The following is a 49,062-nucleotide window of genomic DNA, read 5'->3' as shown; positions in this document are numbered from 1 at the left end:
CCCCCTCGCCCTCGCCGCCCGCATCGAAGCGGCCCATGCCGCCGGCAATCCCTTCCGCGTCCGCGTCTGGACCGGCGCCTCCACCGGCCCGGAACTCGACGGCGCCCTCGCCAAGGCCGACGGCATCGAATTCCGCCTGCCCTACAATTCCGATCCCATCGCCCGGGAGCGGATCAACAAGGGCGAGATGGAATATCTCGACATGCACCTCTCCCAGGTCGCCCCGGCCGCCTGGCAGGGCTTCCTCGGGCCCCTGCACACGGCCGTGGTCGAGGTAACCGCCATTCGCGAAGATGGCGCGCTGGTGCCCTCCTCCTCCATCGGCAACAACAAGACTTGGCTCGACCGCGCCGACCAGATCATCCTGGAAGTCAATGACTGGCAGAACCCGGCGCTGGAAGGCATGCACGACATCTATTACGGCACCGCCCTGCCGCCCGGCCGCGTGCCCATTCCGCTGACATCGCCCGAACAGCGCATCGGAACCACCGCCTTCCGCATTGATCCGGCCCGCGTCGTGGCGGTGGTCTGCACCAACTCGCCAGACCGCAACCTGCCCTTCGCCGCGCCCGATGAGGCGGCCACCGCCATCGCCGGCCATCTGATCGAATTCCTGAAGCATGAGGTGAAACTCGGCCGGCTGCCGGCCACGCTGCTGCCGCTGCAATCGGGGGTCGGCAATGTCGCCAATGCCGTGCTCGCCGGGCTGCAGAACAGCCCCTTCGAGCGGATGGCCGCCTATACCGAAGTGCTGCAGGATGGGATGCTGGACCTTCTGGAATCCGGCAAGCTGACCATTGCCTCCGCCACCGCCTTCTCGCTCAGCCCGGAAGCGGCCGCCGACCTCAACCGCCGCATGGATGAATTCCGCAGCCGGATCATCCTGCGCCCGCAGGAAATCTCCAACCATCCGGAAATCATCCGCCGGCTCGGCTGCATCGCCATGAACGGCATGATCGAGGCAGATATCTACGGTAATGTGAACTCCACCCATCTGATGGGCTCGCGCATCCAGAACGGCATCGGCGGCTCAGGCGACTTCGCGCGGAATGCCTATATTTCCTGCTTCGTCTCCCCCTCCACGGCCAAGGGCGGCAAGATCTCCGCCATCGTGCCGATGGCCAGCCATGTGGACCATATCACGCAGGACGTGCAGGTTCTGGTCACCGAGCAGGGCCTTGCCGATCTGCGCGGCCTCTCGCCGAAACAGCGCGCGAAGGTCATCATCGCCAATTGCGTTCATCCGGATTTCCGGGAAGCGCTGGCAGACTATCATGCCCGCGCTCTGAAGGGCGCCTTTGGCCAGCAGACACCTCACCTCCTCACGGAGGCGCTCTCCTGGCACCAGCGCTATATTGAAACCGGCTCAATGCGCTAAGCGCGCGCCCGCCTATTCGACCGGCGGCGGATCAATGCTCTGCGCGGTGGGATCAAGACCGAAGGCTTCCGGGCTCATCATGGCGCGGACGGTTTCCACCTCGTCGGGCAGGATGTCATGCGCCTCGCCATAGCCGGTGATCGGAGAGGGATAGACACCCTTTTCCAGCACCACCTCATCAAACAGCAGCCAGGCCTGCTTGCCCCCCAGGCAGGTCACGCGAACCCAGAGATCTTCCTCATTCTCGATGGCGCCGATATCGGTGATCTCGCGCAGTTCGCCTTCATTGATGTCGAACTCGCGGCCGTTGAAGCTCATCACCGTGAAGCCTTCGCCGATATAACGCAGATAGGTGAGCTGGTCGCCCGCCTTCAGGGGCAGCTTCTCGATGCCCGCATCGCCGACAAACTCCACCTCCGCGTCCTCCAGCACCGTCACCGGCAGCTTTTTCGTGGCCACGAAATAGTCGAGGTCATCCGCCTTGTTGCGGGGATTGTTCCACAGCTGATAGTTGGCGTATTGCGGCAGGAGGCAGGTCACATCCTGCGGGTCCGTCGGGTTGGGACGGGCGCGGGCCGGCACGCGCACATCGGCGTCCAGAACGGCAAATCCCGGCGGGTATTCACCCGGCCAGCCGGGGCTGAGGAACCAGTTGCCGTCATAGCCCGAAAGGGCCGCATAATCTGTTGTAGGGGCGGCCGGCGCGGAAGCGCTTTCCCTGTCAACGCCCGCCACAGGCATGTCAGCGCCCGGCGCAGCCTCAGAGCCCACCGTCGTGGACACGTCACCCCGTCCACAAGCCGCCACAAGAAGGGCTGCCGAGAGAATCCAGCCGAATCGCATTTTCTGCTCCCATACCGTCCGCTAGAAATGGAGGTGAACCATAACAATAGCAAGAATATGACCGTGACGCTTGGCTTTTGGCGCGATTTGATGTCTCAAGCCACTTTCCCGAACCAGAAAGCCCCCTGCCCATGACCCGCCCCGTTGTTCGCTTTGCGCCCTCGCCCACTGGCCGCCTGCATGTCGGCAATGTGCGTACCGCCTTGATTAACTGGCTGTTTTCTCGCGGGCAGCAGGGAAAATTCATCCTCCGTATCGACGATACAGACCTTGAACGCTCCACCCAGGAGAATGAAGAGGCCCTGAAAGTGGACCTCACCTGGCTCGGCCTGACCTGGGATGAAAGCTTCAACCAGTCGCACCGCTTCAAGGTCTATGATGAAGCCGCCGACACGCTGCGCGCCATGGGCCTGCTCTATCCCTGCTACGAGACGGCCGAGGAACTCGACGTCAAGCGCAAGATTGCCCAGACGCGCGGCCGCCCGCCGGTCTATGACCGCGCGGCGCTGACGCTGACGGACGCCGACCGGGCAAAATTCGAAGCCGAAGGGCGAAAGCCCCACTGGCGCTTCAAGCTTTCGGGCGAGCGCGTCGAATGGAACGACCTCGTGCGCGGCCCGCAGAGCATCGACACCTCCTCGGTCTCCGACCCCATCCTCATCCGCGAGGATGGCAGCTATCTCTACACCCTCCCCTCGGTGGTCGATGACATCGAGGCAGGCATCACGCATGTGGTGCGCGGGGAAGACCATGTGACCAATTCCGGCGCGCAGATCGAAATCTTCATGGCGCTCGGCGGCAAGGCGCCCGAAATGGCCCACACCCCGCTGCTGATCGGCGCCGATGGCGCGGCCCTCTCCAAACGCATCGGCTCTCTCTCCATGGGCGAGCTGCGCGCGCGCGGCTATGAGCCGATGGCCATCTGCAGCCATCTCGCCAAGCTCGGCACCTCGGACAATATCGAGGCGCGCACCACTCTGGAGCAGCTCTGCGAAGAGTTCGCCTTCTCCAAGATCGGCCGCGCGCCCGCCCGCTTTGACGATAATGATCTCAACGCCCTCAACGCCGCGCTCGTTCACACGATGCCGTTCGAAGCCGTCCGTGAACGGCTGACCGCGCTCGATGCGCGCGCCGCTTCAGAGCCCTTCTGGCTGGCCGTGCGGGAAAACTGCACCTTCGTGGCCGATGCCATGGCCTGGGTGGACATCGTCTTCGGCGCGCCCGCTCCGCTGGTGGCGGACGAGGACAAGGAGTTCATCGCCGCCGCCGCCGCGCATCTGCCGGAAGGCGAGCTGACCGGCGAAAGCTGGAGCGCCTGGACGAATGCGCTGAAGGCCGCCACCGGCCGCAAGGGCCGCGGCCTCTTCATGCCGCTGCGCAAGGCCCTGACAGGCCTCGAGCACGGCCCGGACATGGGCCCCGTCCTGCCGCTGATCGGCCGCGGAAAAGTGCTCCAGCGCCTCGGCTAGCAGCTGCCGGAAAGGCGGGGCGAACCTGTCAGGATCGCTTCGTTGAACGGCTCATCCTGAGCGAAGTCGAAGGACGAGCCGGGAGCGCTGTCCCATGTGGCCATCCTTCGACGTCGCTCAGGATGAGTGGCACTTTGTTTGGCAGATCAGACGCCCAATGATCTAGTCGCAGCTCTGATCGCTCTGGCAGCTTACGTTCGCCACCGGTTCGCCATTGGCAAGGTCACGCACCCAGTCAACGAGCTTCACGCCGCCTGCCTCCTCCGTATAGAAACGGCTGAAGCGAAGCGATGTGTGCGCATTGCCCGGCGCTTCAAAGGTGCGGATCGTTGGAATGTCGCGGGCAAGGTCGGCATTGTTGGCCGCCAGCAACCCGCGCACGGGCTCGCCCGTGCCCAGCAGGGTCAGGAAATCCTGCTGCACTTGGTCGTCCACATTATCAAATCGCGCCATCTGCATCTGCGGGTAACGCGTTGCCGTCACGCGGAAGAAATCCTCCGTCGTTGCCGCTGCCCGGTCGATGGCCGCAAATTCCGGCCAGTCCGGCACGCCCTTGAACGCGCCCCACGCTTCCAGCACGCCGGCAATCGCGGGGGACCGATAGCCGCCCGCGCCATCGGCCAGATGCACAACATCTGCCTGCGGATAATGATCCGCCACGACCCCGGCATAATAGGGCGAGGCAATCGCCCCGGCGCTGCCGCCGGTCAAGAAAATGCGGCTGGCATCGGCGCGGTTGGCATACATCCAGTCCAGCGCCGCCTGCACATTCGCCTTGCCGCGATGGTGGATGGTCACCTCCTGGCCCGCGCTGGTCGTGTAGGTCACGTCGCCGCCGCCCAGATGAGAGTCGCCCGTGCAATAAGGCACGAAAACCTGCGTCCATCCGGCAAACGGGTTGGCCGGATTTACCCCATCAAACACCCCCTCCAGCAGCGCCGGATTGTTCGAATCCATCTCGGCAAAGGGCGTGTAGGGGGTGGGCTCCGTTTTCACGTCGCAGAGGTCCCCGCTCCAGCAGGCGCCCCCGCCATTCAGGAAGACCATGACGCGCTCTGGATCTCCGCTGCGCACATGGAAGCGGAAGGGCGTGCCCGTCGCGCAGAGCGTCTCTCCGCCGGGCTCAATCGTGGCCCATGTCTCCGCCTCGGACAGCGCTGCGGCTTCTACAGAGGCTGGCGGGCGCGCCTCACATCCCGCGACAAGCGCCAGCAAAACCGGCGCAAACAGCAGCGCGCTGATACGTGCATTCATGGAATTGTCCTCCCAATGGCTCTCCGGCCATCCATCGGAACACAGCTTAGACGGGACACTGATGGCTGACAATCAACCCCGCCGCGCTGTCCCCGCTGCAGGTCCCTGCGTGATGATCACTCGGGCCACACTCCAGGCTGCCGAAAATGCAACCGCATAACTTTTAGGCACACAGCCTGAAATCGGTCTGCATAATGTTGCCTTTGGCGCCACATTGGTTATTCTATAGCCATGAGCGAAGAACTTTCGATATTTGACATCAAGATCCTTGAGCAACTCCAGAAGGATTGCTCGGTCTCCACCGTTGAGCTGGCCGATATTGTCGGCCTCTCCCAATCGCCCTGCTGGCGCCGCCTGCAGCGGCTGAAGGATGAGGGCTATATCCGCCAGCAGGTCGCCATTCTAGACCGCGAAAAGCTCGGCTACGGCCTCCACATCTTCGCCTATGTGAAGGTGGCGCGCCTCTCGGAGAAGGACCGCGAAATCTTCCTCCGCAAGGTGCAGAACACGCCCGAGATCCTCGAATGCTATTCCATCTTTGGCGAGATGGACCTGATGATGAAGATCCTCGCCAAGTCGATGAAATGGTATCAGGAGTTCCTGATGGACTTCCTGCTGAACCTTCCGGGCGTCGAGAATGTCAACTCCACCGCCACGCTGGGCGAGCTGAAATCCACCACCGCCATCCCCGTGCGCGGCAATATCGCGCTCTGAGCGGCCACTCCGCTTACGGATCGGTTGTGTACGCCATGCATTCCACTTCGACAGAGGCGCCAAGGGCGAGCCCATCTGCGCCGAACGCGCTGCGCGCCGGCATCCGGCCCTTGGTGAAATAGGTGGCATAGACTTCGTTGAAGGCCGGCCAGTTGCTCATATCGTCGAGCATCACGGTGCATTTGAAGATCTGGTCCATGCCTGCCCCCGCAGAGGCCGCCACACCGCGCACTGCCTCCATCACCTCAACGGCGTGATCGCGGAAGTCATCGGAAGGGCCGCCTTCCTGCCCGCCGATCTGGCCGGAAAGGTAGATGATATTCCCTACCCGGACGGCACCGGAAAAGGGCAGGTCTTCCGCCCGGATCGACAGCCCTTCGGCAATCATCGGATAGTGCTGCACGAAACCCGTCTCCGGGGCTGAGGTTTCTGCCGCCACAGGTGCCGGCTGAGGGGCTGCCGCCGGCACTGCCACCGGGAGGGCCTGCGCCTCCCCGCGCAACAGCGCCGGTGGCGGCACAAACGGCTTCACGCTCAGCGCTTCATAGATTTCGGAGGGGTAATAGACATCGCCATTGCGCACCACCATCTGCGCCGTGCGGATCGCGCTGATATCCTCCAGCGGATTGCCCGGCAGCAGGATGAAATCCGCCAGGCGCCCCGGCTCGATCGCGCCCAGCCGGTCACCATAGCCCATATAGTCAATCGGGGTCCACGCCGCGATACGCAACGCATCGGGCACCGGAATGCCCGCCAGCGCATAAAGCTCGATTTCGCGGTGAACCGTGAAGCCCGTGCCATCATCCGTTCCCGGCAGAAGCGTGATACCGGCGTCATGCAGCATCTTCAGCGTCTCCAGAACGCGGCGGAAGCCTTCCTGATAGGCTTCGTCCTCTGCCGGGTTCGCCACCGACACAAAGCTGCGGCGGCGATAGCGCTGATAGCTGATCGGCATGTGATCCAGATACGCCTTGTCGCCTGCGTTCACAGTGCCCGCGCGGCTCAGCATCAGGCGTTCCAGAATAACCGCCGTCGGATCAAGCGCGGTGTCATTTTCCTGCATCCGGCGGACGGTCGACTGAACCTTCTCCGAGGAGAGGTCGAGCGTTGCGCCGCGCGCCATGCCGGTCAGGCGCAGCGGCGTGCGCGTATCTTCGGACGGGTCCAGCAGCCAGCCCAGCATCAACTGGTTGACATGGGTGACCTCGTCAAACCCGGCATCGATCATGGCGTCCGCATTGGTGAAGGCCGGAATATGGCCGATCAGGCGCATGCCATGCGAATGCGCGCGCTCGCCCACCGCCGCCATCCAGGCCGGGTTCATGGAGTTATAGGATTTGACATACCCAAACCCTCGCTCCGCATACCAATCAACAGCCGCCAGCGCTTCTTCCTGCGAGGCGGCGATGATGCCGTTGCGCGCCGAATAGGGGCTGCGCCCTTCGACAAAACCCGCCGGTGTGATGCGCGGCCCGGCCAGCCGGTCGGCCTTCATCCGCGCCATAAGGTCTGCCAGCGCGCTGTTTTCATTGCCCATATCCCGCGTCGAGGTGACCCCTGCCGCCAGATAGTAAAGGCCGGACGTGGCCGAGGCATGGGAGTGCATGTCGACAAGCCCCGGCATCAGCGTGCCGCCTGCGCCATCAAAAACTGTGCCCGCATCCTCGGGCAGCACGCCTTCAACATAAGGCGAAATCGCGGTGATCGTATCGCCGTTGACGGTGACCACGGAAGGCCCGCTCAGCGTCCCATCCCGCACATCCAGCACACGGACATTGGCAATCGCATAGGTCCCGTCAAACCGGTGCAGCAGGCTCTGGGCAAGTTCTTCGGAGCGGGCCGAGTTGATGTCGCGCGCCAGTTCCAGCAGCGGCTGAACGCTGCCCTCAAATCCCTTGCGGATGACAGCAGACGTCTCGCCAAAGCTCGCAAAGAAGCTGCCATCACCGTCCAGTGCCAGAAGGCTCGGGCTCATGTCGATGCCCGACAGCCGGTAAACGCTCACCGCCTTTGCGCTTTCGCCCGCAGGCAGCTGCACATCGCGAACTTTCTCCAAGAGGATCTCGCCGCCCGGCAAAACCGGCATGCGCTGATCGTCATCGGCCATCAGGGCCCGCGCATACACATATTCCGCCCACGGGCTTCCGTCATTGACGGCGTATAGCGCCGGCTCCGGAAGGTTCACCCGGCCTGTATCCGCCTGGCTCAGCCAGCGGGCCACGCCGTCATTGATCGCAAAGGACTCCTCCACCTGCGCGCCCATAAGGGACGTGCCTTCGATCAGCCAGCTGACGGGTACGCCCGCCTCATCCACCGTCAGCTGTTCCCTATGCTTCGGGCCCCGGCCATTACTGTCGACATAATAGTCGATCTTTGCGTTGCGGCCGGTTTCCTCAACCTTCAGATGGCCGACGGATTCTCCGTTCTGGACAATCGCATATTCATAGCGCGCCGTCTGCGCAAAAGCGGCCTGAAGCATCGGCAGGAGGAAGGCGGCAGCCAGTGCCGGGAAAAGTCGAAGGATCATTCTGCGGTCTCCTGCAGGGGAACGGGCGCCGCCCGAACGGCCGCCTCAATAAAGGAATGGAGCTGATCGGCGATGCCCGCCTTCAGCGCGTCTTCGTCATAGGGGGAATGCCCGCCGGGCAGCGCCACCACCGTCACCCGGTCTTGCGGCAGGCCGTTATGGGTCAGCGCATAGCGCGTGCCGAGCAGCGTCGTGGCAAGATCCCGGTAACCGGCAAACACCAGAAGGCGTACAGCCTCTTTCTGCTGCATGTATTTGCCCAGCGCTGGCGCGGAACTCACATAAAAGCGCGGAGATTTCTCCGAAGGCCGCCAGTCCCAAAGGAAATTGGCGTCAAGATTGAGGGACCGGTATTCGTCCCCCATCTGAACACCGGCCACCTGCGCAAGATACCCGGCAATCTCCGCCGAGAGAATCACATTCGACTGGCCGAGACCCAGCGAGGGATCATTGGCGGCGGCAGGCCGGTGGGAATTGACATCCGGCGAAGGCAGGGGCGAAGTAACGCCGGTATTCAGCCGGCTGACGAGTAATCCGTCATCGGCCAGCAGCGTTTCAAGGAAATACTGAATGTCCACGCGCAGGTTTGCAGCCTCCACGGCCTGTGCGGAAAGCCCTGTCATCGCGGCGATTTCTTCGGCCACAGCCGCCTTCTCCTCAGCGCCGATCTCGTCCCCCTTCTGCAGGGCGATCAGATAGTCGCTCTCGGCATAGGCCCGCGCGATTTCCCAGCTTTCTGCCTCACTTCCCGCCTCGATCTGCGAGCGGCCATAGCGCCAGGCAGTTGCAGCCATGGTCGGCAGCGTGAACACATGGCCCAGATCGGTCTGCCCTGCCGCGTTATCGAGCGCAGGGGACACCATCACCAGGCCGCGCACATCCAGATCGGTCACCTTTGCCACAAGATTGGCAAGCCGCCCGCCGCCATAGCTCTGTCCCGCCAGGATCAGCGGCGCGCCCTGCCGGTCATTCTCCGCCAGCCAGCTGCGGATGAACCGGTTTACTGCCTCCACATCTCCCTCAACGCCCAGATAGCGCGCCTGCCCACTTTCGGTATTGGCGCGGCTGAAGCCCGTATCGACCGGATCGATAAAGACGAGATCAGCCGCGCGAAGGATAGTATACGGATTATCCGGAAATGTGCCGCCCGCGCCCCTTGCCTTCGGGCCCATTGAGAAATGCAGCGGCGAGGAGGAAGCTCCCGGCCCGCCATTGAACAGGAACATCACGGGCCGCGCGCTGCGGTCACAGGCACAATCGGCGAGATAGGCCGTACCGGAAATCGTCGCGCTGGCCTCGCCCTCATGCGGGTCAAGCTGCAATTCGCTCCAGGAAACCGAATAGCTGAGCGGCGCGCCGGCAAACCGGTCTGCCACGCTCTGGGAAGGCCCGCCGGCAAACACCGTCCAGGCCGGGCGCGCGGCCTCGGCCTTTCCCTCCGCCGCCAGCGGCGTGGCGCACGCCCCGGCGAGGCAAGCCACCGCCAAAGCGGAAAAAACGAGTCGAACCTGAGAAACCATACGCATCCTCCCAACTCTCCACGCCTGCCCGGAAAATTCCTATGCCTATCGGCCAAATCTGAACAGAGCGCCCGGCACATTCATGCGCAATCCCTCAAAGGAATGCATGATCCATTCGCCGCGCCGCGCTATATTGAATGACAGCTTCAGCCTGTCCCTCACTGCGGAGACGCATATGTCAGACATCACCCGCCGCAACTGGCTGGCGCTCAGCGCCGCAACCCTTGCCGGCGCCGCTGCCTGCCGCAGCCCGGCCTCCGCCAGCCCCGCCACCGCGCAACTGCCTGCGGCCCTGCCCGACCGCACGAATTTCGACCTTAACGGCGTGTATTTGAACGCCGGCTCGCAGCACCCGATCAGCCGCCCCGCGCGCGCCTCGCTGGAAGCTTACCTCAATAACCGCGCCCACCATCCGCCAGGCGCGGGCTATGAACTTGGCAGCGACGCCGCCACCGAAAAGTTCGCGCGCCTCGTGAACGCCGATCCCGATGAGATCACCTTCGTCCAGAGCACAACGACCGGCGAGCAGATGATCGTCCGCTCCCTGATGCTCCCCTCACCCGGCGCCCGCATCGTTACAGACACGCTCCATTTCTTCGGCTCGGTCCCGCTCTATATGGAGCTTGGCAAGGCGGGCTGCGATGTTGCCTGGGTAAACCACCGCGATGGCCGCATCCTCCTGGAAGACATGGACCGCGCCATCACGCCCGGCACACGCCTCGTGGCCCTGTCGCTCGTCTCCACGGTCAATGGTTTCCAGCATGATCTGAAATCCATCTGCGACCTTGCCCATTCACGCGGCGCGCTGGTCTATGCAGACATCATCCACGCCGCCGGCTGCGTGCCGGTAGACCTGCACGCCAGCGGCGTCGATTTCGCCGCCTGCGCCAGCTATAAATGGCTGATGGGCGATTTCGGCCTCGGCTTCCTCTATGTGCGCCGGGGCGCCCGCGAAGCGCTCACGCGCACCCAGTATGGCTATTACGGCGTCAGCAGCTTCACCAGCCATGTCTACCCCTTTGATCCGCCTGGGGATGAAGTGGCCAGCTATGGGTTCCCCGATACGGCTACCGGTCTCTTCGCGCTCGGCACCTACTCCCACACGACCGTCGCCCTGCTCAACGCCTCGCTCGATTACATCGCCTCGATCGGTGTAGAGACGATCCAGCGCCATGCGACGGCGCTCACCACGCGCCTCAAGGAAGGCCTGCTGTCGCAAGGGTATACGCTGCTAACCCCGGAGGGGGCAGCAACGCCGCTCGTGGCCTGCGCCTATGAAAACGCGCGGGCCCGGATCAGCCCGAAACTCAAGCAAGCGGGCATCACGACCACCGTATCGGCCAACCGGTTCCGCCCGTCCGTCTCGGTCTTCAATACGGCGGACGACATCGACCTCTTCCTGGCCGCCATCGGTCCGGCCTGAAGGATCATTTCTCCAGAAATGCTCTCAGATCGGCCGAAAAGGCTTCGGATGTTCCGCCCAGATAGAGCATATGCCCGGACGCATAATCCGTGAACGTCACGCGGTCCTCCGGCAGCCCTGCCGCCTCGATCGAGGCGCGCGCATCGGCAGGCGTCGTGACAAGGTCATAGTATCCGGACGCCACCAGAACGCGCAGATCCGGATTGCGCCGCATGGCCCAGGCAAGGTCGGTGGCATAGCTTTGCCCTTCGGCAACGCCCGCCCGCGTCCAGTTCCAGCCAAACAGCAATTCCCGCCAGCGGATCGACGCATAAGGGCGCCCCAGGCTGACTTTCAGGTCATTCCGTAGCATTTGATGGAACGCCGCCACAAAGCCCGGCACATAGCGCGTCATCGCCGGATCATCCGCCACCGGATCACCGCCGCTATTGGCCAGCGGCAGCGTATACCGGCTGTCATACATGCCGATTTCCAGTCCGCGCCCCTGCAGCGCGGCTTTTGCATAGCTGCGCTCGTCAATGTAGAGATCCTCGCCAATCGCGCGCTCCGGCAGGCCCGTCAGGCGGGCAAGGTCAGCCAGCACCTGCGCCCGCGTTTCCGGCGCCAGCGTTCCGGCAAGCTGCGCCCGCAGGGCCGGCTCATAGATTTCGCGCGCATATTCAGTGGCCGCTTTATATATCTCAACCACGCCGCCGGCCGGCATCTCCACCAGCCCGTGAAAGGCGGATGTCGCCGCGATGCCCGGCAGGGACCGCGCCTGCTTCGCTGCCAGCTGCCCGGCAGGCACTTCGCCGCCCGTCTGCCTCGCCTCCAGCGTCGTGCCCAGAAGGATGATCCCGTCCAGCGTGATGCCGCGCATCAGCCCGGTATAGATCGGCCCGCCCATCAGCGCGCGCGGCAGCACCGCCGCCCGGATGGAGCCATAGCTTTCTCCGAGTACGTACTTTGGCGCGTTCCAGCGTCCATATTCGCTGAGCCACAGCTCAATGAACTGCGCCACCGCTTCGGCGTCTTCGTCCACGCCCCAGAAAGCCTTCGGATCTGTCCCGTTGAGGGGCACGCTGAAGCCCGTCCCCACCGGATCGATGAAGACCAGGTCAGCAACATCCAGAATGCTGTTTGGATTGTCCTCCAGCCCGAAGGGCGGCACATTCGACGGGTTTACATCCGCGTCCAGCGCCACGCGGCGCGGCCCGATGGCGCCCATATGGATCCAGATGGAGGCAGACCCCGGCCCGCCATTGAACACGAAAACCACCGGGCGGGCGGCATCCTGAACATCCGTCCTCAGATAGGTGAAGGAAAAAATGCTCGCGGTCGGCGCGCCGTCCATGTCGCGCAGCCAGGTCTCGCCCGCAATCGCCTGATAGGAAATCGTCTGGCCATTTGCGACCAGCGTATGCTCGGTCACGCGGCGATAGGGTGCCACTTCGGCAGGCATTGCAGCGGCACCAGCGGGCGCCACCGGCGCCGGCGCCGGGACAGCTTTCTCCCCGGTTTGCGCGCACGCATTCAGCGCAAGAATGGATGCCGCGCAAAAGCCTGCCAGAAAACCAAACCGCGTCATTGCCCGCCCTCATTCTGGATCATCTGGTAAACATGATAGCCCGATGCGATATCCTGCACGATATGCCCGAGGGATTTATAGATCGTGATGTCCTGCGGGCCGGTGCGCCCCGGCGCCTTCCCCAGAACGACCTCGCCAATCTCCCCCAGCAAATGCGCCTCCGTCACCGCGCCGCTGGCGATCGCATGGCGCAGCTCCGCGCCCTGCGCCAGCACAGATGCGCGCGAGTCGGCAAAGAAGCGCGCCGCCGCCACCAGCGCGTCGTCAATCTCGCGCGGCCCGTCAAAACTTGATCCGACCACGTTCACATGCGCGCCGGGGTTGACCATACCGGCGGTCAGAATGGGCTCGGCCGCCCCGGTCACCGTGCAGATCACATCGGCCCCGGCCACGGCGCCCGCTACATCTGCCATCGCCACGCAGCCGATACCCGTCCGCTGGCGGATTTTCCCGGCCAAGACCTCAGCGCGCTCCAGGCTGCGCCCCCAGATACGGATTTCATCAAACGGGCGCACTTCAGGCAGCGCGCAGGCATGATGCCAGGCCTGCTCGCCGGTCCCCAGAATGGCCAGACAACGCGCATCCTTCCGCGCCAGAACATCGGTCGCCATCGCGCTGGCGCTCGCCGTGCGGATCGCGGTGATCATCCCGGCCTCCAACTGGCAGAGCGGCGCTCCGCTCACCGGATCGAAGATCACCACCGCGCCCTGATGCGAGGGCGGCCCGCCCTCGGCGCGGTGGGGCGTCACCGAAACGAGCTTTGATCCGAACGGCCCGCCCGGCCCCAGCGTGCCGCCCATGATGCCAAACATCCGGCCTTCCTCCAGTGGCAGTATCTGGCGCAGCATCTGCTTCGTCTCGCCGGAGGAAAGCCGCGCCATCGCCGTCCGCATCACCTCGATACAGGCGGCATAGCCGAGCGTGCCTGCGATCTCGTCTGCACTGATGAAAATCACGCCGCGCCCCCGGTGTCAGTTGCCCGTATCATGCCAGCCGCGAATCCAGAGCCGGATATCGTTCCCGAAAGCCTCGGCAGAGCTTTCCACCGAATAGGCCATATGCCCGCCGATATACTTTCCACTCCGCACACGGCTTTTCGGCCAGTCCGACTGGTCAACCAGATAGTCCGCTGCGCCCACGGTCGTCATCGTGTCATGATAGCCTGTGCCAACGAACACTCTGAACGCGGGATACCTGTCAAAGGCCGCCTGAAGCCTTTCGGCGTAAGCGAAATGCGCAAAGGGAGACGCCCCGCCCCAGCCCCAGGCATCAAAGTTTCCAGCGCTGAAGGAAGGCACATACTCAGCCTGCGGCAAATCCCCGAAGGTTTCCTTCGTGAACGCCGCAAAGCCCTCGGCATACGCTTTCTGAAGAATGCCCGATGGATCGCCCCCTTCGCTCAGCGGCCCGGTATAGCGCCCATCACTGCGCCCCAGGATCAGCCCCTGATCCTTCAGAAGCTCCACCCGGAACTGCTCCTTTGAAATGCGCAGCCGGTTTTCCATATAATAGGCAGACGGAATACCCGTATACGCTTCCAGCTTACCGGCCACGCGCGACAATTCTTCAGGCGTAATCCGCTGCCCCTTGAACAGCGCGCCCAGATATTCTGCCTCGCCAAAGCTGGTTACTTCCTCAATGAAAGCTTCAAAGCTGCGCCCCTGCTGATCCACCTTGCCAAGGTCCCAGGCAATGGCGGCGAGCGTTGGCAGAGAGGCGATATAGCTGAGGATATTCTGCTTGCGCTGGGAATATTCGATGATGTTGACGGCCTGCCCCATCAGGAACACGCCCTGAAGGTTCATTGATCCGTCCCCGGCAATCTGCCCGGCGGCCTCGGCGGCGCGGTGGGTGCCGTAGCTTTCCCCCAGAATGAACACCGGCGCCCCGTCCCGGCCGTGCTTCTCCAGCCAGGCATTCGCAAAGGCCACAAACTGCGCGGCATCGGTCTCAATGGAGAAATATTTCGAAGCGTCTTCCCCTTCCGCCACCTGGCTGAAGCCGGTGGAGGCCGGATCAAAGAAGACCAAATCAGCTGCGTCCAGCGGCGAATAGGGATTGGCCACCAGCCGGTATTCTTCCAGCGAGGCAGTAAGATCCTCCGGCACAAACACCCGCTGCGGCCCTAGCGCGCCCATGTGCAGCCAGAGCGAGGCGGAGATCGGCCCGCCATTGAAGATGAACAGCACCGGGCGGTCATCCGGTGCAGCGCCAGCCTCAGCAACATACGAAATCGTCACAAGATCCGCTGGCGGAAGATCTTTCCCCGGCGCAATGCTGACCCGCTCCAGCGAGGCTGTATAGTTTACCTCCACCCCGCCAAACATGCCGCTTCCCGGTACGGCAATGTCCGCCGCAATGAGTGGCGCTGCCTCCGCCAGCGGCGCCACAAGAGCGGCCTCTGGAACAGGCATCGCAGGCTGCGCGCTGACGCAACCTGCGAGAAGAGATAACACTGAAATACCGGAAAGAAGGCGCCAGGCAGTCATGGTCATGGTGTCTGGCACCTCCTTTTGGTCAGATCAGAAGCGGTAGTTCACGCCCGCAAAGTAACGGCGGCCAAGGATGTCCCCGTGGAAGAGCGTCGGATAGGACGGGCCTTCATCGAAGATGTTGGTCACACCGGCGCGCAGCGTCAAGCCTTCCCGAACCTCATAGAGACCGGACAGGGAGTGGACATAATTGGCATCAATGTACGGGTTCGGATTGTTCTCGATGGTCGCGTCCGGCACTGCCAGAACATTGTCGAGATAGTCCATCTGATAGCTGATGCGCAGCGGGCCGTTGGCATAGGCCGCGTTGAGGCGGGCCGTCCAGTCCGGGCGCTGCACAGTGTCGTCAGAGCGAACGAAGGTCGTTCCCGTCACCGACGTGGTCAGCTCTGCCATATGCGTCGCTTCAAGCCCCAGCGTGACATTGCCCGTCGCGCCGCTGAAGAGATTGTTCACGTCAAAGCCGTAATTCACATAATAGACTTCGCCGCGGAACTTGATCTGGCCAGCGTTGAAGGTCGTCGTGCGGCCCGTGGCGGTTGTGCCCGCCGGGTTGGAACCGTCCGCCGTCTGAAGGCGCGTGAAAGCTGAGCAGATGGCCGCAGGCTGCGGGGAGCTGTCATAGCAGGTCGCCATGAAGTCGGCCGTGGTGAAGGCCGAAAGGCCATCCGTCAGGTCGATCTCGATACGGTCTGCCGCCACCGTCAGGCCCGGCACGATGAAGTTGTCAAACACCACGCCGAAGGTGGTTGTCTCGGAAACTTCGTTGGCAAGGTCCGGATTGCCGCCGGTCAGAACGCTGGTGACGGTAAAGTTTTCGGCCGGGTTCTGGAAGGTGGCCAGGTCACCATATTGCGGATTAGCGGCCCACTCGGCCTGACAATTGGCCCGGCGTACGGCAGGATTGGGCCCCGAATTGATGCGGTCGGCGTCGCAAGGGTCAAACCCGCCATTCGTGAGAATGGTGTTCTGCGGCGCAAAAAGCTGTTCCAGTGTCGGCGCGCGGAAGTTCCGGCTACGGGTTACACGGAAGGTCAATCCATCGGTTACCTGCCAGCGCGAACCGGCGCTCCACACGGACTCTTCACCCGCAATGGAGTTGTCGACAAAACGGTAGGTGCCGCTGAAATCGAGCGCTTTCACACCCGGCAGCGTTAGATCCCCGCCAAAGATCGGCACGAGCACTTCAGCCGAATATTCGTTGGTGTTGTATTTGCCCGAGCTTTCGGTCTGCACGGCGCCGGTACCGACAAGGCCCTGCTGGTTGGCCAGGAAGGGCGTGAAGGTCGCCTCTTCGCGGCGGTGCTCATAGGCCAGCACCACATCCACCGCGCCAGCCGGCAGGGTGAACAGCTGCGTGCCGATGGTCGCCAGCAGGTCGACCTGCTCGTTGGCAAATTCGAAACCGCTCCGCACAGAGACGTATTCCGAAGCAGCCTGGCTGATATTGCCCGCGCCGAACGGGTTCAGCGGCGCGCACGCTGGATCATCATTGGTGGTGATGGCGTCGGCATTGACCGCGCAGACGATCTGACCCGCGCCATTGCGCACGGCGTTCACCGCCTTGTTGAACTTCGCAAAGTCCGCCTCCCAGCGCCCCTGCTCACCGCGCACATCGGCAAAGCTCGCCGAAGCGGTCCAGTAGAAGTTGCGGCCGGCCGCATCGAAATCGCCCTCAAATCCGCCCAGAGCGCGCCAGGTCGTGGTCTCGTTCTCCTGGAGGTTGCCGGGGAAGAGATCGTCATAGAAGTGGCGGGAGAGCCACAGCCCGCCGCCCGAGGCAAAGGCCGGGCTTGCGGCGCTCAGCGCATCAATCGCCGACTGGCTGAGAAAGGGGTTGGCATTGGTGAAGCGGATGGCGCCGGAGGTCACGCTGGTCTGGTTCAGTACGGTGCGCGCATAGCCCTGCGGCACGCTTTCGCCATTCGTCTGCGCATACAGTACTTCGGCATTGAAACGCAGATTGTCGGAAATGTCGTAATGGCCGATCAGGTTGCCGGTGAAACGTTCGACACCCGTGCGCAGGCCTGCCAGGTCGGAATAGCGCGTGCCATCACCACCTTCCGCAAACGGAATACCCAGGATGGTGCCCGGATTGTAGGAGATGATCGACCCGTCCGGCGAAAACTGCGCCGGCGTGCCGCCAACGCTGGTGAGGAAGTTCGGCGGCGGCGCAGGCGCGTTGAAGATCACGCCATTGCCATTGAAGTTCCAGAAGTATGCGGGGATGACTTCGCGCAGCGACGGGATGCCATCCGTCGGGCTTGTGTCTGCCGGATTGCCCTGCGTGATGCGCGAGCGGTTGGAGGCTTCAAAATCGCGGAAGCGGGCCACCGGAGACGAGGAGGCCTCGAAATTGACGGCGATATTGCCGCGGTCATTGTCGAAGTTCTGGCCAGCCGTCACCCGGCCGCTCCACTGTTCGAAATTGCCCTGCTCGGTATCGCCATATTGCAGGTCCAGCACCAGGCCTTCGAAATTGTCCTTCAGGATATAGTTCACCACCCCGGCAATCGCGTCAGAGCCGTAAACGGCCGCGCCGCCTGCCTGCACAACCTCGATCCGGTCGATGAGGCCGGTCGGGATGATGTTGGCGTCCACCTGCGCGTCACCCAGGCCGCTGGAGGTCGTTGCAAACCGGCGGCCGTTCACCAGGGTCAGCGTGCGGCCGGTGCCGAGGCCAAAGAGTTCCGGGTACTGCTGGCCGGAGCCGGAGTTGGAGCCGTCGCCGGCTGCCTGGTTGAGCTGCGGGCGCAGCGAGGTGATCTCGTTCAGCGCGTCGCCAGCACTGATCAGGCCGCGCTCCTCGAAGGCGGCGCTGCCGAAGGTGACCACCGGCGCGGGCGTGGAGGCCACATCGCGGCGGATACGAGACCCGGTGATGACCACCGTTTCCAGCGTTGCGGTGGCGTCTTCTGCGGCCGGCACGGTGGCCGCCGGCTCATCTTCCTGCGCGACCGCAAGCGGCGCCACGAGGGCAGACGCTATGGCTGCCAGAGCACACGTATTCAACAGGCGCTTCACGATCACATTTCTCTCCATCGCTGATCTCCGACCCGAGCCGCGCTCCCCTTCCAGCCCCTCATTGGCGCTGGCTGCTGCACGGCTTTTCCTTGGATGTCACGGTAGGAAACAGGTGACGGTTTTTTTATACTATTTGCGACAGCGCCGCCCCGGCTTGTGCAACAACTATTCTCCAGCGCCCGGCTGGGGAATATTTCTGCCAGCGCGGTTAACTGCCCTTCCGGGCGCTCCGTACCCGCAGGTTGACCAGGTAGTAAACGATACCGAGCAGAGCCCAGCCGCCCAGCAGCAGATAGGGCCGCCAGTCGGCTGAAATGCCGAGCAGGATGATCGCCGCCCCCAGAAAGATGCCGAACCCGGCCAGCGCATAAACCATGCCCGCCGGCAGGCTGAACGAAGCCGCTTCGCGCAATTCCGGCTCGCGGCGGCAAAGACCGATGGCCGAAAGGCAGGTCGCCGCATATTTGAGGATCGTCGGGATATTCACCGCCAGGAACAGGAAAACGAGGTTCTGCGGCATGAACAGGCCGAGGCAGCAGAGGCCGAAAGCAAGGTAAACTGCATTCTGCGGCACGCCGCTTTTCTCGTTCGCCCGGCCCAGAAAGCCCGGCAGCATCCCGGCCCGCGACATGGCATAAAGAAACCGCGTCATGATCACGAAAGTGGCATTGATGGAGCTGCCGATGGCCACAAAGGCGCAGATCAGGATCAGCATCTGCCCGTTATTGCCAAGCGAGATGCGCGCCGCGTCCAGCAGCGGGGCAGACGACGCCGCCAGCCGATCGGCTCCCAGGATGCCGAGCGCAATCACCGCCACCGACAGGTAAACCGCCGCCGTCAGCGCCACGGAAATGGCGATGCCCAGCGGAATATTCTGCCGCGGATTGCGCACTTCCCCGCCCACTTCCGTCGCGCTCTCGATGCCGAGGAAGAGGGAGATCAGCAGCGGAATGGCGGCAAAGATGCCGATCAGCCCCTTGTCTGCAAACGGAATAAAATTCTCCGGCGCCACATGCCCCGCCCCGCCGAACACAAACACCGCGCAGGTGGCCAGAAGGATCACCAGCATGATCGCCTGGCTGCGCGCCACAAAGGAAACGCCCGCCAGATTGATCAGGAAGACCGCCGCAAAGATGCCGAACATCACGAGCTTTGAAGGCAGCGCTATGACCGCCGACATGTAGGACACCAGCACCATCGTCAGCACGATCAGCGCCGCCGTGCTGCCGGCAATCCGCATCCAGCTGATGAGGAAACCGGCAAAGGGATGCACGAAACGGCGCGGCCATTCAAACGAGGCGCCCGTGGCAGGGGCCGCTGCCCCCATGAAGGAATAGATCAGCGCAAAGACGATCATCGGAATGATCGCGATCAGCATCGACACCAGCATGGCCGGCCCGGCCACCGCCGCTGCCGGCGCCAGGATCGAGAAGATCGACACCCCCACCGCCGTGCCCAGCCCCAGCGACACCACGCCAAACAGGCCGACATTGCGCTTCAGACCATCGGCGGCGGGCGGGGTGTCAGACATCGGCTTTCCTTCAGGCAATATGGCGCTTCTGGCCGCTCGCGCGATGCTCGGCAAGCCCGCGCGACAGGCGGGCAAGCCCTTCGCTCAGCCGCTCGGGCGGCAGGCCATAGCCGATGCGCAGATAGCCCGGCGCGCCGAAACACTCGCCCGGCACCACCACCACGCCATGCTTGGCCGAGAGCCATTGCGACAGGCTGCGCGTGTCTTCCACGCCGATCAGCTGCGGAAAACAGGTACACCCCAAGAGCGGCACGCCGGTCTGGATCAGCTCCTGCTCTGCCATCTCGCTGAGGGCGCTGGCCGCAATCGGCCGGGCCGTCGCCATCATCTGATTGCGCCAGGCATCAAACTTCTCCGCCCGCGCCAGAACTTCCGCCGCCACACAATGCGACAGGCGGGAGACATTGAAATCGGCCCGTTCCGAATAATCCCGCAACCGGCGCAGCAGGCGCCGCCCGGCAATCACCCAGCCGCAGCGCAGCGTGCTCAGACCAAAGATCTTCGTCAGGCTGCTGACACGCAGCACATTCTCATGCTGGCGCGGGTCCAGGCCCGGCCCGGCAGTGCCCAGATAGTCCCGGTACACCTCATCCAGCAGCAGCAGCACGCCCCGCGTTTCCAGCGCGCGGGCAAGCTCGGCCAGCGTCTCATCGCTGACATAGGCCCCGCTCGGATTATGCAGGTTGGTCACCACCACCATGCGCGTGTCCGGCCGCAGCGCCTCCAGCACACCGTCCACGGAGATGCCAAATCCAGGCGCCTCGCGCCGGAAGAAATCGGCCTCCACGCCCACATCGCGCGCCATATTGGCAAAGATGTCAAAGCCCGGCGCCTCAACCAGAATGCGGTCGCCCGGCGAGAGCAGCCCGGTATAGATCATCGAGACGGCCGTGGTCGCCCCGGTGGTGCAGAGGATGGAGTCTTCAGGCACGCCATAGCGCGCCGCCAGATGCTCGCTCACATCCGGATTATTCCGCATGAAGACGCTTTTATAGCTGTCCGGAAACCCGTCGCGGAACGCGGTGCGGATCACCTCGGCCAGCATGTCGACCGGCTCGGGAACAGAGCTTTCAAACAGGGGAACGGTCCCCGGCGCGCCGGACCGCATCAATGTGAGCATATCCCTCACCCAATGGGCAAAGCTCAGGACGTTTTCGTTGGAACCATCAGATGCGTCCACTGCGTTCTAATCCTTACCCTTTGAATCTGTTATGTCTTCCGGCGCGCGCAGCCCATGGGGGCGCGCGCCGCCAGAGCGTTGCCCGAAATCTGACAGGCAGCCGCAAAATTGTTTATGCAAAGGCCAGCAGTGCCGGCGCCTCCAGCGCATAGACGTTCTTCTCCGCCCCTGCCCGTCATAGCCTCCGGTGCCCATACCGATCAGCCCGGCGCGCCGCTGGCAAAGCAGGCCTCGGGCGCGGCCCCGTCCACGCGCGTCCAGCGCATGCCGTCAAAGCTTTCCCCGTCCACGTCGATCCGCGCAGGCGTCCCCCGCACGCAGGCGCCAAAGCCATCGCCTGCCGGATAGATCAGCTGCCCCTCGATATGCAGTGCCCGGACGAAGGGTTCCTCCTCGGTGCCAAGCTCGGCTGAAACGAAATCGCTCCAGGCCTCCAGCGTCAGCTCGATCTCGCCGCGCTCCCGCCGCGCAAACACGTCGCGTACCAGCATGTCCAGCGTCCGCGCGCCGCCGCTCGCCGCCCGGATGCGCGAATCAAGGTCGGCAAAGTAAAGCGCGCCCCGTTCGTACGGCGCATGGCGCACGCGCCCATCATTGAAGCCCACCCGGCCAATCTCGAGCGCAGCCATCGCCCGCGCCGGATTGGAATAATACCGGTCACTGAGGCGGTTCAGCCCGTCGATATAGTCCTCGATGGAGACACGCCCCGCCCGGAACGGCACGGTATATTCGTAATAGGTGGTCAGCCCTTCGGAAAACCAGTTGGTCAGGGCATGCTCGCCGCTGAGCCCGCCCACCCACATATGGATCATCTCATGCGCCAGGGTGGAACGCGGCGATTGCCCGCCCATTTCTTCGGGTCTTGCCGGCCCACGCGACAGCATGAAGGAATTGGCCAGCGCCGTGGCCCCGCCATAAGGCTCGGTGTCGAGCTGGCGCAGGAACACGCGGTAATCCGGCGCCGGATCAAGATAGGCAAAGAACGCGCCGAAAAAGTCGTAGAGATCCTTGGCATAGGCCATTTCTGCAGGCACATCGAACGGGAAATTGCCCAGCCAGTAGGCGCGGAAATGCGTTTCTTCTTCCGCAGGCGGATATTGCCCGGCAGGCCCGGCCATCAGCCAGCCCTGCATCAGAGCGGCGGGGGGGCCTTTGACCGCAACACGCCCCTCTCCGAACGTGGTGACCCCCACCGCTCCCGGTCCGAACTCTGTCAGATCCCAATCGAGATAGGACAGGCTGGACTCCGAATTGACGGGCACGATCATATAGCCCGCGCCCGCGCCGCTTACGCCGCCCGCAGACGGACGAATTCCAAAGGCCGGCCCGGCTGGTCCCCCCTCAGGCTGGACAAGCGCTCTATAGGAAATGTCGAGAGGGTAATCGACATCCCGCGTCGCCGTCCAATGCCGGAAATATGGGAAGCCTCCGGGCACTGGATCGTCCTGCTCAAGGGTAAACGCGACCGGGCCGGCCCCGTCTGTCACGCGCAGATCGCGGATACGGTCCGCGATGCCCATGACATTCACATACACAACCGGCGCGGAGAGCTTCAGCCGGGTTTCCCCGTCCTTCAGCACGCCATGGAGACGGGACGTCACGGCAATGGCTTCCACCTCGCCATCCGCCCCCAGCTCCGGCCGGAGTGTGATCTCATAATAGGCTTCCGGCTTCGCCTCAGCGGCCGCTTCAGGCGCCCCGTCCGGCGCGCCCTTGCAACCGGCCAGCGCGATCAGCCCGCAGAGCAGAAGCCCCGCCGCCCGTCCGCGCGCCTGCAGAATCCCGAATCTGGCAGCCTCTGCCATCGAAAGCCTCAAATCATTCTTCAGGGTCAACTTTCGGCAGAGACGGAGGAATAGTCCTTTCGATATTGCCGCCGAAGAGTGCCCCTCCGCATGAATGCCCCGCCAGGGGCGCGCTGCCGGGATAGATTTTTCCGTTCCGCCCCATGCCCTCCTCCATTCGATTAAAACTCCCCGGCAAAGCCTGTAGGATCAGGCCGACACAGCAGACCGGGGACCCCGCCGCATGATTTCCGCCCGCCCAGACCGCTCGCTCCTCGCCGCCGCCGCGCTCCTCATCGCCTGCCTGCTGCCGGCCGCCTGCGCCGCCCCGCCCGCGCCCGCCGCCCAGGCGCAAGCCGCCGCGCCTGCCGATATGGAGATCGCCCTCACCCCCCGCCGCCCGGCCGGCGAAAAGGTCGAGGCCATCGACATCACCCTGCTCATCCGCGAGCCCGCGCTGCAGCCAGGCGACACCTTCCTCTCCATGGCCATCGTGCGCGTCATGGCGCCCGGCGCGCTCACCCGTCCGGAAACGCTCGTCGCCGAAGACGTTGCCGGCCCCCTGCCGCTCACCATCGAGGAAGACCCCGTCGACCCGTCAGACTTCCGCCAAGACCGCCGCTGGATCGCCGCCCGTGCCAGCCAGGGCGATGTCACCGTGCGCTACACGATCGCGCCGCGCGTCATCACCGCATCCACCCGCCCCGGCCCGCTGATCGACACCCGCACAGAGCTCACCGGCTTCTATGGCGCGGGCAACACCATGCTCGCCCTGCCCGTCTCCGGCTGGCCGCGGAACGTTGCCCTCAACTGGGATCTCTCGGAGCTTGAGCCCGGCGCCCGCGCCGCCTCCAGCCTCGGCGAAGGCAATGCCACCGCCACGGTTACCGCGCAGAACCTCAACAACACCTTCTTCATGGCCGGCCCCCTGCGCAGCCAGCCGGAAGACGGCTCGGGCCCCTTCGTCACCTACTGGATGACGCCGGCCGCCTTCGACCTGGACGGCGCCGCCGACTGGACGCGCCAGGCCTATGACTATTTCAACGGCTTCTTCGGGGCCAGCGACACGCCCTTCCGCATCTTCATGCGCACCACCGAACGCTTCCAGGGCGGCGGGGGCGGGGGCTTCAACTCTTTCATCTTCGGCACCGTCGAGGGCGAAGACCGTGACCCCGATGAAGTCCGCTCCCTCCTCGCCCATGAAGCGCTGCACCATTTCGTGCGCGGCTATGGCGATGGCGGCGGCGCCGGCGGCCAGCAATGGTATTCCGAAGGCGTGACGAACTATTACACCGTCCTGTTGCCCTACCGCGCCGGTCTCACCAGCCTCGAGCAGTTCATCGATGGCTTCAACGGCTACGCCAAATCCTACTACACCAATCCGCAGTCGAACCTTTCCAATGCCGAGGTCACCCGCCTCTTCTTCTCCGATGGCAATGCCCAGATCGTGCCCTACAATCGCGGCCCCCTCTACATCGCCCTCCTCGACGCGCAGATCCGCGCGACCTCTGGCGGAACGCTGCGCGTCGACAATCTGATCTTCGATTTTCTGGAAGCCGGAAAGGACGCTGAAGACGGCGTTGCCCTCTGGCATGATCTTGCCGGCGTCTATCTCGGCGAGGCCGGCCAGACCGGCTTCCGTGCCATGATGGAAGGCACCCCGCTTGATCTGCCCTCAGACCTTTTCGGCCCCTGCTTTGTGGCAGAGGAAAAGATGCTGCAGAATTTCGTGATCGGCTTCCGTCCCTATAAGGATGAAGATGGCAACACCCGCGCTGGCCCCATCGTGCCGGGCACTCCCGCCGAAGCCGCCGGCATCCAGCGCTACGACCTCATCCTAAACCCCGAGGCCCTTGAGGCCGCCCGCGACGCCGCCCCCGGCACCCCGGTCACCCTCACCCTCCAGCGGGAGGCAGAGCCCTTCACCCTCACCTACACCCCCTGGACCCCGCCCCGCCCCGGCAAGCAATGGGCGCGCACCCCGGTTCCGGAAGCAGACTGCAACCTCTGAAGGCACGGCTCCCCGGCCCTGAAACGCAAAACCCCTCCCGGGCCAGGCCAGGGAGGGGTTTTTTGCGTTTCCGCCGGAGTGAGAATGGTGCGGTCGAGAAGACTCGAACTTCCACGGGTTGCCCCACAGCGACCTCAACGCTGCGCGTCTACCAATTCCGCCACGACCGCACACTGGTATTCTCGAGGCAGACGGGCCGTATAAGGCGGTCATTCGGCTTTGTGAAGCCCTGAAAAACGCCTATATCGCACCGGCCATGAAGAATTTTCCTCCCGTCGAATGGGCCGTTTCCGAGGCTCCGGTGCCTTACGAGGCGGCCCTCGCCGCCATGGAGGCCCGCGCCCGCGCCATCAGGGAGGAAAATGCCCCGGAACTCGTATGGTTTCTGGAACATCCCCCCCTCTACACCGCCGGCACCTCGGCCCGCATCGAAGACCTGAAAGACCCCGCCCGCTTCCCGGTTTACGATGCCGGGCGCGGCGGCCAGTACACCTATCACGGCCCCGGCCAGCGAGTGGCCTATGTGATGCTGGACGTCGCCGCCCGCGGCCGCGATGTCCGCGCCTTCGTCGCCAGCCTGGAAGCCTGGATCATCGCGGCGCTGGCCGCCTTCAATGTCGAGGGCGGCATGCGCGAGGGCCGTGTCGGCGTCTGGGTCGACCGCACAGAGCCCGGCAGCCCCCTGCGCGAAGACAAGATCGCGGCTATCGGCGTGCGCCTCAAGCGCTGGGTCAGCTTCCACGGCATCTCGCTGAATGTGGAGCCGGAGCTTGACCATTTCACCGGCATCACCCCCTGCGGCATCGAAGACCCCCGCTACGGCGTCACCAGCCTCGCCGGCCTCGGCCGCATCGTCTCGATGGCAGAGGTGGACATGGCCCTGAAAGCCGCCTTCGAGGATGTCTTCGGCAGCGAGCTGATCCGGGTGGAAGCGCCCGTAGTGACCGCCTGACCTCACCATACCCCACCCCAACCCTCCCCATAGTCATGGGGAGGGGGCAGGCCGCTCACCGCCGAAACGCAAGCTCTCCCCACAAAGCAACAGGTCCCCTCCCCATGACTATGGGGAGGGAAAGGGTGGGGCAGCTCTCAATAGAAACACAGCGCCAGCCAAATGCGCGCCGTTAAACCCCGCGCGCAATCTCTTCCGGCGACATATGGCTGCCCGTGCGGAATTTCCCTTCCCCGCCATTGGGCAGGCGCGCCACATACATCAGCGACCAGAGCATCGCCCCGAACGAGGCGAGCCACCAGATCGGGAAGGCCATCCCCATGCCCGCCTGTATGGCCATCTCGCGCTCGCTCATCTTCATCATCGCCGCCCGGCGCGGGTCGCGCGCCCCGCCGCCACCGGCCGCCGCCGGCTGGGTATCCTTGGACGCGGCGTTTTCGCCCTCTTCCTCTTCGCCCTTCTTCTCCGTGCGCGTTTCCACCGCTTCGGTATTGGCGGGCGAATGCATCTGCCGGTATTGCGCCGCCCCGGCCTGCGTGCCCAGCGCATAGGCAATCAGCCCCAGCAGCAGCGGCACCAGAACGATCACCGCCATGAAGGCAGAGCGCCCCGCTTCCGTCAGCCTGCGGACATGCACCACGAAAGACGTATACTCCGTCAGCAGCGTAAACAGCGCGAAGGGCAGCAGCACCGCCGGAACGGTGAACAGAACGAGGCTCACCGGCTTGTTGAAGCCCTCGCTGCTCACCCCGGCAATCCCGGCCACGAAGGCAATGAAGCTCGGGATCACATACAGCGCCACCCGGCCGAGGAACATGAAGGTCCAGGCCCGCGTGAAGTGCAGCTTGTAGCTCTTCCCGAAGGGATTGAAGAGGGTGCCCCGCCAGTTCATGTTTTCCGGCGCGTCGCGCGCATCACGGATCCAGGGGCGGTGCGGGTCAACGGCGCCGGCGGTATATTCCATGGCAGGTCCTCGTCTCTTAAGGGGCGGGCGTCAGGAAGAACGGCTGCCGGTCGTGGGCGGGCCGAAGCGATTGGGTCTGGGGTCGGATTTCAGGCTGTAGGCCACATAGCCGGTCACGCCGCTGGCAATCAGGAAAGACAGGATGTTGGGCACCGCCGAAAGCCGCGCAAACTCCTCCACCTTGGCGCTCAGCGCCGCCTGATCCACGCTTTCGGGCGCCATCATGGCGTTCACCAGATCCGTGGACAGCTCCATCGCGCCCGGCACCATCAGCTGCATCAGGATACCGCCCACCACCGCGTTCACCACCACCCAGCCCACCAGGAAAGCCAGCCACAGCCAGGCCGTCTGCCCGGCATCGTGCAGGCGCTTGGCGAATACGGAGATATAGGGAAACACCAGCGCATATTGCAGCACATTGGCCTGCGGCCCGGCGATCACCGCCAGCGCCTGGATCACCACCATCACGCCGGTCAGCACGATCAGCCCCCGGGCGAAGTTGCGCGGGCTCATCCGGCCTTGAGCGTCAAAGAAAGTCTGGCGGAAATCCATGCGGTCTGCGGCGTCCCTTCAGGGGCGGGTTTCAGGAAACTCTACGTCGCCCTTATCAATAAACGATAAAGGTACGCAACAAAAAAAGCCGGACGCCTCCGCCCGGCTTTCTCTGGAAAATTTGCCGGCCTGAAGGATCAGGCAAAGACGTCGGCATTCCCCGCGCCCGGATTTTTCGGATCGGGGCCATACTTGTTCGGGCCAACGGTGCCGGGGATACAGGCGATCACGATCTGCGCGATCGAGGCCAGGAAGTTGATGAACGGGATGAAGCCCGCAATCACGAGCCCCAGATAGATCCAGCCGGTCTGGTTGATATCATGCAGCCGGCGCACAAACAGCGCGATGCTCGGAATGATGATCCCAAGGCCATAAAGCCCGATGATCACGAAGAAGACATAGGCGAGCGGCCCCATCGCTCCGGTCTCCGGGTTGAACCCGCCCAGCGTCACCAGCAGGAGGCCCAGCACGAGCATGACCAGAAGATTGAACAGCACCACCCACCAGTATTCCGACCGGCGCGAACGCCCCTGGAAATCGGTGTAGCGCGTGAAAAACATTTTTACGGCGTCAGGAAAACTTACCATCAAGGATATCCCCTTTTTCGATGTTGGTTGAGAGAAGGCCGGATCAGACGAAAGTGGAAGATGCGCCCGCCGGGCCGGGGCCATACTGGTTGTCATTGGGGTCTGTCTTGTTGATGGCGCCCATGAAAACGCCGATCAAACCGGTCATGATCACACCCTGAATCAGACCCGGCAGGAGCATGCGTTGCGACATGTCACGCGTCGCTTCCATTGCAACAGTCATGGCCGCTGCGGGGTTTCCGCTTGCCGCGGCCTGTTCGATCTCGCGCTGCATTTCCGCCTGAAGGGCTGCCTGATCGACCCCAAACAGTCCCGGCAGCACAAGTCCCAGCACCCATGACAGGATAAACGCCAGAACAATCACGGCCAGGACCAGCCAGCCCGTCTTTCCCGAATCATGGAAGCGCTTCACATGCACCGCGATCCACGGCCAGATGAACAGAATTCCTGCAAAACCGAGAAATGGCGAAACGAAAGCGCTGACAACATTCAGTGCCGCGCTGATGCCAAACAGAATGAGCACCGCCCGCCAGTAGGTAGGCTGATCGATCCGGCCATTGGGGCTGAGGAAAAGTTCCATGAAAGCGTCCCTTCTATGTCCGGCAACGGATGAATTTGCCGTCCGTTCAGAGTGACAGCCCATCCATGGGAATAGTCCCCTGCCGCCACGTCAGGAGGATTACCAGAACAAACCGGTTTAGGAAACTTTAAGTTCGAGACAGGTTCGGCCCGCCGGCCTACGCGAATTCCACCATGATCTCGTCGGCCGCCACGCTGTCGCCGGCCTTCACATTGATGGCCTTCACCGTGCCGGTGGCCCCTGCGCGGATGATGTTCTGCATCTTCATCGCTTCCACGATGCAGACCGCTTCACCTTCCTGCACTTCCTGGCCTATCGACACGTCCATTGACACAACCAGGCCCGGCATCGGCGAGATGACCAGCTTGGAGGTATCCGCCTTCGGCTTCTCCGGCAGGCGGCCATGCAGGTCGGCCACGAACGGCGTGCACACCAGCGCGCGCAGCGCCACGCCGCGATGGCGGAAGAGATAGCCCTCGGTGCGGTCGGCAAACTTCACGGCAAACGGCTTGCCATCCAGCACGCCTTCAACAAGGTGCTGCCCCGGCTGCCAGGAGGTGACAAGGCTGTGCGCCTTGCCGCCATTGACCGTGATCTGAGCTTCCCCGTCCTTGCCGATATCAATCGTAACCGGATGATGCTTGTCGCCCAGGATCACCACCCAGTCCTTGCGGACAGAGGCGGCCGGCGACGACATCTGATCGGAAATCTGCGCCGCCCGGCGCGCGAAGAAGGCATGCACATAAGCGGCCGAGCAGATCAGCATCGCTTCCTGCTCTTTCGTCGGCGCGGTGCCTTCAAAGCCCTGCGGGAACTCGTCCTTGATATAGGCGGTCGTGATATTGCCCGAGCGGAACCGCTTCTCGTCGACCACGGCGGCAATGAACGGGATATTGTCCTGGATGCCCTCGATATGGAACCGGTCGAGCGCCTCGCCATGGGCGTCCAGCGCCGCGTCGCGGTCCTTCCCGTGGGTGATCAGCTTGGCGATCATCGGGTCATAGAACATCGAGATCTCGTCGCCCTCGCGCACGCCGGAATCAAGGCGCACTTCCCCGCGCGCCACTTTCCCTTCCGCAGGCGGATGGAAACGCTTCAGGCGGCCAATCGAGGGAAGGAAGTTCCGGTACGGATCTTCCGCATACACCCGGCTCTCCACGGCCCAGCCATTGATCTTCACGTCAGACTGCTTGATCTTCAGCTTCTCGCCATAGGCCACGCGCAGCATCTGCTCCACAAGGTCGACGCCCGTGATCATCTCGGTCACCGGGTGCTCCACCTGCAGGCGGGTATTCATTTCAAGGAAATAGAACCCCTTGTCCTTGCCCGACGCGACAAACTCCACCGTGCCCGCGCTGTCATAATTCACAGCCTTGGCCAGCGCCACAGCCTGCTCGCCCATCTTCTTGCGCGTCTCGGGGTCCAGCAGCGGCGAGGGCGCTTCCTCGATCACCTTCTGGTTCCGGCGCTGGATCGAGCATTCCCGCTCGTTCAGGAAGATGCAATTGCCATGCTTGTCGCCCAGCACCTGGATTTCGATATGGCGCGGCTCCAGGATGAACTTCTCGATGAAGATGCGGTCGTCGCCAAACGAGGCCGTCGCTTCGGCCTTCACTGCCGGGAAGCCCTCTTCGACTTCCTTGTCATTGGCCGCCACGCGGATGCCCTTGCCCCCGCCCCCGGCCGAGGCCTTGATCATCACCGGATAGCCGATCTGGCGGCTGATCTCGACCGCATGCGCGGTGTCCTTGATCAGGTCCATATGCCCCGGCACGGTCGAAACGCCGGCTTCCGCGGCGAGCTTCTTGGACGAAATCTTGTCGCCCATCGCGTCGATGGCATGCGCGTTCGGGCCAATCCAGCCGATGCCCTCTTTTTCAAGGCGCTTTGCAAAACCGGCATTCTCCGAAAGGAAACCAAAGCCGGGGTGGATCGCCTCGGCGCCCGTCTGGCGCACCGCGTCGATGATCTTGTCCTGAACGAGGTAGGACTGGGCGGCCGGCGAGGCGCCGATATACACCGTCTCATCGGCCATCTCGACCGCCATCGAGCCAGCATCCGCATCGGAGTAAACCACGACCGTTTTGACGCCCAGGCGGCGGCAGGTCTTGATGACACGAACGGCGATTTCACCGCGATTGGCGATCAGGATCTTCTTGAACATGCGTCCTCGGCCCCTCAAAACTGTAACAAACCCGTCTCCGTTAAGCCGCCCCTGCCGCCTTGTCCATGCTTGCCCCACCGGCAATTTGCTGCACTGCGCCTTGCGGCGAAACCGCGCCCAACTAAAGCTGGCAGCCGGGAAAAAATGACGGGAGGGTCAGGTTTATGGGCGGCGCACAAAAATGGCTGCGGGGTATCGGCATTGTTGGCGTTGTCATCGCCCTTATCCTCGGGGCCGGCTGGGTTCTGATCGGGCCGGACTGGCGCGCCGTCCTCGCCAATCCCCCCTCCGGCCGCGATGTTCTCTTCTGGTCCGGCCCCCAGCGGGACGCGGCCTTCCGGATGATGGACCGCCTGCCCTTCATCATCGAATCGCGCCCCATCCCGCGCGGGGCGTCCATCCGCCCCCTGCCCGAAGGCGCCCCGCTCGATCTCTCCGCAGAGCTTGACCTTGACGCCTATCTCGCCGCCCAGAACGCCGCCGCCCTCGTCATCCTGCAGGATGGCCAGATCCGCCTCGAACGCTACGGCAACCGCTTCACGCCAGAGGGCCGCTGGACCAGCTTCTCCGTCGCCAAATCCCTCACCTCCACCCTCGTCGGCGCCGCCATCGCGGATGGCTATATCGACAGCCTCGACGATCCCGTCGCCCGATACATCCCGGACCTCGCCGGCTCCCCCTATGATGACGTCACCATCGCCCAGCTCCTGACGATGACCTCAGGCGTTGCGTGGAACGAGGACTATGAAGACCCCAATTCCGATGTCGCCCGCTTCGACAGCGCCGAGCCCGTCCCCGGCCAGATCGGCATCGTCACCTATATGCGCACCCTCTCCCGCGCCCATCCCCCCGGCGAAGTCTGGAACTATTCCACAGGCGAAACGAACCTCATCGGCGTCCTCGTCAGCGCCGCCACCGGCAAGACCGTGGCCGAATACCTCTCCGAAAAAATCTGGGCGCCCTATGGTATGGAACAGGACGCCACCTGGCTGCTCGGCTCGGACGGCCATGAGATTTCCGGCTGCTGCATCCAGGCCTCAACCCGCGACTTTGCCCGCTTCGGCCAGTTCATCCTCGACGGCGCCACCACGTCAAACGGCCCGGTCGTCCCCACAGACTGGCTCCCCGCCGCCACCGTCAAGCAGGCCGATATCGGCGAGGCAGGCTTCGGCTACGGCTTCCAATGGTGGACGCGCGACGACGGCGCCTTCATGGCCGACGGCATCTTCGGCCAGGGCATCTTCATCGACCCTTCCCGAAACCTCGTCATCGCCTCCAACGCCAACTGGACCAGCGCGCTCGGCCTGCGCAGCGGCGAATGGCCCGCCCGCGACGCCTTCTACACCGCCGTCCAACGCGCGATCGACGCTGAAACGGCAGAGTAGCCCCAGGCACAACGCACTCCTCCCCCGTTCACGGGGGAGGTGCCCGAAGGGCGGAGGGGGGAAGCCGCAAGCACAACGCTAAACCCCTCTCCCTCTGGGAGAGGCTGCGGAGGATCAGCGTTTGCACTGCAAACGCCCGGAGCAGGCCCATTGCGCAGCAATGGGAGGTGAGGGCAGCAACGCCCGCCATCCTTCGACTTCGCTCAGGATGAGCTACTCTGATGTTGCGCTTTAGAAGCTCATCCTGAGCGAAGTCGAAGGATGGGCGGGCTCCCGCCCTTATCCACCCCTCCACCCCCAAAAACCCCAATCCCCTCAACCCCTTCCCCCAAATCCAACCCCGCCTTGTCCACCCCCCTCCGGCCCCATGCTATATTCTCCGCATGGAAAACGCCGCCCCTCAGCCCACGGATGATCCCGTCTACGTCCTGCTCGAACAGGCGCGCCAGCTCATCCTGCGCTTTGTCCATTATATCGACTCCATCTTCGAGCGCCTCGGCACCGCCCAGCCCAGCGACACCCTCATCCGCAAGCTGACGGCTTACGCCCTCGTGCCCGCAGAGGCGGCCCTGCGCCGCGTCGTCCTCATCCTCGCCGCCCACCAGCCCCTGCCGCAGCGCCCCAAACCGCGCGCCCTCCCGGACGCGGCAAAGCCGCGATCCGGGACCGTCTTGCCGCAGAAAACCTCCAGCCCCCGCGCCCCCATCTTCAACATGCGCGAGCCCCAGCCCCGCCCGAAGACCGGCTATCTCCCCGCCTCACAGCTGCCCCGCATCCGTATACTGACAGATGATGTCCTGAGCGCCCCGCCGGCCCCTGCCGCAAAGCCGCGCGACCTCGCCGCCCGCTTCACCCGCCGCCTCACCGCGCTGCATGCTGCCCTCGGCAATCCCCACGCCGTCGCCGCCCGCTGGCTGCGCCGCCACTTTGCCGGCCCTGCGCCAAAGCCCTGCCCCCTCTCGCCCCACCGCATCCCCGGCCTGCGCAGCGCCCTGCCCGGCCACGAGAAAGACACCCTCCGCAACCTGACAGACCTGGTCTTCACCTACTTCGCCACCGACACTTCCTGACGCAAAGATCCCGCAAGGCCGCGCGCTGCTCTCCTCCCCCGTTTACGGGGGAGGTGGACGCGAAGCGGACGGAGGGGGGAGCCTCAAACACCATCCCTTCAAAAATACCCAAAAGCGCCCTCCCGGCACCCCCGGCGAGGACACAGCCACATGGCCAAGGCTCAGCCACTCCCGCCCCTGTCCCCGCTCCTCCCCGCGCAGGCGGGGATCCCGAAAGGCAAATCCCGCGCACCCCCGCGCCAGAAACAAAGCGGCCCGGCAGCCTGTCAGCCACCGGGCACACCTGGACATAAAACGCGCTGAAACTCAGTGATAGTTCGACAGGCGCTCGATCAGCTCGCGCGGCGGCGCGGTGTCTTCCATCAGCGAGGATTTGATCGGGCGCGGCGCGCTGAACACATGGCCCTGGCCGAAGGGGATCTCGTATTCGAGGATTTCGACAACGCTCGCCTCATCCTCGATCTTCTCGGCGATCAGCATGATGCCATAGCGCGAGAAGGCCGCGCCCACTTCATTGCCGGTCAGCTTGCGGTTCAGCGCGGTCAGCGGGCGGGGCCCATGCGGGTCGCGCAGCTGGTCGATCAGCTGGCTGCCATTCACCTTGACGAAGCGCACGCCCGCCGCCTGCAGGCGCGGCAGGTCAAGGTCGATGCCCGCGACATGGTCGATCGAGAAGCGGAAGCCGAGCGCGGTCAGCTTGTCCATATTCGCGCGCATGGTGGGCGAGCGCTGCTCGAACCGGTCGGCGCGGATCTCGAAGATCACCGAGCCGGAAAGGTCCCGGTTCTCGGTCATGAAGGACAGGAACATCGGGAAGAAGGTCGGGTCTTCCAGCGAGATGGACGAGATATTGCAGAACACGCCGACGCGGCGGTCCCGCTCGGCCAGGCGCCGGACGATCTGCACACAGCGGAACAGCATGAAATTGTCGATGATGCCCATCAGATTGGCGCGGCGGGCCGCGTCCAGGAAATCGGCCGGGGTGATATGGCTGCCATCGGGGCGGCGCAGGCGGGTGAAGCCTTCATAGAAGGTCACCCGGCGCTGGGGCAGCGACACGATCGGCTGCAGGTGCAGGTCCACCCGGCCATCCTTCAGCGCGTCGCGCACATCGCGCAGCGCGGCGTCTTCCACCGGCTGCACGCGCGCCGCCACGGTGCTGTCGGTCAGGCGCGTCTCGAAGCTGCGGGTCAGCTTGTCGATCAGCCCTTCCAGCTGGCGCATCTCGTTGACAAGCGCGTCGCGGCGCTCGCCCAGCTCGATCTTGACGGTTTCCTCGATGGCGTCCGTGCGGGCCTCCACCACATTCATGCGGCGGGCGGTGTCGGTGATCTCCCGCTCGAAGCCCTCGACGCGCTGTTCCACCTGTTTGGCGGCCTTCGCCGTCAGGGAGGTGCGGATCAGAACATGGATCTGGATGAGCACCGCCGCCAGCCCAGCCCCGCCCGCAATCGACAGCGGCAGGCCCGCCGTGGTCAGCGTGAAGAGACCGTACCCGGTCCCCGCGCCTGCGGCGAGATAGAGGAGGATCAAGAAAAAAGTCATCAGGTCAGCACCCGCAATCAGCCCATCAATCTTAAAAATAAGGCGAAATTAGTTAACGAATTGCTGGGAATTGTCCTGATTTGCCCCGTCCGGCAAGCCAGCGGCAAACCGTTGCAAATCAGCCACAAGCGGCCTTTTCCTGATGTTCTGGCTACAGATGGCGCGTGGACACCGGGATTATCAAAGGTTAACCAGGAGGTGTTCCCGTTTGTGAACGCCCCCGGTCCGCGGCCAGTGCTGGCCGGAGCGGGGGCGATCTCGGGGGAGACTGGGGCCTTGCCCGCAAGGCGAGGCCCCGTCGTTCCCCGGCGCAGGCCGCCCCGTTCACCCGATTCGCATGGTCTCAGGCTCGGGAACGATCTCGTTCTCGATATGGCCCAGCCCGTCGATCTCGATGCGTACACGGTCACCTGCCTTCAGCCATTTGGGCGGATCGAACCCCGCGCCGACCCCTGCCGGCGTTCCGGTAAAGATCACATCCCCAGGCTCCAGCGTAAAGGCCGCCGTGAGATGTGCAATCTGCGCCGCAATATCATGGATCATGTCGCGGACATGGCCGGACTGGCGCTGCTCGCCATTCACGTAAGACCGCACTTCCAGCCCCGGCAGGTCCTCGATTTCATCCGGCGTCACCAGCGCCGGGCCGAACGGGGCGTGAGTGTCAAAGCCCTTGCCCATGATCATTGTCTGGCTCGCCTTCTGCCAGTCGCGCACCGAATAATCGCAACCGATACAAAAGCCTGCGACGATTTCCAGGGCCCGCTCCCGGGGCACATGCCGGCCATGCTTGCCGATCACCACCACCAGTTCGCCCTCATAGTCGAGCTGCCCGGACACCTTCGGCAGGTGGACCGGATCATAGGGCCCGTTGACGGCCGTGGCCTGCTTGTTGAACCATTTCTGCACCTCCGGTTTGGCGGTGGAAATGAAGCTCACACTCTCGGCGGCATGGGCGGCATAATTGACACCTATCCCCAGGATTTTTCCGGGCCGGGGCACCGGCGCCAGAAGATGCACCACGCTGAGGGCCAGCGGGGCGCCCTTCTCCCGGCCTTCCAGCGCCTCGACAAAGCTGTCTCCTGCGACCGGCACGACAGTATCGCCTTCCAGATGGCCAAACCGGACCTGACCCTCGGCCACGAATCTCACGAGGCGCATATCGTTACTCTCCTGTCACACTACTGCCCAAAGAACCTTGCGGGGTGTTCATCTCGCGTTGTCGACCGGTTTGGCAAGAGCTAGGGAGGGCGCGAGTAGAAGGGTAGACTGATGCAACTTGGCGTCCGCGCGCAGGAAAGTTCTCTGAGCGAAGTGTTCGCGCCCGGCGAGCGGCTGCGCATGCCCCATTACCAGCGCAGCTATTCCTGGGGCGACCGGGAAGCGCTCGACCTCCTGGCAGACCTTGTCGATGCGATGGACGCCTCCATTGCCCACTTCATCGGCGCGCTGGTGTTCGTGAATGGCGAGGAGCCCGGCCATCTGGAAATCGTCGATGGCCAGCAGCGCCTGACCACGCTCACCATCCTCCTCTGCGTGCTGCGCGATCTGGAGCCAGACCCCGCCCGCTCCAAGGAGCTGCACAAGCTGATCGCCGACGAGGACCGCCCCCTGCTTGGCGAAGGCGCCAACTGGCGCATTGCCCTCAACTATGATGTCGGCGCCTTCTTCCGCGACACCATCCAGACCCCCGGCGCCACGCTGAAGCTGGATAACGAGCCCGGCGAGAGCGAAAGCCAGCAGAAGATCATCGCCAACGCCGCCGCCTTCCACCGCGAGCTGCGCGAGATGGCGCCCGAGCGCCGCCGCGCCCTGGCCGATGTCGTCACCGGCGGCTGCGCCCTCGTACGTGTCGTGGTCGACAACAAGGATCAGGGCTTCAAGGTGTTCCGCGTGCTGAACACGCGCGGCAAGGAGCCCGGCGCCCATGACATCATCAAGACCGAGCTGTTCCAGCGCGCCAAATTCACCGCTGACGAAGCCAATGCCTATGCCGAGCGCTGGGCCGAGCACGAGACCATCCTCGGCGGCGGCGCCTTTGACGACCTGCTCCGCCAGATCCGCGCGATCCATGACCGCTCGCCCAAGGGCGATCTCTTCGCCGGCTTCCAGAAGGCGGTGCTGAACAAGATCGATCCGCGCGCCTTCCTCGACGACATGCTGCCAAACTATGTCGCCGCCTTCCGCGTGGTCGAAACCGGTTTCGACCATCTCGGCATGGGCGCGCCCCAGAGCGTGCTCGACAGTATCAACCAGCTGCGCGCCCTCGAACACAAGACCTGGCGGGCGCCGGCCATCCAGTTCATCGTCGAACGCGGCCTCAAGGATCCGATGGCGCCGGAATTCTTCGCCGGCCTCGAGCGCCTCTCCTACATGTCCCAGGTCATGGTGCAGGAGCGCGAGGCCCGCAACAAACGCCTCGCCCGGATTACAGAAGCGGTGCGCAATGACCGCGTGCTGTTTGCCAAATCCGGCCCCCTCTCCATCAGCCGCGACGAAGCCCGCAAGCTGCGCGACCGGCTCACCACGCGCTTTGGCACCTATGGCCAGCGCCGCGCGATTGCCCTGCGCCTGTGCGCGGCCATCGCGGGCGGGCGCACCATCCCGCCGGAATCGGACGCCACCGTCGAACATGTCCTGCCGCGCAACCCGCCCGAGGACAGCCACTGGATGATCACCTGGCCCGACCCGGTAAAGCGGCGCGAACAATGCGACACGCTGGGCAATTTCGTTCTGCTTACGAACAAGGTGAACCAGCAGGCAGACCGGCTGGACTACCGCGCCAAGAAGGAAATCTACTTCAATGGCGGCGGCGGCCAGGAATTCGCGCTCACCCGCGACCTGATGGATCAGGATGCCTGGACTTCCGATGTCGTCCGCCGCCGGACGGAAAAACTCGCCGACATCCTGATGCAGGCCTGGGGCCTGGCGGGCTGATCGGCACCCGCACTTAAACGCAACCTTTAAAGAGCGTCTTCCCGGTTTTGGGCCGCAGGCCCAAAGACCGGGATCCAGGCGTACGGTCCTCTGGGTCCCGGACATTGCCTGCGGCAATTCCGGGATGACGGAACGGGGGCGCGCGTTTCCTACTCCCCGATCCCCTTCTTCTGGATCACCGCATGCACCTCATTCACCTGCATCAGCGCGGCTGAGCCGTAATACTTGCTGTAATCCACGGTAAAGATGCCCGCCGCGATGGTGGGGTCGCTCGCCACCCATTCCTGCGCCGTGGCAATGTCGGGCGTGTTGAGAATGAACAGGCCCCGCCGCCCGTCCTCCCCGCCCAGCGGCCCGGCCAACACCAGCTTTCCCTCTTCGGCCAGCCGGCCCATATTCGAGAAGTGCCCGGAAAAAAGCTCCGCCCGCTGAACCTTGTCCGTGATCACACCGTCCTGCGGCCCGGTCTTCAGGATCGCCAGCACATAAGACCGCATCCCGAGATCATCCGCCCCCAGCCTTTCGGCCAGTGCCGCGTCATAAGTCACCGGCAGCGGCGCCGCCTCCTTCGCCTCACCCGCGCTCGCGCAGGCAATCGGCAACACGAGACAGATCATGGCCGCCACAGTTCGCACAGGCTGAAGCATGAAACCCTCCCTTCAAGTCCTGAGGGCAGTCTGCGCCGTCAAGGGTAGGTCTGGCAAGCAGGGCTGCAGGCCGCCCGCAAAGGGGAAGCCCGCAGCCCGCCGGATCAGAACCGCGCGCGGATGCCGCCGAACACGGCCCGCCGCTCCACCGGATAGTAGATCGCCGAAGCCGGCGCCGCCGTGATCACGGCCGAGATGTCCCCGGCGGCCTTCTCCCCGGCGAGGTTCCGCGCGTCGAGGAAGAGGGCGATATTCCCGGTTGCCTGATAGCTGCCGGTCACGCCCAGCAGGGTGTAGCCGTCCGTCTGCGTCGTGTTGGTATAGTCTGCCCAGGCGCCCTCGGGCACCCATTCAAGGTTCGGCGCAATCGTGAACCGGTCCTGGGTAAAGCGCAGCTCCGCCCGGTAGACATGTTCGGGCACCACCGGCAGCGCATTGTCGCCATACTGGGCGTCGCCGTCAAACCTGAAGTCCGAATACTGATAGACCTGGCGCAGGGTCAGCCAGTCAGTGAACTCCAGATCAAGCCCCGCCTCAATGCCCCGGTGGATGGTCTTGCCGGCATTGAAGGTGGACGCCGGAATGTCCGGGCCGACGGTGAATTGCAGCATCTCGCCATCAATATCGGCCGAATAGAGCGACACGTCCCAGGCCGCGATCCCGGCCCGCCCGCGCGTGCCGATCTCTGCCGTCCAGGCCGTCTGCGCGTCCACCGGCACGAAGCTTGCCACCTGCGCCACTTCGCTGAAACCGGGGAACTCGGCCGAGCGGCTGTAATTGGCATAAAGCTGGATTTCCGGCGAGAGGTCATAGAGCAGGCCGAACTTCGGCGAGAATTCGTCGAAGCTGGCGGTGCCGAAAACATCCGTGGGCGCGCCATTATTGAAATTGAGCTGCTGCTCGCGCTCGCCCTCGGCATAGATCGCTCCGGCAATCAGGGTCAGCTTATCGGTCACGCTGTAGCGGCCTTCGGCATAGACGTTCGCCGTCCAGGCCTCCTGATCGGCCTGGAAGGTCAGCGCGCCGCTGCGGCCATTGAGGTTCACATAGCGCTTGGCGTCGGTCTCGCCCTCCCGCGCTTCGGCGCCCACCGTCAGGGCAAACGGGCCGCGCTCCCAGTCATACCGCGCCCAGATGCCCCGGTCCTGCGAGCTGTAGTCCAGCACCTGGAAGATCGGATGGTAGAGGTCCTTGTCATTGAGGAACACGCCAAGCGCCAACTCCCCCTCGCCCAGCATAATCCGCGTCTGGTTCTGCACACGGACGGACTTTACGTCCCGTGCCTGATCGCCCGCGAAGTTGCCCTTCTTCGGATTGTTGAGGGCATCGCTCAGCGTCAGCGCGCCGGGCAGTTCCTGGTCAATGTCATTGAGGCTGAGATAGAAACGCGTGCTCACCGCGTCCGTCACCTGATAGCCCAGATTGCCCTGAAAGCGCACCGAGTCGCGGCGCACATGGTCCCGGTCGCCATGGGAGGTATCCGCGCTCACCGCGCCCCAGGCGTCCAGCTTGCCCCGCGCCACACCCGCCGAAACGAGCCCGCGATAGGTCTCGAAGCTGCCAACATCGGCGCGCACATAGACCCCCGGCGCGGTCTCGCCGGTCGGCGTCACGCCATTGACGGCCCCGCCCAGCGTACCCGAGCCAAAGCGTAGCGCATTGGCCCCGCGATAGACTTCAAGGTGATCGAAGAAGATCGGCTCCAGCTCCTGGAAGTCGCCATTGTCATCGGCAAGGTTGATCGGCGCCCCGTCCTGCAGCAGCGTCAGCCCCCGCATGTGGAAGCCCCGGCTGATGCCGGAGCCGCGAATGGAAATCCGCACTTCCTGGCCATAGCGCGGCTGGGTGTAGACGCCCGGCGAGAAGCCGAGCGTATCCCGCATCGAGACGAGGAAACGGTCGGCAAACTCTTCATACGGAATGACATCGGTGCCGCCCGGCGTCTTGGCGGCCTGTTCCATCGCGGCGGCGGCGCGGGCGGTGGAGGTGACGAGGATCGTCTCTTCGATCTTCGGCGCGTCTTCGAGGGTCTCCTGCGCAGCGGCAGGCAGCACGGCCCCCAGAGCCAGCGACAGGGCGGTCAGGCTCACGGCGGAGCCCGGATGGAATGTAAGTTTCATGAGATTGGATTCTTCGAGACAGATAAGGTCCGGGCACGCCCGGCTTTGCCGCCCGTCGGCCGGGCAGCGCTCAGATCGTATCTGTCGGCATTGGCGGCGCCCGCGCGCCCAGCGGCGGCCCACGGGCCACCTCCACAAAGCGCACCTCGAAAAGGATCACATCGGCCGGCACCGGCTGCATCACCGGCACCTTGAAGGTCACCGCGCCGGGCACCGGAACCGGCTGGCCCAGCATACAGTCCCCGCAATCATGCGGCGGGTCGGCCTTGCCCGGCTTGCCTTCCTTCTCGGCCAGCAGCCTGGAGAGCTCCGCGCCGATGGCCACGGCGCCGGGGGCGTCCCCCGGTGTCGAGCAGTAATGGGCCACCAGACCGGGCGCACGCTCGGCCGCCGCCGCCATTGCCCAAGGCATCACGGCCTGGATCAGCAGGGCAGCAACCGCCAACAGGCGGGCCAGAGAGGCGGTGAGGGGGCGCGACATCGGGCCGTGGTCTATCTGCGCCGCCGGTATACGCAAAGTTGCGTAATCGCCGCAGCGGCCTGCCTCCCGAAATTCCCTTACGGAACCCCTAGCGATTCTGATAGGTACGCCCTAGCGTGCGCCCAGCCAAGAAACCTGAACACGATACAAAGAGGAGCGCCCCATGAGCCTGTTCGATCTTACCGGCAAAACCGCCATCATCACCGGTTCGTCCCGCGGCATCGGCCGCGCCATTGCCGAGGCGATGGCCGATCAGGGCGCCCGCGTCGTCATCTCCTCGCGCAAGCCCGGCCCGTGCGAGGAAGTCGCCGCCGAAATCAACAAGAAGCATGGTGACGGCACCGCCATTGCCATCCCCGCCAACATCTCCTCAAAAGAAGACCTTCAGGCCCTGGTCGACGAAACCAACAAGACCTTCGGCAAGATCGACATCCTCGTCTGCAATGCCGCCTCCAACCCCTATTATGGCCCGATGGCCGGCATCTCGGATGATCAGTTCACCAAGATCCTGCAGAACAACATCATCTCCAATCACTGGCTGGTGCAGATGGTTGCCCCCCAGATGCAGGCCCGGAAAGACGGCGCCATCATCATCGTCTCCTCCATCGGCGGCCTGCGCGGCACCCCGATCATCGGCGCCTACAACATCTCCAAGGCAGCCGACTTCCAGCTAGCCCGCAACCTCGCTACCGAGTTCGGCGCCGACAATATCCGCGTCAACTGCATCGCGCCGGGCCTGATCAAGACCGACTTCGCCAAGGCCCTCTGGGAAAACCCCGAAACCCTCAAACGCTCCCTCACCGGCACCCCGCTGAAGCGCATCGGCGAGCCGGAAGAAATCGCGGGCGCCGCCGTCTACCTCGCCTCGAAGGCCGGCAGCTACATGACCGGCCAGATGCTCGTCGTCGATGGCGGCGCCACGGTTACCTGATCCGTTGAGGAAAACATGTGCTCGGGGCGTCATCCCGGTTTCACCGAAGGTGAAGACCGGGACCCAGCCCTTGAAACCAAAAAGGTTGCTTCTGGGTCCCGGACATTTGCTGCGCAAATTCCGGGATGACGTCCCCCAAAGCCGCGAACCCATCTGAAAGCTCCGTACCCAAACATGACCCCCCGCACGCAAATGTCCGCCCAGCAGGAGGCCTTCTTCAAGCGCCTGCGCTCGGGCGAATGGGAACTGCCCCCCGGCATCCGCAATCTCGGCATCCGCCCGCAGGACTGGCTGAAGGAAGTCTCCTATGGCCGCGTCTATTATGAATGGCCCAATGATGGCAGCCGCGACATCGGCCCGGACCGCGTGTTCGGCGGCTGGGTCGCCGGCCTCTCCGATCACATCGTCTCGATGACGATGGCGAGCGCCCTGGAAGAAGGCGAGTGGTTCACCACCACCGAGCTGCAGACCCGCATCTTCCGCCCGGTGCCCAATGGCCTCATCACCATCGAAGGCCGCCTCATCTCGCGCGGCAAGACCTCCGGCTTCGTCGAGGCCGACTGGCGCGACGAAAAAGGCCGCCACCTCGTCCGCGTCTCCGCCGCCAAGGCCATCCGCACGATGGAAGAGTTGAATTTGAAACGGTAGGCTCACCACTTTCCACAACACTCATCCTGAGCGAAGTCGAAGGATGGCCCCACAGCGCAACGCTAGCCCCGGCTCGTCCTTCGACCCTCATCCTGAGCCAGGCGAAGGACGCTCAGCATGAGCCATCCGATAGGTCAATCAAACCGGCGATCTGGAACTCTGGCCAAGTTCAGCGCGTTCTGGCAGGCTGCCCCCAAAGGAGACCCTCCATGCTGAAGCCCCTCGCCGCCCTTGCCGCTCTGGCTGCCGTATCCGCCCCCGCCGCGCTCGCCTGCAGCTGCCTGCCCTGTGACAGCCAGCCCCCGCTGCTCGAAAGCGAATACACCGCCGGCGCCTTCGTCGGCGAGCTGATCTCGGTGCGCAAGCCGGCGACGGGAAACTTCCCGGCCGAGACCGAGGGCGGTTTCGAATACCCGCCGCAGCTGGTTTACCTCTTCAAGGTGACGCGCAGCCTGAAGGGCGACATGCCCAAATATGTCATGGTGCGGAGCGCTTCCAATTCTGCGGCCTGCGGGGTGACGTTCAGCTTCGAGGGCCTCAACGCCGTGGCCGTGTCGCAGGATGAAGACGGGCGCTACCATGCCGGCTCCTGCTCCCAGATGTGCTGGGGCGCCGAGCCAAACCGCAGCCTCATCACCGAAGACACGATGCAGACCTGGGCCGATCCCTTCGCCGGGGAGTAAGCTTCAGCCCGGCGGGGGCGCGGCCTTGTTGAGGCGCACTTCCAGCTCGTCCAGCAGGTTGCGCACGCGCTTGGCGTTGACGCCAAGGTCTGACAGGCCCACCCGGCTCACCGAGCGCACGTCAATCCGCACCCCCGCTTCATCGGGCCGTATACGGATGAGAATGTCATCCTTGAAGCCATACCAGAAGCTGGTCTCGGTCGCCTCGATCAGGCCCGCTTCAGGATCGGCCAGCACGATGTCCCAGCCCTTGCCTTCCACAGCCGCCAGCGCGGCGGCATAGCCCTCTGCCATGCTGCCCGGCGCGATCAGCGGCGCGAGCTTGGGATAGGGCGTTGCGCGCGGCGATTTCTGCTCGCCCGGCACAAATTCGGCCTCTTCCTGCACCTCGGCCACCCGCCGCCCGGAAAGCCCCGGCCAGCGCGCCTCAGCCGCCGCCGAAATCAGCGGATCCTCCTCAATCGCGTTCTGCGCGCCCGCCGCTTCTCGCTCCGTCACCAGCGCGTCACTCGGGGCGATGGGATTGCTCCAGTCGGTCTGGATGTCGTGCAACGGCGGCAGGCGGTCCATCTGGCCCTCATGCGCGGCCAGCCGCCCCATTGTGAGGCCGGACACCAGCAGCGCCGCCATCGCCATCATGAAGGGCCGCTTGCGCGGCGCCTTCGCCAGCGCCGCAATGCCCGCCGCAACCGACAGGCCGATCACCGCCCAGACCAGCGGCGGCCCGAACTTCAGCGTCAGCGTCTCCAGACCCGTCTGCCAGCTCCAGAGGCCCGCCCGCGTGCCCAGCGCCGCCACGCCAAACCACACCACCGCGCCGATCGCCGCCAGCAGCGCCACCCCGGCCAGCTTGCCGCGCCAGCCTGCCGGCTCATTGCCTGTCTGTGGAGTGTCGCTCATCGCCGTCCTCATGCTTCGCGCGCGACCCTAGCGATTTTGCCCCGCCCCGCAATGAGGCGCGGTGTCAGGGATGGGGCGGCGGCAATAAAGCTGACCTCCGTCATCCCGGTTTTGTGCCGCAGGCACAAAGACCGGGACCCAGGTCCAGCCAAGCTGGGTCCCGGACAAGCGCCAGGGCGCTTTCCGGGATGACGGCAGAAAGGAAGCGTCCAGCCCCCCCCCCTCAAGCCGTTGGCAGCTTGTAGTCCTTGAACTTCTCGCGCAGGGCCAGCTTGTTGATCTTGCCGGTGGCGCCCAGCGGAATGCTCTCCACAAACTGCACATCATCGGGCGTCCACCATTTGGCGATCTTGCCTTCGAGGCTCTTGAGGATTTCTTCCTTGGTCGGATTTTCCCCGGCCGCCGGCTGCACGATCAGCAGCGGGCGCTCATCCCATTTGGGATGGTAGATGCCAATCGCTGCCGCGTTCGCTACCTTCGGATGCCCCACGGCGATATTCTCGATGTCGATGGAGGAAATCCACTCCCCGCCGGACTTGATCACATCCTTTGCCCGGTCGGTGATCGTCATCGTGCCGATCTCGTCGATGGTGGCGACGTCGCCGGTATCAAACCAGCCCTCCGCATCCAGAACATGCCCGCCGGCGCCCTTGAAATAGCCCGCCGCAATCGCCGCCCCGCGCACCAGCAGACGGCCAGACGTCTTGCCATCGCGCGGCAGTTCCACCCCATCATCATCGACCAGGCGCAGCTCCACGCCAAAGGGCGGGCGGCCCTGTTTCAGCTTCTGCTTCATGCGCTCTTCCACCGGCGCATCTTCAAGATGCGGCGGCAGCGCGCCGAGGGTTCCCAGGGGCGAAGTCTCGGTCATGCCCCAGGCATGGACCACATCCACCTCATACTCCTCCTCAAACGCCCGCAGGATCTTCTCCGGGATCGCCGAGCCGCCGATCAGCACCTTCTTCAGGTAAGGCAGTTTCAGATCATTCTGCTGGAGATGCGTCAGCAGCATCAGCCACACGGTCGGCACCGCTGCGGTGATCGACACTTTCTCCGTGTTCAGAAGTTCATAGATCGAGGCCCCGTCCATCTGCGCGCCGGGCATCACCATATTGGCCCCCGTCGCCGGGCAGGACATCGCCAGCCCCCAGGCATTGGCATGGAACATCGGCACCACCGGCATCACCGAGTCCGAAGCCCCCATGCCCATCGCATCCTTGCCCATCGTCACCAGCGTGTGCAGCACATTGGAGCGGTGGGAATAGAGCACGCCCTTGGGATTGCCCGTCGTGCCGGAGGTATAGCAAAGCCCGCAGGCGGTATCTTCCGGGAAGTCGCCCCAGCGCACGCTCTTGCTGCGCCCGTCAATCCAGATGTCGAAGGCAATCGCGCCGAGCGTATTCTCCGGCATCGTGTCGGCGCCGGCATAGATCACGAAGGTCTTCACCGTTTCCAGCTTGTCCTTGATCGCTTCCACGATCGGCAGGAAGGTCTTGTCGAAGATCAGAACCTTGTCTTCGGCATGGTTGGCGATCCAGGCGATCTGGTCGGGGTGCAGGCGCGGGTTGATCGTGTGCAGCACGGCGCCGATGCCCATCGTGCCATACCAGCTCGCCATATGCCGCTCGGAGTTCCAGCCCAGCGTCGCCACCCGGTCGCCCAGGCCAATGCCCTCATCTTTCAGCGCCGTCGAAACCTGTTTCGACAGGTCATAAAGATCAGAATAGGTGATCCGCGCGATATTGCCTTCCACGCGGCGCGTGATGATCTCGCGGTTGCCGTGCTGCAGACGCGCATGTTCGAGGATCTTGTCCACCGTCAGCGGCCAGTCCTGCATAATGCCTTTCATGTAACTCTTCCTCCGGAATAGGTTTTGTCTTCGCTGTCTCTGCGCAGGGTCGTGTCTTGTGATTTTTCAAAGCCCTGTCTATTCGGGCAGACGCGCTGACGCAAGGAAAGGACAACGCTGATGTCACGGCTTCTGATCGCGGGCCTGTCGGCCCTCCTCCTGGCCGCCTGCAGTGAGGCCCCGGCCGCCTCCCCGGCCACAGATCCGGTCGACACGCCCATCGAGACCGCCGATCCCGGCAGCGCGCCCGCCGCGATGAGCACGGCGCTGACCGCCCCGCTGCCCGATTTCTTCAACTGCCTGCGCGAGACAGGCGGCGTCCTCGTGGCGGCCCATCGCGGCGGCCCGGCCGTGGGCTATCCGGAAAACGCGATTGAAACGATGCAATACGGCTTCGAGCGCGGCATCCGCGTCTTCGAGATCGACGTTGCCGAAAGCCGCGACGGCGTCCTCTTCCTCCACCATGACGACCGCTTCGGCCGCACCATCGAGGCCACCGGCTACAATTCCGATACTGACTGGGCCACCATCGCCGGCTACCGCCTGAAGGACATCACCGGCGAGGTGACGGAGTTTCACCCGCCCAAGCTGACCGACGCCCTGATCTGGGCGCGCAATACGGGCGCCATCGTCGAGCTTGACCGGAAGAAGACCACCTCCTTCGCCAATATCTGGGCCGCCGTCGTGGCCGCCGGCGCCGAAGGCAATGTCCTCATGATCTCCTATTCGGATGAGGAAGCCGCCGAAATCGCCCGTGTCGCCCCCGGCGCGATGATGACCGCCTCGGCCTTTGGCGGGCGCGACATCGAACGCCTCGAAGGCCTCGGCATCGACCGCAGCCGCCTCGTCGCCTGGACCGGCACCCGCGAGCCCGACCCCGCCGCCTATGCCCGCCTCCTCGCCGAAGGCGTCGAGCCCGCCTTCGGCACCCTCGGCCGCCCCGGCGAACGCCTCGACGATCAATACTGGGCCGATGGCGATGGCAGCGAATACCAGCGCCTCGTCGATGACGGCGTCGTCCTCATCGCCACCGATGAACCCTACAAGGTCGCCGAATGGCTGACCGCTGACGACCAAGGCTGGGCCACCTGCGCCACCCCGTGACCGGACCTGTCCGGATTTGTCCGGATTTGTCCAAGTCTGTCCCTGGAGCGCCCTTGGAGCCTTCCACGAAAAACTCCGAGGGCGCAGCAAGCCGATAGCGCCCCCACCCTATCCCTCCCCGCCAGCGGGGAGGGGGCCAGTCACCCTTCGCCGAAACCGTCCCTCTCCCCAAAACGCAACAGGTCCCCTCCCCACAAATGTGGGGAGGGATAGGGTGTGGCTGCTCTCCGAAAATCCGCAGCCTATCCAACAAATTTCCCGCTGAACCTGCAGCACCTAGGCGATTTCCAGGAATTTCATCCACCCCCTCCGGGAACGGAGTTATACTCCCTCCCATGTCACCCCAGATCGCCGCCCGTCTTTATGCCCATGTATTGCCAGTCTTCTGGCCGTACCTCTGGCTGCAGCTGCGCTGGATCTTCAAACGTCAGGACAAGGAACTCCGCACCCTCCTGATCTCGGTCAGCAAATGGGGCCACATCCACATCGTCCATGTCGGCGACCATTGGCGCGCCTACAAGAAACCCAAAGCCGTCAAACCGAGCTGGGATGACCCCATCTGGGAAAGTCACATCTCCCCAAACCTCGTCACTATTTTCTCGGAAGAGTCCAAAACTCCTCCAACGGACGAAATCTCTCCCTCCGGCACTGTCCTCCTCCCCCGCCTGCGGGGGAGGTGCCCCGCAGGGGCGGAGGGGGGAGCCCCACACCCCGACACCTCCTAGCCGCCAGCCACCCCACCCCATCCCTCCCCGCAAGCGGGGAGGGGGCAAGTCGCGCCCTGGGGAAAAGTCGCTCTCCACCGAAACCCAACCTCTCCCCACCACGCAACACGTCCCCTCCCCCAGACATGGGGGAGGGCAAGGGTGGGGGCGCTCTCCGCACAAACAAACCCCCGGCCGCGCCCCGCGCGTTCCGGACAAACCCGCTGCCTTCAGCCCTTCACGCGCCGCGCCACCAGCCAGACCCACAGGAGCACAAGCGGGGAGCCCAGTTCAATGAACATACCGGTCAACTGATAGCTGGTGCCGAGCCCTACGGCCTGCCAGGAGATGTAGCGGGCGATACCGCCGATGAACAGCGCAGCGCAGATGATCGCGGCGGTCCGGAAGTGTTTCTCGATCTGCGGAATGATGCTCCACAGCAGCAGGGTGACGATCACATACATCCCCGAAAGATACCGGAACTGGTTATCCACCGCTGAAGCCACCGGCGCATGGGGCGACAGCGCGGCCGCGCCCCCGATGACGCCCATCACGGCAAAGGCCAGCGGGATCAGCGAGAACAGCCCCAGCACAATCTGCAGACCAAGTTTCATGACGTTTCCCCCAAAGGCATGTTTTGTCATATTTGATGCCACCTTCTCCGATACTCCGCGCGGCTTGGCAATTCTTGACGTTTTGCCCGCGCCAGCGTATTGCGCGCCCCAAGGTCCGGGACGCCCGCCGCTCGCAAGGCTTATCGCCTCAAGGTGAAGATCCCCCGGCGCTCCGGCGCGCGGTCATGACAGCAGATGAGCCCTCCTCTCCCTGCCAGTCCTGCAGCAATGCGAGCCCTGCTTCACTGAGACTGGCGGAAGAAGGAACCTCGCATGTCTTCCCCCATCACCAACCGCGCGCAGGCGAAAGCCCGCGCCCGCGCGCTGCGCGCCGAACTCGCCGGATCGGGCACGCCCGTTTCCCATTCCCATGCGCTGGAGCTGGTCGCCCGCGACCTCGGCTACCGGGACTGGAACACGGCATCCGCCCGCCTGTCGAACGAACCCGAAGCGCCCCTTCAGGTCGGCGATCTGGTCTCGGGCCGGTATCTCAAACAGCCCTTCTCCGGCCGGGTTCTCGGCGTGCGGGAACTCCATGACGGGGCCGCCTTTGAAGTGACGATCCACTTTGATGAGGCCGTTGATGTGGTCGCGTTTGACAGCTTCTCGAACCTGCGCACCCGCGTGACGATTACCGTGTCCGCCGCCGGCGTCTCGCAGGCCCGCACCAGCGACGGGGCGCCCCACATGATCGTGGAGCGCACCGGAGCCGGGATCATCTGACGGCAAAGGGGCGGCGGCTTACGGGTAAAGCCGCACCGTCGCCCAGCCGCCGCCCTCCTTGCGGTAGAAGCGCAGCCGGTCGTGCATCCGGAAGGCCTGGTCCTGCCAGAACTCGATCTCGGTCGGCGCCAGGCGGAAACCGCCCCAGTGCGGCGGGCGGGGAATGTCCTTGTCGTCGCCATAGATGGACGAGATTTCGGCTACCCGC

General features: G+C 64.1%; 40 protein-coding genes and 1 tRNA gene (1 of these 41 cut by a window edge). 15 read left to right on the top strand and 26 right to left on the bottom strand.

Going from position 1 to position 49,062, the window contains the following annotated elements; all coding sequences use genetic code 11:
* The coding region (locus C0456_RS08900) for a succinate CoA transferase (RefSeq protein ID WP_291050692.1) at nt 1–1,378 on the top strand (1,378 nt) is incomplete at its 5' end.
* Between the two features lie 12 nt (nt 1,379–1,390).
* Here the strand turns inward: C0456_RS08900 and C0456_RS08895 are convergent.
* Nucleotides 1,391–2,221 (bottom strand): hypothetical protein, encoded by an 831-nt coding sequence (locus C0456_RS08895; protein WP_291050690.1) that lies wholly within the window; start codon nt 2,219–2,221, stop codon nt 1,391–1,393.
* A 131-nt stretch (nt 2,222–2,352) separates the two neighbouring features.
* On the opposite strand from C0456_RS08895, the gene gltX reads away from it, so the two are divergent.
* Nucleotides 2,353–3,690, top strand: coding sequence for a glutamate--tRNA ligase (gene gltX / locus C0456_RS08890; protein WP_291050688.1), 1,338 nt, complete (start codon nt 2,353–2,355; stop codon nt 3,688–3,690).
* A 162-nt stretch (nt 3,691–3,852) separates the two neighbouring features.
* On the opposite strand, the gene C0456_RS08885 is transcribed toward gltX, so the two are convergent.
* The gene (locus C0456_RS08885) at nt 3,853–4,944 is read right to left on the bottom strand and encodes a pectin acetylesterase-family hydrolase (protein WP_291050685.1); all 1,092 of its coding nucleotides are present in this window, start codon (nt 4,942–4,944) and stop codon (nt 3,853–3,855) included.
* Nucleotides 4,945–5,175: 231 nt separating this feature from the next.
* Here C0456_RS08885 and C0456_RS08880 point away from each other — a divergent pair, with 231 nt between their 5' ends.
* A complete protein-coding gene (locus tag C0456_RS08880) occupies nt 5,176–5,658 on the top strand; it encodes an Lrp/AsnC family transcriptional regulator (RefSeq protein ID WP_213268411.1) in 483 nt (160 codons plus the stop codon).
* Nucleotides 5,659–5,671: 13 nt separating this feature from the next.
* On the opposite strand, the gene C0456_RS08875 is transcribed toward C0456_RS08880, so the two are convergent.
* Both C0456_RS08875 and C0456_RS08870 read right to left on the bottom strand, forming a co-directional pair.
* Nucleotides 5,672–8,185: a Rid family hydrolase gene (locus C0456_RS08875; protein ID WP_291050683.1), complete on the bottom strand. Its 2,514-nt coding sequence runs from the start codon at nt 8,183–8,185 to the stop codon at nt 5,672–5,674.
* Nucleotides 8,182–9,705 (bottom strand): hypothetical protein, encoded by a 1,524-nt coding sequence (locus C0456_RS08870; protein ID WP_291050681.1) that lies wholly within the window; start codon nt 9,703–9,705, stop codon nt 8,182–8,184. Before C0456_RS08870 ends, C0456_RS08875 begins: the two co-directional genes overlap by 4 nt.
* Before the next feature lie 175 nt (nt 9,706–9,880).
* On the opposite strand from C0456_RS08870, the gene C0456_RS08865 reads away from it, so the two are divergent.
* Complete coding sequence (locus C0456_RS08865; RefSeq protein ID WP_291050678.1) at nt 9,881–11,128, top strand: aminotransferase class V-fold PLP-dependent enzyme; 1,248 nt, start codon at nt 9,881–9,883, stop codon at nt 11,126–11,128.
* A gap of 4 nt (nt 11,129–11,132) precedes the next feature.
* Here C0456_RS08865 and C0456_RS08860 read toward each other — a convergent pair whose 3' ends face one another.
* From C0456_RS08860 to C0456_RS08830, 7 genes are all read right to left on the bottom strand, one after another.
* Entirely contained in the window at nt 11,133–12,695 is a 1,563-nt protein-coding gene (locus C0456_RS08860; protein ID WP_291050676.1) for a septum formation initiator, read from the bottom strand.
* Complete coding sequence (locus tag C0456_RS08855) at nt 12,692–13,651, bottom strand: ornithine cyclodeaminase family protein (RefSeq protein WP_291050674.1); 960 nt, start codon at nt 13,649–13,651, stop codon at nt 12,692–12,694. Before C0456_RS08855 ends, C0456_RS08860 begins: the two co-directional genes overlap by 4 nt.
* A gap of 15 nt (nt 13,652–13,666) precedes the next feature.
* Nucleotides 13,667–15,190 carry a peptidase S10 gene (locus tag C0456_RS08850; protein WP_291050672.1) on the bottom strand — a complete coding sequence of 508 codons (1,524 nt, stop codon included), beginning with the start codon at nt 15,188–15,190 and terminating at the stop codon, nt 13,667–13,669.
* Nucleotides 15,191–15,217: 27 nt separating this feature from the next.
* Entirely contained in the window at nt 15,218–18,229 is a 3,012-nt protein-coding gene (locus tag C0456_RS08845) for a TonB-dependent receptor (RefSeq protein WP_291050670.1), read from the bottom strand.
* Nucleotides 18,230–18,419: 190 nt separating this feature from the next.
* The gene (locus C0456_RS08840; protein WP_291050667.1) at nt 18,420–19,742 is read right to left on the bottom strand and encodes an APC family permease; all 1,323 of its coding nucleotides are present in this window, start codon (nt 19,740–19,742) and stop codon (nt 18,420–18,422) included.
* A gap of 10 nt (nt 19,743–19,752) precedes the next feature.
* A complete protein-coding gene (locus C0456_RS08835) occupies nt 19,753–20,922 on the bottom strand; it encodes a pyridoxal phosphate-dependent aminotransferase (RefSeq protein ID WP_291050664.1) in 1,170 nt (389 codons plus the stop codon).
* A 200-nt stretch (nt 20,923–21,122) separates the two neighbouring features.
* Nucleotides 21,123–22,727 carry a hypothetical protein gene (locus C0456_RS08830; protein WP_291050663.1) on the bottom strand — a complete coding sequence of 535 codons (1,605 nt, stop codon included), beginning with the start codon at nt 22,725–22,727 and terminating at the stop codon, nt 21,123–21,125.
* A gap of 223 nt (nt 22,728–22,950) precedes the next feature.
* Between C0456_RS08830 and C0456_RS08825 the strand changes: the two genes are divergently transcribed.
* Nucleotides 22,951–24,717, top strand: coding sequence for a hypothetical protein (locus tag C0456_RS08825; RefSeq protein ID WP_291050660.1), 1,767 nt, complete (start codon nt 22,951–22,953; stop codon nt 24,715–24,717).
* Nucleotides 24,718–24,802: 85 nt separating this feature from the next.
* Here the strand turns inward: C0456_RS08825 and C0456_RS08820 are convergent.
* Nucleotides 24,803–24,887 (bottom strand) — tRNA-Leu (locus C0456_RS08820).
* Nucleotides 24,888–24,973: 86 nt separating this feature from the next.
* On the opposite strand from C0456_RS08820, the gene lipB reads away from it, so the two are divergent.
* On the top strand, nt 24,974–25,669 hold the full coding sequence (gene lipB / locus C0456_RS08815) for a lipoyl(octanoyl) transferase LipB (protein WP_291050658.1): 696 nt from the start codon (nt 24,974–24,976) through the stop codon (nt 25,667–25,669).
* Between the two features lie 172 nt (nt 25,670–25,841).
* Here the strand turns inward: lipB and C0456_RS08810 are convergent, their stop codons facing one another.
* The 5 genes from C0456_RS08810 to C0456_RS08790 all read right to left on the bottom strand — a co-directional run bounded on the left by C0456_RS08810 (nt 25,842) and on the right by C0456_RS08790 (nt 30,516).
* Nucleotides 25,842–26,633 (bottom strand): hypothetical protein, encoded by a 792-nt coding sequence (locus tag C0456_RS08810; RefSeq protein WP_291050655.1) that lies wholly within the window; start codon nt 26,631–26,633, stop codon nt 25,842–25,844.
* A gap of 30 nt (nt 26,634–26,663) precedes the next feature.
* Nucleotides 26,664–27,185: a DUF805 domain-containing protein gene (locus tag C0456_RS08805; protein ID WP_291050652.1), complete on the bottom strand. Its 522-nt coding sequence runs from the start codon at nt 27,183–27,185 to the stop codon at nt 26,664–26,666.
* Between the two features lie 137 nt (nt 27,186–27,322).
* A complete protein-coding gene (locus C0456_RS08800) occupies nt 27,323–27,745 on the bottom strand; it encodes a DUF805 domain-containing protein (RefSeq protein ID WP_291050649.1) in 423 nt (140 codons plus the stop codon).
* A gap of 70 nt (nt 27,746–27,815) precedes the next feature.
* Nucleotides 27,816–28,352 carry a DUF805 domain-containing protein gene (locus C0456_RS08795; RefSeq protein WP_291050647.1) on the bottom strand — a complete coding sequence of 179 codons (537 nt, stop codon included), beginning with the start codon at nt 28,350–28,352 and terminating at the stop codon, nt 27,816–27,818.
* Nucleotides 28,353–28,509: 157 nt separating this feature from the next.
* The gene (locus C0456_RS08790) at nt 28,510–30,516 is read right to left on the bottom strand and encodes an acetyl/propionyl/methylcrotonyl-CoA carboxylase subunit alpha (protein WP_291050644.1); all 2,007 of its coding nucleotides are present in this window, start codon (nt 30,514–30,516) and stop codon (nt 28,510–28,512) included.
* Nucleotides 30,517–30,680: 164 nt separating this feature from the next.
* On the opposite strand from C0456_RS08790, the gene C0456_RS08785 reads away from it, so the two are divergent.
* A complete protein-coding gene (locus tag C0456_RS08785; protein WP_291050642.1) occupies nt 30,681–31,901 on the top strand; it encodes a serine hydrolase in 1,221 nt (406 codons plus the stop codon).
* 383 nt (nt 31,902–32,284) lie between these two features.
* Nucleotides 32,285–32,971: a hypothetical protein gene (locus C0456_RS08780; protein WP_291050641.1), complete on the top strand. Its 687-nt coding sequence runs from the start codon at nt 32,285–32,287 to the stop codon at nt 32,969–32,971.
* A gap of 306 nt (nt 32,972–33,277) precedes the next feature.
* Here C0456_RS08780 and C0456_RS08775 read toward each other — a convergent pair whose 3' ends face one another.
* Both C0456_RS08775 and C0456_RS08770 read right to left on the bottom strand, forming a co-directional pair.
* On the bottom strand, nt 33,278–34,516 hold the full coding sequence (locus tag C0456_RS08775; protein WP_291050639.1) for an EAL domain-containing protein: 1,239 nt from the start codon (nt 34,514–34,516) through the stop codon (nt 33,278–33,280).
* A 324-nt stretch (nt 34,517–34,840) separates the two neighbouring features.
* A complete protein-coding gene (locus C0456_RS08770; RefSeq protein ID WP_291050637.1) occupies nt 34,841–35,674 on the bottom strand; it encodes a fumarylacetoacetate hydrolase family protein in 834 nt (277 codons plus the stop codon).
* Nucleotides 35,675–35,785: 111 nt separating this feature from the next.
* Between C0456_RS08770 and C0456_RS08765 the strand changes: the two genes are divergently transcribed.
* Nucleotides 35,786–37,450 carry a DUF262 domain-containing HNH endonuclease family protein gene (locus C0456_RS08765; RefSeq protein ID WP_291050635.1) on the top strand — a complete coding sequence of 555 codons (1,665 nt, stop codon included), beginning with the start codon at nt 35,786–35,788 and terminating at the stop codon, nt 37,448–37,450.
* A 149-nt stretch (nt 37,451–37,599) separates the two neighbouring features.
* On the opposite strand, the gene C0456_RS08760 is transcribed toward C0456_RS08765, so the two are convergent.
* The 3 genes from C0456_RS08760 to C0456_RS08750 all read right to left on the bottom strand — a co-directional run bounded on the left by C0456_RS08760 (nt 37,600) and on the right by C0456_RS08750 (nt 40,698).
* Entirely contained in the window at nt 37,600–38,097 is a 498-nt protein-coding gene (locus C0456_RS08760) for a YciI family protein (RefSeq protein ID WP_291050632.1), read from the bottom strand.
* Between the two features lie 104 nt (nt 38,098–38,201).
* Nucleotides 38,202–40,217 carry a TonB-dependent receptor gene (locus C0456_RS08755; RefSeq protein ID WP_291050628.1) on the bottom strand — a complete coding sequence of 672 codons (2,016 nt, stop codon included), beginning with the start codon at nt 40,215–40,217 and terminating at the stop codon, nt 38,202–38,204.
* A 70-nt stretch (nt 40,218–40,287) separates the two neighbouring features.
* Nucleotides 40,288–40,698, bottom strand: a complete 411-nt coding sequence (locus tag C0456_RS08750; protein ID WP_291050625.1) for a DUF2946 family protein — start codon at nt 40,696–40,698, stop codon at nt 40,288–40,290.
* Nucleotides 40,699–40,861: 163 nt separating this feature from the next.
* Here C0456_RS08750 and C0456_RS08745 point away from each other — a divergent pair, with 163 nt between their 5' ends.
* The 3 genes from C0456_RS08745 (at nt 40,862) to C0456_RS08735 (ending at nt 42,960) form a co-directional block, all read left to right on the top strand.
* On the top strand, nt 40,862–41,629 hold the full coding sequence (locus C0456_RS08745; RefSeq protein ID WP_291050622.1) for an SDR family oxidoreductase: 768 nt from the start codon (nt 40,862–40,864) through the stop codon (nt 41,627–41,629).
* Nucleotides 41,630–41,803: 174 nt separating this feature from the next.
* Nucleotides 41,804–42,277 carry a PaaI family thioesterase gene (locus tag C0456_RS08740; RefSeq protein ID WP_291050620.1) on the top strand — a complete coding sequence of 158 codons (474 nt, stop codon included), beginning with the start codon at nt 41,804–41,806 and terminating at the stop codon, nt 42,275–42,277.
* Nucleotides 42,278–42,486: 209 nt separating this feature from the next.
* The gene (locus C0456_RS08735; protein ID WP_291050618.1) at nt 42,487–42,960 is read left to right on the top strand and encodes a hypothetical protein; all 474 of its coding nucleotides are present in this window, start codon (nt 42,487–42,489) and stop codon (nt 42,958–42,960) included.
* Between the two features lie 3 nt (nt 42,961–42,963).
* On the opposite strand, the gene C0456_RS08730 is transcribed toward C0456_RS08735, so the two are convergent.
* Nucleotides 42,964–43,860 carry a DUF1499 domain-containing protein gene (locus C0456_RS08730; RefSeq protein ID WP_291050615.1) on the bottom strand — a complete coding sequence of 299 codons (897 nt, stop codon included), beginning with the start codon at nt 43,858–43,860 and terminating at the stop codon, nt 42,964–42,966.
* Between the two features lie 223 nt (nt 43,861–44,083).
* Entirely contained in the window at nt 44,084–45,709 is a 1,626-nt protein-coding gene (locus C0456_RS08725; protein WP_291050612.1) for a long-chain-fatty-acid--CoA ligase, read from the bottom strand.
* A 120-nt stretch (nt 45,710–45,829) separates the two neighbouring features.
* Here C0456_RS08725 and C0456_RS08720 point away from each other — a divergent pair, with 120 nt between their 5' ends.
* Both C0456_RS08720 and C0456_RS08715 read left to right on the top strand, forming a co-directional pair.
* Nucleotides 45,830–46,813, top strand: coding sequence for a glycerophosphodiester phosphodiesterase family protein (locus C0456_RS08720; protein ID WP_291050609.1), 984 nt, complete (start codon nt 45,830–45,832; stop codon nt 46,811–46,813).
* Between the two features lie 335 nt (nt 46,814–47,148).
* Nucleotides 47,149–47,538 (top strand): hypothetical protein, encoded by a 390-nt coding sequence (locus C0456_RS08715; protein WP_291050606.1) that lies wholly within the window; start codon nt 47,149–47,151, stop codon nt 47,536–47,538.
* 209 nt (nt 47,539–47,747) lie between these two features.
* On the opposite strand, the gene C0456_RS08710 is transcribed toward C0456_RS08715, so the two are convergent.
* Nucleotides 47,748–48,131 (bottom strand): DUF4345 domain-containing protein, encoded by a 384-nt coding sequence (locus C0456_RS08710; protein ID WP_291050603.1) that lies wholly within the window; start codon nt 48,129–48,131, stop codon nt 47,748–47,750.
* A 273-nt stretch (nt 48,132–48,404) separates the two neighbouring features.
* Between C0456_RS08710 and C0456_RS08705 the strand changes: the two genes are divergently transcribed.
* Nucleotides 48,405–48,854: a glyoxalase superfamily protein gene (locus tag C0456_RS08705; RefSeq protein ID WP_291050600.1), complete on the top strand. Its 450-nt coding sequence runs from the start codon at nt 48,405–48,407 to the stop codon at nt 48,852–48,854.
* 18 nt (nt 48,855–48,872) lie between these two features.
* Here C0456_RS08705 and pdxH read toward each other — a convergent pair whose 3' ends face one another.
* A protein-coding gene (gene pdxH / locus C0456_RS08700) for a pyridoxamine 5'-phosphate oxidase (protein WP_291050597.1) crosses the window boundary here: on the bottom strand, nt 48,873–49,062 show its end. It continues 470 nt past the right edge of the window; 190 of the gene's 660 nt are visible here — the last part of the coding sequence; its start codon lies off the right edge, out of view — the gene reads right to left on this strand; its stop codon occupies nt 48,873–48,875.

Origin of the sequence: Hyphomonas sp. (assembly GCF_013823385.1) — a bacterium.
GTDB lineage: Bacteria > Pseudomonadota > Alphaproteobacteria > Caulobacterales > Hyphomonadaceae > Hyphomonas.
Note: the sequence above shows the minus strand (reverse complement) of the source record. Positions and strands in the feature narration are given on the sequence as shown.

Coding starts and splice junctions, on each gene's coding strand:
- C0456_RS08895 (WP_291050690.1), bottom strand. CDS start 2,221: ATGCGATTCGGCTGGATTCTCTCGGCAGCCCTTCTTGTGGCGGCTTGT.
- gltX (WP_291050688.1), top strand. CDS start 2,353: ATGACCCGCCCCGTTGTTCGCTTTGCGCCCTCGCCCACTGGCCGCCTG.
- C0456_RS08885 (WP_291050685.1), bottom strand. CDS start 4,944: ATGAATGCACGTATCAGCGCGCTGCTGTTTGCGCCGGTTTTGCTGGCG.
- C0456_RS08880 (WP_213268411.1), top strand. CDS start 5,176: ATGAGCGAAGAACTTTCGATATTTGACATCAAGATCCTTGAGCAACTC.
- C0456_RS08875 (WP_291050683.1), bottom strand. CDS start 8,185: ATGATCCTTCGACTTTTCCCGGCACTGGCTGCCGCCTTCCTCCTGCCG.
- C0456_RS08870 (WP_291050681.1), bottom strand. CDS start 9,705: ATGGTTTCTCAGGTTCGACTCGTTTTTTCCGCTTTGGCGGTGGCTTGC.
- C0456_RS08865 (WP_291050678.1), top strand. CDS start 9,881: ATGTCAGACATCACCCGCCGCAACTGGCTGGCGCTCAGCGCCGCAACC.
- C0456_RS08860 (WP_291050676.1), bottom strand. CDS start 12,695: ATGACGCGGTTTGGTTTTCTGGCAGGCTTTTGCGCGGCATCCATTCTT.
- C0456_RS08850 (WP_291050672.1), bottom strand. CDS start 15,190: ATGACCATGACTGCCTGGCGCCTTCTTTCCGGTATTTCAGTGTTATCT.
- C0456_RS08845 (WP_291050670.1), bottom strand. CDS start 18,229: ATGGAGAGAAATGTGATCGTGAAGCGCCTGTTGAATACGTGTGCTCTG.
- C0456_RS08840 (WP_291050667.1), bottom strand. CDS start 19,742: ATGTCTGACACCCCGCCCGCCGCCGATGGTCTGAAGCGCAATGTCGGC.
- C0456_RS08830 (WP_291050663.1), bottom strand. CDS start 22,727: ATGGCAGAGGCTGCCAGATTCGGGATTCTGCAGGCGCGCGGACGGGCG.
- C0456_RS08825 (WP_291050660.1), top strand. CDS start 22,951: ATGATTTCCGCCCGCCCAGACCGCTCGCTCCTCGCCGCCGCCGCGCTC.
- lipB (WP_291050658.1), top strand. CDS start 24,974: ATGAAGAATTTTCCTCCCGTCGAATGGGCCGTTTCCGAGGCTCCGGTG.
- C0456_RS08810 (WP_291050655.1), bottom strand. CDS start 26,633: ATGGAATATACCGCCGGCGCCGTTGACCCGCACCGCCCCTGGATCCGT.
- C0456_RS08805 (WP_291050652.1), bottom strand. CDS start 27,185: ATGGATTTCCGCCAGACTTTCTTTGACGCTCAAGGCCGGATGAGCCCG.
- C0456_RS08800 (WP_291050649.1), bottom strand. CDS start 27,745: ATGTTTTTCACGCGCTACACCGATTTCCAGGGGCGTTCGCGCCGGTCG.
- C0456_RS08795 (WP_291050647.1), bottom strand. CDS start 28,352: ATGGAACTTTTCCTCAGCCCCAATGGCCGGATCGATCAGCCTACCTAC.
- C0456_RS08790 (WP_291050644.1), bottom strand. CDS start 30,516: ATGTTCAAGAAGATCCTGATCGCCAATCGCGGTGAAATCGCCGTTCGT.
- C0456_RS08785 (WP_291050642.1), top strand. CDS start 30,681: ATGGGCGGCGCACAAAAATGGCTGCGGGGTATCGGCATTGTTGGCGTT.
- C0456_RS08780 (WP_291050641.1), top strand. CDS start 32,285: ATGGAAAACGCCGCCCCTCAGCCCACGGATGATCCCGTCTACGTCCTG.
- C0456_RS08775 (WP_291050639.1), bottom strand. CDS start 34,516: ATGACTTTTTTCTTGATCCTCCTCTATCTCGCCGCAGGCGCGGGGACC.
- C0456_RS08770 (WP_291050637.1), bottom strand. CDS start 35,674: ATGCGCCTCGTGAGATTCGTGGCCGAGGGTCAGGTCCGGTTTGGCCAT.
- C0456_RS08765 (WP_291050635.1), top strand. CDS start 35,786: ATGCAACTTGGCGTCCGCGCGCAGGAAAGTTCTCTGAGCGAAGTGTTC.
- C0456_RS08760 (WP_291050632.1), bottom strand. CDS start 38,097: ATGCTTCAGCCTGTGCGAACTGTGGCGGCCATGATCTGTCTCGTGTTG.
- C0456_RS08755 (WP_291050628.1), bottom strand. CDS start 40,217: ATGAAACTTACATTCCATCCGGGCTCCGCCGTGAGCCTGACCGCCCTG.
- C0456_RS08750 (WP_291050625.1), bottom strand. CDS start 40,698: ATGTCGCGCCCCCTCACCGCCTCTCTGGCCCGCCTGTTGGCGGTTGCT.
- C0456_RS08745 (WP_291050622.1), top strand. CDS start 40,862: ATGAGCCTGTTCGATCTTACCGGCAAAACCGCCATCATCACCGGTTCG.
- C0456_RS08740 (WP_291050620.1), top strand. CDS start 41,804: ATGACCCCCCGCACGCAAATGTCCGCCCAGCAGGAGGCCTTCTTCAAG.
- C0456_RS08735 (WP_291050618.1), top strand. CDS start 42,487: ATGCTGAAGCCCCTCGCCGCCCTTGCCGCTCTGGCTGCCGTATCCGCC.
- C0456_RS08730 (WP_291050615.1), bottom strand. CDS start 43,860: ATGAGCGACACTCCACAGACAGGCAATGAGCCGGCAGGCTGGCGCGGC.
- C0456_RS08725 (WP_291050612.1), bottom strand. CDS start 45,709: ATGAAAGGCATTATGCAGGACTGGCCGCTGACGGTGGACAAGATCCTC.
- C0456_RS08720 (WP_291050609.1), top strand. CDS start 45,830: ATGTCACGGCTTCTGATCGCGGGCCTGTCGGCCCTCCTCCTGGCCGCC.
- C0456_RS08715 (WP_291050606.1), top strand. CDS start 47,149: ATGTCACCCCAGATCGCCGCCCGTCTTTATGCCCATGTATTGCCAGTC.
- C0456_RS08710 (WP_291050603.1), bottom strand. CDS start 48,131: ATGAAACTTGGTCTGCAGATTGTGCTGGGGCTGTTCTCGCTGATCCCG.
- C0456_RS08705 (WP_291050600.1), top strand. CDS start 48,405: ATGTCTTCCCCCATCACCAACCGCGCGCAGGCGAAAGCCCGCGCCCGC.